Raw genomic sequence first — 56,746 nt, forward strand, 5'->3', positions numbered from 1 at the left:
GCACCGACGTGCCGGGCACCGGCAGGCCGACCGTGCCGACCTTCTCCTGGCCGCGGAACGTGACGCACGCCGCGGCCGACGTCTCGGTCAGGCCGTAGCCCTCGTAGACCGGGATGCCGCAGCCGCGGAAGAAGTGCGACAGCCGGTCACCCAGCGGCGCGCCACCGGAGACCGCCGCGACCGCGCGACCGCCCAGAGCGGCCCGCAGCTTCGCGAACACCAGCTTGTCGAACACCGCGTGCCGGAGCCGGAGCACCAGGCCGGGCCCGCCGTTGTCCAGCGCGGCGGAGTACTCCACGGCGGTCGCCTCGGCCGCGTCGAAGATCTTGCCCTTGCCGCCGGCGTGCGCCTTCTGCTTGGCGCCGTTGTAGACCTTCTCGAACACGCGCGGCACCGCGACGACGAACGTCGGCCGGAACTGGCCCAGGTCCGCGACGAGGTTCTTCACGTCGGCGGTGTGGCCCAGCGTCGCGCGTGAGTACACGCACGCGAGCGCCAGAGCGCGCGCCAGGATGTGCGCGAGCGGCAGGAACTCCAGCAGCGAGTTGCCCGCCGTGAGGATCTCCGGGAACCGCGTCAGCGCCGACCGCACCTCGGACAGCAGGTTGCGGTGGGTGAGCGTGCAGCCCTTGGGACGGCCCGTGGTGCCCGACGTGTAGACCAGCGTCGCCGTCTCGTCCGCCTTCACCTGCCCGCGCCGCTCGTGCACCTGGTCGTCGGTGATCTCGGCGCCCAGCGCGGTCAGCTCGTCGACCGCGGCGGCCGAGCCCTCGATCTGCCACACGTGGCGCAGCTCGGGCAGCGTGCCGACGACGTCGTCGACCGACCCGCGGTGCGCGGACGTCTCGACGAAGACCGCCTTCGCGCCGGAGTCGGACAGGATCCACTCGATCTGGTCCGCCGACGACGTCTCGTAGATCGGCACGGTGATGGCACCGGCCGCCCAGATGGCGAAGTCGAGCAGCTGCCACTCGTAGCGGGTCTTGGAGACCAGGCCGATGCGGTCGCCGTGCTCGATACCCGCGGCGATCATGCCCTTGGCGACGGCCATGACCTGCGCGGCGAAGTCACGCGCCGTGATGTCGACCCAGGTGCCGTCGACCTGCCTGCGAAAGCTGACGGCGTTGCCGAAGCGCTCCGCGTTGGCCCACACCATGTCGGTGAGGTTCTCCTCCGGAGCCACTGCGGCCGTGGCGGGGACGCTGAACTCGCGCACGTCAACCTCCGTACGGTGATTTGTTACTGGTGGGGAAACTTAGCGTGTGATTCCGGTGATACAAAGGTTGGGACGCCCTTCCGTTACCTTTTGACCTCATGGCCAGTGTGGACGTCGTCGACGAGACTTTCCTGGCGGTGCCACCCAGCGTGGTCGCCGCCGCCTTCGCCGCGCCATCGTCATGGCGCTCGTTCTGGCCGGATCTCGAGCTCGCCGTCTACGCCGACCGAGGCGAAGAGGGACTGCGCTGGACGGTCGGCGGCGCGCTCGTCGGCACGATGGAGGTCTGGCTCGAGCCGATGCTCGACGGAACCCTGGTGCACTACTTCCTCCGCGCTGATCCGCCCGCCGGTGCGTTCACCCCTCGCACCGCGCTTCGTGAGGTGCAACGCCGCCAGCTCGCCGCGAAGTCCGTTGCTCTGGGCCTGAAGCTGACTCTGGAGGACGGTCGTCCCGCTGGCTGCCCGCCGCACGGGTGATCTTGCTTGACGCGCGTCTCAGAAACCACCCCGCTCCCGGTGAACTAGGTTGGAAAGCGTGCGGGTTCACGTGGTTTCGGATGTGCACGGCAACGCGGACGCGCTCGCGCGTGCCGGTGACGGGGCGGACGCGCTCGTCGTGCTCGGCGATCTCATCGACTTCGTCGACTACTACGACCATTCCAAGGGGATCCTCGGGCGCGTTTTCGGGCCCGAGAAGGTGGGGATCTTCGCCGAGTTGAGACGCGGCACCAGGCGCGCGGACACGGCGGGCTACATCCGGTCCCTCTGGGACGGTCTCGCGGACGCCCGTTCCGTCGTGGAAGAGGCGGTGCTGGAGCAGTACCACGCGCTGTTCGCCGCGATGTCCGCGCCGACGTACGCGACACCGGGCAATGTGGACAGTCCGCACCTGTGGCCGCAGTTCGCCCGCGACGGTGTGCACGTCCTCGACGGCGAGGCGGCGGAGATCGGCGGGCTCAAGTTCGGGTTCGCGGGCGGTGGGCTGTTGCTGCCCGGACACATGCGCAACCCCAGCGCGCCGTGGTTCCCGTACCTCCGAACGGAGGAGGAAATGACGTCCGCGCTCGATCGGATGGGCCCGGTCGACGTCCTGTGCACGCACATCCCGCCGACTGTTCCGGAGCTGACCTACGACGTCGTCGCGCGCCGTCCCGAATGGGGATCGCGGCCCGCGCTGGAGAAGATCGTGCGCGAACGTCCGCGCTGGTCGGTGTTCGGGCACGTGCACCAGCCGTTGGCCAGACGAGTGCGCATCGGCTACACCGAGTGCATCAACGTCGGGCACTTCCAGCGCAGCGGCAAGCCTCACGTCCTCAACTGGTAAAGACGCGAGTAACCTCCTCACTCATGGCCGACGAGTCCACGCAGTCCATCGTCATCGACGCTCCGCCTGAGAAGATCATGGCGATCATCGCGGACTTCCCGTCGTACCCGGACTGGGCGAACGGGATGAAAGAGGTCGAGGTCCTCGACACCGCTTCCGACGGTCGTGCCCAGCAGGTGCGCTTCGCGATCGACCAGGGTCCCGTGAAGGACGAGTACACCCTGAAGTACGACTGGGCCCCCGACGGCCTGTCGGTGAAGTGGGAGCTCGTCAAGGGCACCATGCAGAAGGCGCAGCAGGGCAGCTACGTCCTCGAGCCGTCCGGCACCGGGACCAAGGTCACCTACACGCTGTCGGTGCAGCTGGTGATCCCGATGATCGGGCTGTTCCGCCGCAAGGCCGAGAAGCTGATCCTCGACACCGCGCTCAAGGAACTCAAGAAGCGCGCGGAGAAGGCGGCTTGAGCCGGGTCCTGCTCTTCACCGGCAAGGGCGGGGTCGGCAAGACGACGCTGGCCGCCGCGACGGCGGCCTCCCTCGCGGCACACGGCCGCAAGGCGCTCGTGGTGTCGACCGATCCCGCGCACTCGCTGGGCGACGCGCTCGACGTCCGTCTGGGCGCCGCACCGTCCGAAGTGGACACAGCGGACGGGCTTTTCGCGTGCCAGATCGACCCGCGCGGCCTCGTCGACGAGGCTTGGGGTGAGCTGCGCGGGCACCTTCGAACCGTCTTGGCGGGAGCCGGTGTCGACGAGCTCGACGCCGAGGAGCTGACGGTGCTGCCCGGTGTCGAGGAGCTCCTCGCGCTGGCGGAGGTGCGGCGGCTGGCGTCCAGCGGGCCGTGGGAGGTCGTGGTCGTCGACTGCGGGCCCACTGCGGAGACGTTGCGGCTGCTGTCGTTGCCCGAGGCGTTCGCGGGCTACCTGGAACGGCTTTTCCCCACTCACCGGCGGGTGGTGCGCGGGCTGCTGGCGGGCGTCGCGGGCACCGGGACCGTCGAGAAGTGGGATGCGACGGCGGACGCGTTGAGCCGGCTCGCTGAACGGCTGGACTCGTTGCGGACAATGCTCTCGGATCCTTCCTCGTGCTCGGTCCGGCTGGTGCTGACGCCGGAACGGGTCGTCGCCGCTGAGACTCGGCGCACGCTCACCGCGTTGGCGCTGCAGGGAATCCGGGTCGACAGCGTGATCGCGAACCGGCTGGTGCCCTCGCCGGGTGCCGCGCGGGGTGCCGCGGCTTCCTGGCTGCGCACGCGCCGGCACGAGCAGGACGCGGTGCTGGCCGAGCTGACCGGTATCGGCGAGATCCGCACGGTCGACCACCGCGCGTCGGAACCCGTTGGCGTGCCGGCGTTGCTCGAAGTGGCCTCGCAGCTCTACGGCTCCGAGGACCCGTTGCCGGGTGCCGCCTTGTCGCAGTCGATGCTGGAGGTGTCGGGCAGCGGACGTGGTCTCGACGCCCGATACTCGCTGCGGATCGCGTTGCCGCTCACTGACGACACGGAACTGGACCTCGCGCGCGTGGGCGACGACCTCGCGTTGACCATCGACGGCAGGCGTCGGCTCGTGGCGCTGCCCTCGTTGCTGAAGCGCTGCATCGTGACCGGTGCGGAGATGGACTCGGGTGGCGTCACGGTGGGGTTCCGCCCGGACCCGTCGTTGTGGCGCTGATCAGGAGCTTTCATGACTCAGGACAACACAGGAAAGCTCGCTGAGGAGCTTCGTCTGCTCATCGACGCCGCCGCTGAGCGCATGCAGCCGTGGCTGCAGCGTGTGGCGGAGGCGGGCGATGGCGCGCACACGCCCGAGACGTGCGGCTGGTGCCCTCTGTGCAACGGCGTGGCGCTGCTGCGTGGCGACCGTTCCGAGCTGGCCGCGAAGGCCGCTGAGCACGCCGCGGGCCTGGTAGCGGTGTTGCGCGCGGCCCTGCGCGAGCCTGGGGCCCCACCGCCACCGCCGGAGCCTTCTGGCGGCGCGGAGGAGCCGTCCGGTCAGCGGGTGCAGCACATCAAGGTCGTCAGGAAGACCGACTGATGCTGACCGTCGGAGTGGACATCGGTGGCACCAGCGTGCGAGCGGGCGTCGTGGACGCCCGCGGCTCCGTCCTGGACACCTCACGCGCCCCCACCCCGGCCGGCGAACGCGCTCTCGAAGACGCGATCGTCGCCGCCGTGGAGGAGGTAGCGGACCGGCACGCGGTGAACGCCGTCGGTCTGGCCGTCGCGGGCTTCATCGCCTCCGACCGCCGCACGGTGCGTTTCGCCCCCCACCTGGCGTGGCGGCAGGCCGACGTCGCCGACCGCATGAGCGACCGCCTTGGCATGCCCGTAGTCCTCGAGCACGACGCGAACGCCGCCGCCCTGGCCGAACACCGCTTCGGCGCGGCCCGTGGCGCCAAGACCGCCGTGCTGGTGGCCATCGGCACGGGCATCGGCGCCGCGCTTCTGCTGAACGGCGAGGTCTTCCGCGGCGCCTACGGCGTGGCTCCCGAACTGGGCCACCTGCGCGTCGTCCCCGACGGCCGCCCGTGCCCGTGCGGCAAGAACGGCTGCTGGGAGCGCTACTGCAGCGGCACGGCCCTTTCCGCGACCGCGGTCGAGCTGCTGGCCAAGCACCCAGGCGTCTCCACCGTCCTGGCCCGCGAGGCGGCAGGCGACTCCCGCGCGGTGACAGGCCGCCGAGTCGCCGGCGCGGCCCGTGACGGCGACCCCCTGGCCAAGCGCGCGATGGCCGACCTGGCCCGCTGGCTCGGCGAGGGCCTGGCACTCGTGGCCGACGTCTACGACCCCGAGGTGATCGTCATCGGGGGAGGCGTCTCGGAGTCGGCGCCGATGTTCATGGACGACGCCCGCGAGCGCTACGCCTCCGTGGTGACCGGTGCGGGCCACCGCCCGCTGGCCCGGATCCGCACCGCGCAGCTGGGCGACGACGCCGGCATCGTGGGCGCCGCGACCCTGGCCCGCGAGATGGCCGCGTCCATGACCCGGAACAACGCCCGCCGCTCCTGACCCGATATATCGCCTTCCCGCACCGATATATCAGTTCCCTCGACGCTTCTGACCTGCACCTTAGCAATGAGTCTTTGGACTTCGTCCGCAAACGTCTCGTTGCAATGGCCGGTCGGAAGGGCGCCGGGCTGGTCGTCCGCGGGCCATGCGCGCAGGAGCTGGGCGAGCTGCTTTCGGGCGAAGTCGATGAAGAGAACAGCGTCCACCAGCTCGCAGCGGGCGGCTCCGATGGTCTGGCGGCTGGCCTGCCCTTGATCGGCACAGTCGGCACCCACCCTCGGGAAGTGAGTGTCGTTGTCGTCGCCGACGTCCTGCGCTTCGAGACAGACCCGTTGTCGCGTCGACTCGGCCAGCACGGTCAGCTGCCCGCCTTGGCAATCAGTCTTTTGCGGACGAAGTCCAAAGAGTCATTGCAAGGGTGCAGGTCGGGGCGACTGGTATATCGGTTTGAGGAGTGTCGCGGCGGGCATCTCGGGGTCTGTTCGCCCGCCGCGAACACCAGCTCGAACGCCCGGCCAGTGGGCCGGGCCGGGGGATCAGCGGCCGAGCAGGCGCAGGATGCGCGGGCGGCGCTTGGCGCGCTCCGCGTCCTTCTTGCTCAGGGTCGCCAGGGCGCGGGCCATCATCAGGTGCTGCATCTGGTCCATGCCCGACACGGTAAGCATGACCGAATCGTTATCTGAAGGTTTGAGTGGCCGTTATCACGCCGTTACCGAGTGGGGCGTGACTGTCACACCTGGGCGCCGTCGTCCCATCCCGAGTCGGGCGGAGGGGTGTTGCGCATGCGCAGGATCAGCCAGCCGACGCCCGCGCAGAGTGCCACGAGGGAGAGCGGGGTGCCGATGCGCGACTGCAGACCGAAGAGGCCGGGCGCGACCAGCAGGACGATGCCCAGCACGAACAGGCCGAGCGCCGCGATCGTGGACGCGCGCAGGACCGGAAAGGGCGGGGGCTCGGGCGGGACGTAGTGGTCCTCGTCGTCGCGGTCTCGCCGTTCGGGCTCTTCCACGGGGTCGGAGGGGGTGTCGTCGGCCGCGTCGTCGCGTGCTTCGAGGTCGCTCACGGGGCTCGCCTCGTCGAGGTCGAGCCAGTCCTTGCCGACCCCGTCCCGCTCGAGACCCGCGACGATCTCGGCAAAGAGCTCGTCGACGTTCTCGGGGCCGTCGGTCGAGTCGCGCCGGGCGTTCATCCAGAGCCTCTCCGTGTGCCGCAACCCTCTTGACCCCTCATCGTTGCACGGGCGGGATGTGTTGCGGGTTACGGCAGTCGGCTCAGCACCAGCCGTGACGCACTACTTTGGGACTCGTTGTGTGAGGTGCGGTCGGCTCCGTAGGCTGGTTGCCGGGATCAAGGTTCGCGGTGTCTGAGGAGGCGCTTCCCACGGTGCTGTACTGGTTGATGAAGCACGTCCTCCTGGGACCCATTCTCCGGCTGTTCTTCCAGCCGAAGATCATCGAGGGCGCCGAGAACATCCCGAAGGAGGGCGGCGCGATCCTGGCGAGCAACCACCTCGCCGTCTCCGACTCCTTCTTCCTGCCGCTGATGTTGTCGCGGCGCGTGACCTTCCCCGCCAAGATCGAGTACTTCACCGGCACGGGGCTCAAGGGCAAGCTGCAGAAGTGGTTCTTCTCCGGCGTCGGCCAGGTGCCGATCGACCGGTCCAGCGCCTCGGCCGCCCAGGGCGCGCTCGACACGGGCGTGCGGATCGTGCGCGAGGGCAAGCTGCTCGGCATCTACCCCGAGGGCACCCGCTCGCCCGACGCGCGCCTGTACAAGGGCAAGGTCGGTGTCGCGTGGATCGCGCTGGAGTCCGGTGCGCCGGTGATCCCGGTGGCGATGTTCGGAACGGACAAGGCCAACCCCATCGGCTCGAAGATGTGGAAGCCGTACCCGATCCGCATCAAGATCGGCAAGCCGCTCGACTTCTCCCGCTACGAAGGGCTGTCGGGCGACAGGTTCGTGCTGCGGTCCATCACCGACGAGATCATGTACGCGTTGATGGAGCTCTCCGGTCAGGAGTACGTCGACGTCTACGCGGCGAAGGCGAAGGAACAGGCCACCGACGTCCCGGAGCAGGGCAAGCCCTCGGACCGGGTGCCCGAGAAGAAGGCGAGCTGACCGCACCCCTAGGGTGTCGCGGTGCGGTTCTTCTACGACTGTGAGTTCATCGAGGACGGGGTGACGATCGACCTCGTGTCGATCGGTGTGGTTGACGAGGAAGGCCGCGAGTTCTACGCCGTGTCCACCGAGTTCGACCCCGAGCGGGCTGGGCCTTGGGTGCGGCAGAACGTCCTCAACCAGCTGCCGTCGCCCGCCGACAAGGCGTGGCGCAGCCGCGATCGGATCCGCGAGGACCTGCTCGACTTCCTCGGCGCCCGCAACGCTGCCCGTGACGAGGTGGAGCTGTGGGCGTGGTTCGCCGCCTACGACCACGTCGCGCTGGCGCAGCTGTGGGGTGCGATGCCGGCGTTGCCGCGCTCCCTGCCGCGGTTCACCCGTGACCTGCGGCAGCGCTGGGACGACGTCGGCAGGCCCAAGCTCCCGGCCCCGCCCGCCGACGCGCACGACGCCCTCGCCGACGCGCGCCACAACCTCGCGCGGTGGAAGGTGATCGAGGAACACCGGCGGAAAATCGGTTTTCCCGTCCGGTAAGTGAGACCCGCGTTGCTGCACCGATACAGCTCGTGAAAGTCTGAGTGACACAGAACACGAGAGATTGGGAAGCAGATGCGCATCGGTGTGCTCACTGGCGGTGGTGACTGCCCCGGTCTGAACGCCGTGATCCGGGCCGTGGTCCGCAAGGGCATCAAGGCACACGGCTGGGAGATCGTCGGGTTCCGCAACGGGTGGCAGGGTCCGATCGAGAACCTGACCAAGGAGATCGGCCTCGCGGACGTCGAGGAGATCCTCACCCGCGGTGGCACCATCCTGGGCTCGTCGCGCACGAACCCGTACAAGGTCGAGGGCGGTGTCGACCGCATCCGGGAGACCATCGCGGCCAACAACATCGACGCCATCGTCGCGATCGGCGGCGAGGACACCCTCGGTGTCGCCAAGCGCCTCACCGATGACGGCATCGGCGTCGTCGGTGTGCCGAAGACGATCGACAACGACCTGGGCGCGACCGACTACACGTTCGGCTTCGACACGGCCGTGCACATCGCGACCGAGGCGATCGACCGTCTCCGCACCACGGCCGAGTCGCACCACCGTGCGCTCGTCGTCGAGGTCATGGGCCGCCACGCGGGCTGGATCGCGCTGCACTCCGGTCTCGCCGGTGGCGCGAACGTCATCCTCGTGCCCGAGCGCCCGTTCAGCGTGGACAAGGTCGTCGGCTACGTCGAGCGCCGCTTCGAGCGCGAGTTCGCTCCGATCATCGTCGTCGCCGAGGGCGCGATTCCCGAGGGTGGCGCCGAGGTGCTGCACTCCGGTGAGCGCGACGCCTTCGGCCACGTCCGTCTCGGTGGCGTCGGCCAGTGGCTCGCGGAGGAGATCGCGGACCGCACCGGCAAGGAGTCCCGCGCGGCCGTGCTCGGCCACATCCAGCGCGGCGGCACGCCGACCGCGTACGACCGCGTCCTCGCGACCCGCTTCGGCCTGCACGCCGTCGACGCCGTCGCGGCCGGCGACTTCGGCACCATGGTCGCGTTGCGTGGTACCGACATCGTGCGCGTGAAGCTGTCCGAGGCGACGGCCGAGCTCAAGACCGTGCCGACCGAGCGCTACGAAGAGGCCGAGGTCTTCTTCGGCGCCTGATCTTTGGGCCTGATCCTCGGGCCTGATATATCGGATAGTGGATCTCGCGGAATGCCGGGTGTCGACGTGCTGTCGACACCCGGCATTCGGCTTGTATACAGGCAGACGAGCCTCGGCGGCGCGGAGTCCTACAGGCGCGCGATATATCAGTTATGCAAAAGACGTTTGCGGACGTCCGCAAACGTCTTTTGCATAAGGGTGCGTTGGTGCAGGTCAGAAGGCTTTGACGTCGAGGTAGGCGGCGAAGGTGCCGAGCCAGTGGTCGGCCATGTAGCCGTGGCCGCCGAAGACGTAGGTCCACCCGGCCTCGCGGTGCGCGGCGGAAGCCGTCCGGGCCAGATCGGCGTACCGGTGGCCTGCCGGGAGCGAGTCGGCGATGGCCTCCCAGTTCCAGGCGCGCGACAACGCGAGCCCTGCCAGGTGTGAGCCGTAGGGGTCGCTGGGATCGTCGACCGGGAAGGGCTCGCGCAGCACGCGCCACCGTTCCGAACCGAGCTCCGGCAGGTACGCGTCGAACCACGCCCCGAACTCCGGCGTGTCCAGGGCGCGGCGCATCAGGTCGGCCGTCGTCAGCGCGGGGGAGAGGAAATCGGCGGCGTCCGGCTCGAACCCTCCGTAGGCGACCTCGTCCCGGTGCCATCGCAGAGCCGCGTCGATGCACGCCGAGGCCAGCTCGAAGTCCCCGGTCACCTGAGCGGCGTCGAACACCAGCCCGGTCGCGAACGCGGTGTTGCCGTGGGTGCCCGTGCGCATCGGGAGCCGCGCCGCCGAGATCCACTCGAGCCAGCGGTCGCGCAGCACGTCCGCGATCGGCGCCACCGACCACGGCAGGCCGGACGTCCGCAGCTCCGCGTCGAGCAGCAGCAGCCACGCCCACCCGTACGGCCGCTCCCAGTGACGGCCGGAAGGCGAGGCGAAGAACGCGGCCTCGACGGCGCAGTTCTCGTGCGTGATCAGCTTGTCGAGAGCGTCACGGGCCAGGCCGGCTCCCGGCAGCGAGGGACGCAGGCGCAGCAGCCGCACGGCGAGCCACGTCTGGTGCACGCACGAGTGCCAGTCGAACGACCCGGCGAACACGGGGTGCAGCACCCGTTGCGGTATCAGCCGGTCGTCGCCGTCGATGACGTGCGTCCAATGCACCGGGTGATCGCGCTGGATGTTGTCGATCGCGATGGCCAGCAGCCGGGTCGCGGTGCCGTCATCCAATCGGGTGGCGTCCATGGCCCACATCATGCAGTGCGTCGTCTCAATAGGGCAGAGGCCGATAGTTGACAAGTAACAGACTCCATCCCCAGATGCGCCATCGGATGAAGCCCTGGCCAACACCGCTAGAACCGCTGACAGGCCCGGCCCGGTCTCTCAGTGTGGGACAACTAGGATGAGCAGCGTGAACTGGACCGTGGACGTGCCCATCGACACGCTTCCCGAGCTTCCGCCGCTGCCTCCCGAGATGCGCAAGCGCCTGGACGACGCCCTGTCGCGCCCGGCCGCCCAGCAGCCCGAATGGCCCGACGCCGAACAGGTGCGTCGCGTGCGGACCGTGCTCGAGAGCGTGCCGCCGATCACCGTGCCCGCCGAGATCGACCGGCTGCACACGCAACTGGCGCAGGTCGCGAACGGTGAGGCGTTTCTCCTGCAGGGCGGTGACTGCGCGGAGACGTTCGCGGACAACACCGAACCGCACATCCGCGCGAACATCCGGACCCTGCTGCAGATGGCCGTGGTGCTGACCTACGGCGCGAGCCTGCCGGTGGTGAAGGTCGGCCGCATCGCCGGCCAGTACGCCAAGCCGCGTTCGTCGGGCATCGACGCGCTGGGGCTGCCGTCCTACCGCGGCGACATCATCAACTCCCTGGTCGCGACTCCCGAGGCCCGCGTGGCGGACCCCGGCCGCATGATCCGCGCCTACGCCAACGCCGGCGCGGCGATGAACCTGCTGCGGGCGCTGACGGGCGCGGGTCTGGCCGACCTGCACCGCGTGCACGACTGGAACCGCGACTTCGTGCGCACCTCGCCCGCGGGCGAGCGTTACGAGGCGCTGGCCGGCGAGATCGACCGCGGCCTGAAGTTCATGTCGGCGTGTGGCGTGAACGACCAGTCGTTGCACGGCACGGAGATCTTCGCCTCGCACGAGGCGCTGCTGCTGGACTACGAGCGTGCGCTGCTGCGCCTCGACACGACGCGCGACGAGCCCCGGCTGTACGACCTGTCGTCGCACTTCGTGTGGATCGGTGAGCGCACGCGTCAGCTCGACGGCGCGCACATCGCGTTCGCCGAGATGCTGGCGAACCCGATCGGCCTCAAGATCGGTCCGACGACGACGCCGGAGATGGCGGTCGAGTACGTGGAGCGGCTGGACCCGCGCAACGAGCCGGGCCGCCTGACGCTCATCTCGCGCATGGGCAACCAGAAGGTGCGCGACGTGCTGCCGGCGATCATCGAGAAGGTCGAGGCCAGCGGCCACAAGGTCATCTGGCAGTGCGACCCGATGCACGGCAACACCCACGAGTCGAGCACCGGCTACAAGACCCGGCACTTCGACCGGATCGTCGACGAGGTCCAGGGCTTCTTCGAGGTGCACCGCCGCCTGGGCACGCACCCCGGCGGCATCCACATCGAGCTCACGGGTGAGGACGTCACCGAGTGCCTCGGTGGCGCGCAGGAGATCTCCGACGACGACCTCGCCGGCCGCTACGAGACGGCGTGCGACCCGCGCTTGAACACGCAGCAGTCGCTCGAGCTCGCCTTCCTCGTCGCCGAGATGCTGCGCTCGTAGTTTCCTGAAGACGAGCTGAAGAACGAAGGGCCCCGCGTCGAGAACGCGGGGCCCTTCGCTTTGCTCCTGTCAGAGGCCGAAGATGGTGATCTCCGTACCGCGCTTGGCCTTGCTGCCCGGCTGCGGGTTCTGGTTCACGACGGTCGCGTTGTTGCTCCGGTTGAACTCGACCTTCACCTTGAAGCCGCGCTCCTCGAGCTCCTTCTTCGCATCCCGGACCTTCTGCCGGGTCACGTCCGGAACCTCAACCTCCGAGTTGTCCTGGAAGAACACGGTGACGCGCTTGTTCGCCGTCGGGTCCAGCACCGTGCCCGCGGGCGGGTCCGTGCGCACCACGCGCGCTTCGTCGCCGGTGGCGGCGTCCTGACCGGTTGCCTCGACCGGTTCCAGACCGGCGCGCTGCAGCTCGGCGAACGCCTCGTCCTTCGTCTTGCCCTGCACGTTCGGGACCGGCCTGCGCGGCGCGGGACCCTTGCTCAGCACCAGGGTCACCGGGCTGTTGATGTTCAGCGCCGTGCCGGGACGGGGGTCCAGCGCCACGACCTTGCCGATCGGCACGGTGTCGTGGAACGCGTCCTTCGTGGCGTCCTTGACCGCCTTCAGGCCCGCGGTCTCGATCTCCTTGGTCGCGGCCTCGACGTCGACACCGACGTTGACGAACGGCACCACGGGCTTGCCGCGCGACACGACGATCTTCACGGTCTGGTTCTTGCGCAGCTCCGTGCCCGAACCGGGGTCGGTGCTGATGACCTGGCCGTTCGGCACGTCGTCCGACGGCACCTTGTCGACCAGCCCCGTGAGCTCCGCGGCCTTCATCAGCTGCGACGCGTTCGACTCGGACTGCCCGACCACCGCGGGAACGGCCGTCCAGCGGCCAGCGCCGAGGTACCAGGAGAACAGGCCGATGATCAACGCCAGCACGGCGACGACGGAGCCCCAGATGATGAAGAGCTTCTTGCGGCGCTTGCGTTCCGCCTCGACCGGGTCGACCTTCGGCTTCTTCGCACGGGCCTGGGGAGGCCGGCGGCGTGGCTGCTCTGGCCGGGGCATCGCGCGCGTGCCGGCCATGCCGGGAGGCGGCGTGGGAGGGCCGGTGTTGATGGTCGTCATGGCGGCCTGCACCGGCTGCACCGGCCGGGTGGCCTCGGCGATCGACGGGGGAGTGGCGCCGACGGCGACCGGAACCGGGCGCATGACCATCGTCTTGTCGTTCTCGGGCGCGGAACCGGGAACGGGCACAGGCTGCGGGGTCAGGCCCATCTCCGACCCGACGCGCTCCAGTTCGGAGAGGAAGGCGTCCGCGTTGATCGGACGCAGCGACGGGTCACGCCGCGTCGCCTTGCGCACCAGCGTGTCGAGGGCCAGCGGGATCTCGGGGATCGATGGGACGTCCGAGGTCACGTGCTGGTAGGCGACCGAGATGGGCGTCTCGCCGCGGTACGGCGCCTGGCCCGCCAGCATCTCGTAGAGCACGATTCCGGCCGAGTAGACGTCACTGCGCGCGTCCGCGGCGCCCGTCTCCACCTGTTCAGGTGAGAGATAGGCCACAGTTCCGAGGATCTCGCTGTCGCTCGTGACGCCGTTCACGCCGATCGCGCGGGCCAGCCCGAAGTCCGCCACCTTGACCTGGCCACCCGGTCCGATCAGCACGTTCTCCGGCTTCACGTCGCGGTGCACCAGTCCGGCGCGGTGTGCGGCGCCCAACGCGGACAGCACGGGGCCCAGGACGCTCAACGCCACCGCGGGAGGGAGCTTGCCGCGCTGATTGAGCAGGTCACGGAGGTTTCCGCCGTCGATCAGCTCCATCACCAGGTACACCTGGTCACCGTCGACACCCTGGTCGTGCACGGACACCACGGCCGGGTGATGCAACTGAGCGGCCGCGCGTGCCTCTCGCTCGAAGCGCGCGACGAAAGCAGGGTCCGCCGTCAGGTGCGGATCCATCACTTTGACCGCGACATCGCGGTCCAGGCGGGTGTCGCGACCTCGATAGACGGTGGACATGCCACCGCGTGCGAGCACGGAGTCCACCCGGTACCGCTGCTCGAGCAGTCCACCCATCACGTTCGAAACCGACCTCTCCACAGTGCGAGATGGTAAAGCTCAGGATGACCCGGTTGGCGGAAGGGCGTTCACAGTTCGGTTATGGCATCGTGACCCCCGTGAGTGCGATACCTGCCGCTGCGGATGTACTGGCTGCCGACCTGGAGGTTCTTCCTCTCCCCGAGGTGGCCGACCGAATGGGGCTTCCGGTCACCCGGATCCACCAACTGCTGCGCGACGGGCAACTGCTCGCCGTGCGGCGGGACGGCGTTCTCGTCGTTCCCGAAGCGTTTCTCGCCGTCGGAACGGTGGTGAAGGGTCTGCCCGGCACCATCACGGTGCTGCGCGACCAGAACTTCTCCACGGACGAGATTCTGCGCTGGCTCTTCACGGAGGACGAAAGCCTCCCTGGCACTCCGATCGAAGCATTGCGCGGAGACCGTGGGCGTGAGGTAAAGCGACGCGCGCAAGCCATGGGCTTCTAGTTCACCCGATGCAGCGGTTCCGGGCGTCTCCGCAGGCGAGAGGCGTCCGGAACCCCTGAACTGGTGCACATGATCGTCAAGACTCTCCTCGCCGGGTTCACGGCCGCCGGACTGCTGTTGTCCCCGGTCGCCGCCACGGCAGCTCCTGCTGTGCACGCCAAGCCCACCACGCTCGAACTGGACGCGGGTGGCGCGCAGGTCAAGGTCAAGAAGGGCAACCAGCTCCAGATCAAGGGCAAGCTCGGCGCCCAGGGCGGCGAGCGTCAGCTGACGCTGGGCCTCGACGTGTTCGCGCAGGTCAGGGTCGGCGCTTCGGTGTGGAGCAACATCTACACCAAGAACTGCCAGCCGAACGCGACGTTCAACGCCAAGCTGACCATCGACGCGTCCGCCGATCTGCGCCTCTACTTCCCCGGCACCAGCGCTTACGCCTCCGCGACGTCCAACATCGTCGGAGTTGTGATCATCTAACGCCGGGTTCATCTGACCATCGCGCGTGCGAGCAGTGCCCGGCCCGCGCCGGGCACTGCCACCGCGAGACGACGCGTGTTCGGCACGGCGACCCGCTTCCAGAGCACCTCGCAGGTCACCAGTTCCAAGATGTCGCGATACAACGTGTACGCGGTCCGCATACAAGGCCGCGACGACGGCGACAGCATCGCGATACCCGGCGCGGCCGACTGATATATCGCATACGAGTAGGCGACGAGGTCGTCGAGCGCCCGTTGCACCCGAACGTTTGCGCGACGATGACGACGACACCATTGCAAAAGGTCGCGGTCGACGCCGTGCGCGCCGAGGACGTCCTGAGGCAGGTACACGCGGCCGCGGTCGAGGTCCTCGCCGACGTCGCGCAGGAAGTTCGTCAGCTGGAACGCCACCCCGAGCCGTGCCGCGTACGGTGCGGCGTCCGCGCGGGGGACGACGGTGCCGAGCACCGGCAGCATCTGCAGCCCGATGACCTCCGCCGAGCCGTGCATGTACACGCCGAGCGCGTCGAGGTCGGCGTACTCGGTGACGGTGAGGTCCATCCGCATCGACGCGAGGAAGTCCGTGAAGAGCGACCTGTCGATGTCGTAGCGGCGCATCGTGTCCGCGAGCGCCACCAGGACCGGGTTCGACGGTTCCCCGCTTGTGATGTCACTGTCCAGGAGGCGCTCAAGCCGGTCGAGCTCGCCTTCCCGGTCGTCGACTCCGGCCGCGTCGACGATCTCGTCGGCCCACCGCGCGAACGCGTACAGCGCGTGCACCGCCGGCCGCTGCTCGGGCCGCAGCAGCGTCGTGGCCAGGAAGAACGTCTTGCCGTAGCGAGCGTTGATCCGGCGACACGCGGCATACGCGGACGCCATATCCAATGTATTGGTGCTCATTCGTAGCGCGTGGACAGGCCGAACGGGTCCGGCTTCACCAGCGACCGCGCCGCGAGCCCGGACACCACCAGCGCGAAGAACAGGTAACCCCACGAGTACAGCGCGGTGTCGCCGTTCGGGAACGTCACCAGCAGGAGGAACACCGACGCGAGCGACACCGTCACCAACGCGCCCGTGCTCCACGCGAACCCGGCGGCGAGCGCCAGCGGCCAGCTGAAGTACCACGGCAGCGTCGCGGGGGAGAGCAGCGCGACGGCCAGCATCGTCAGCATGCCGCGCCTGATGCTGTCGCGGACGTCGCCGTCGCGCGCCGCCCACCACTGGGTGTATGCGATCCAGATCAGCACGATCGAGCCGAGCGCACGCGCGACGCCGATGAAGATGCCGCCGTCGACGTAGACGAACCAGTTCACGACCATGCGCACGAAGTCGCCGACCGCGCTCGGGATCGACAGCCAGTTGATGATCATCGACGAGCTGCGCAGCGCGGGGATCCAGCCGAGGCTCACCCCGGCGATCAGCGTGCAGACGACGAACGTCGCGAGAAACGCCGCCAGGCCGGGCACCAGCGCCTTGCGGAACTGGGCGCGCTTGTCGCCGTCGAGGCGGGCGGCCCAGATCCAGACGAGGAACGGCACGATCACGATCGCCGTCGCCTTCACCGAGAACGCGAGAGCGAGCAGCACGAAGCCGAGCACGTGACGGCGGTCGAGCACCAGCAGCACGCCCGCGGCCATCAGCCCGATCATCAGCAGGTCGTTGTGCGCGCCACCGACCAGGTGGATCAGCAGCAACGGGTTCGCCGCCACCAGCCACAGCGCGATCGCCGACTTGCCGCCCAGGTGACGACTCAGGCCCGGCAACGCCCAGCACAGCAGCACGAGGCCGCCGGCGAGCGAGAAGCGCATGGCGACGACGCCGAGGATCACGCTGGCGTCGGTGATCCACACGATCGCCTTGGCGACGAGGATGAACAGCGGCCCGTACGGCGCCGGTGTGTGCTGCCACACCCAGCTGACGTTCTCGCTGAGCGTGCTCTGCAGCACGGCGGGCCCGACCACGTACGGGTCGTAGCCGCTCAGCGCGAGCTGGCCCTGCGCCAGGTAGCTGTAGATGTCCTTGCTGAACAGCGGCGGCGCGAACAGCAGCGGCAACGTCCAGACCGTCACCGCGACCAGCACCGCGAAGTCGCCGATCTCACCCCACCGCACGAGCCGGCCGAGCCGGATCCACGCCCAGATGACGAGGCCGAGGCCCAGGTACAGCACCATGCTCGCGAGGTCGCGGCCGTGGCCGTAGCGCAGCCAGCTCAGCCCGACCTGGGCGAGCAGGGGGTCGCGCTCGAGGATCGCGCCCGCCCCCATGCCGCCGAGACCGATCAGAGCCACGCCCAGCAGGCCGAGCATGGTCGTGCGGATGGGGATGGCGTACGTGTTCGCGCGCACGACTGGTGAGGGCTCCAGCGGAGACACCTCGGAGCTCGTGCGGGGGAGGGACGGAGTTGCTGCCATCGCGCGAACATCGTTGCACAACGCGCGGAAGCGTCAGCAAGCAACAGCCCAGACTGGTCACGAGGAGTTAATCAAGTCACCGCGCGCGTGACGTCGTGATCGACTTCAGAAGGTCCGTTTCGTGGAGCTGATCGCGAGGTCGGCGAGCTTGGTCGCGGCGGGCTCGGCCACCGGAGCCGCGTCGAGGGCGGCCAGCGCGCTTTTCGTCAGCTCCTCGATGCGCTCCTCGACGGCGTCGACGGCGCCGACCTTCACGAGCGCGCGCCGGACCTCTTCGACGGTGTCGAGGTCGAGGTCGGGCTTGCCCAGAGCGATATCCAATATATCGGCGCCGAACTGCATGCCCAGCGCCACGAGCAGCGTGCGCTTGCCCTCGGCGAGGTCGTCGCCGGCGGGTTTGCCGGTCACCTCCGGGTCGCCGAACACGCCGAGCAGGTCGTCGCGCAGCTGGAACGCGACGCCGATGTCGGCACCGAACGCCCGCAGCCCGTCGATCAGCTCCGGCGAGCCGCCCGCCATCGCCGCGCCCATGTGCAACGGCCGTTCGACGGTGTACGCGGCGGTCTTGAGCCGGTCGATCCGCAGCGCCGCGTCCGGGGACGAGTCACCCCGCGCCTGCGTCAGCACGTCGAGGTACTGGCCCGCGAGCATCTCCGTGCGCATGTCCCGCCACGGCTCGCTCATCCGGCGCAGCACCTCGGACGGCAGCCCGGCGGCGAAGAGCATGTCGTCCGCCCACGCCAGCGCGATGTCGCCGATCAGGACCGCCGCCGACATGCCGAACCGCTCCGACGACCCGAGCCAGGCCTGCTCGCGGTGGCGCGCGCCGAACGCGATGTGCACGGTCGGCTTGCCCCGGCGCACCGAGGAGGCGTCCATCAGGTCGTCGTGGATCAGCGCGCACGCCTGGATTAGCTCCAGCGAGCTGACCGCCGTGAGCACCTCGTCGGCGAGCTCGCCGTCCGGGTCACCACCCGCCGCGCGCCACCCCCACCACGCGTACGTCGGACGGATGCGCTTGCCGCCGCCCAGCACGAAATCCGAGAGCGCGTCCACCGCGCTCGCGAAGCTCGGGTCCATCGCCTCTCCGGACGCGCGCCGGGAGGCCAGGTACGTGGTCAACGCTTCTTCGACGTGCGTGGGCAGTGCGACGTCGATGGGGTGGTGGGACACACGTCCATGGTCCGCTGTGTCCGGGACCACCCGCATGCCGGGGCCTGAGTTCAACCTCGGCGGAGCCCGCGTACCACATCGTGAGCTGAAGTCTCACCTAGCGGAAATACCACTACTGTTGTGGGCATGACGTCGGTGGTGGAGCGGCTGCAGGGGCAGTCGCCGAAGTTCTCGGTCGAGTTCCTCCCACCGCGGGACGCCGAGGACGAGAAGATCCTCTGGAAGGCCGTCCGCGAACTGGAGGGCCTCGACCCGGCGTTCGTGTCGATCACCTACGGCGCCGGCGGGTCGCGACGGGACCGCACGATCCGCGCCACCGGCCGCATCGCGCAGGAGACGACGCTGCTGCCGGTCGCGCACCTGACCGCCGTCGACCACTCGGTGGCCGAGCTGCGCAACGTGATCGGCTGGTACGCGGCGATCGGCGTGCGCAACATCCTGGCGTTGCGCGGCGACCCTCCCAACGACCCGATGGGCGACTGGGTAGCGCATCCCGAGGGCCTGAACTACGCCGACGAGCTCGTGTCGCTCGTCCGCGAGCTCGGTGACTTCTGCGTCGGCGTGGCGGCGTTCCCGTACGGGCACCCACGTTCGGGCGACCTCGACACCGACCTGAAGTTCCTGCTGCGCAAGCTCAACGCCGGTGCGGACTACGCGGTGGCGCAGCTGTTCCACGAGCCCGAGCCGTTCCTGCGGATGCGCGACAGGGTGGCGGCCGCGGGCTGCTCGGCGGCGATCCTGCCCGGGATCATGCCGATGCTGTCGGCGCGAGGCCTGTCCAAGATCGTGGAGCTGTCGGGCGCGGACCTGCCGGTGGAGATCTCGCGCAGGCTCGAGCCCTACGCCGACGACGCCGCGGGATTCCGCGCCACGGGCATCGACATCGCGACCGAGATGTGCCAGCGGCTGCTCGACGAGGGCGTTCCCGCGCTGCACTTCTACACGATGAACCGGGCGAAGGCGACGCGGGAAGTGCTGGGGCGCTTGGGTTTGGTGACTCGCGCCTAGACCGTCACGTTGCGCTTGTGCGCGATGAGAGCGAGCACGACGACGATCAGCGCGGCACCACCGGTGAGCCCGGCGACGAGCAACGCCCACCCGAGGAACGAGTCGGACTCCTCGCCCGCGTACTGCACGGTGGCCTGGAGCATCGACGCCTGACCGGGTTTCGGAGACCACGCGATCGTGTTGTTCTCCTCCTCGCGGCCGTTGGTGTTCACGATCTTGCCGGGGAAGCTGACCTTGAACTGGATGTCCGCGCGTTCCACGGGGACCTGGGTGAGGTCGACCGAGCCCGAGAGCGTGACAAGATCACCCGACCGGCGGAAGTTCATGCTGTAGCGGCTGTTCGACGAGCTGGTCGACATGGAGAGCGTGCGCATCTCGTCGAACGACAGCCCGTTGAAGAACAGCTGCGTGCCCGCGTACGACTCCACCCGGTACGGCTTGGTGGTGACGCGGCTCGCGAGCTCCGGCGGCACCTTCAGCTGGGGGCCGGGATCGTTGTCCTGCGTGGGCGGCGTGGCCGCGACGATCTCCCCCGAGATGCGGTCGTCGTCCGAGACGGCCATGGCCGCGTACACGCGAACGCAACCGCTCAACGAGAACAGGGTGAGCAGCAGGAAAACCGGCACCAGAAGTGCCCGGGGTCGACGCACGGCGGACATCCTGCCAGTCCCCTCCAAACGACGCAGGCCCTCCTTTGGTCGTGAGCTTGACTAACTACCTTTTGGTGTCGAGAACCGCGAGGTAGCGTCTCGCGCCATGGCATCCGTCCACGACATCAGCAACAAGTACGTCAGCGACTACGCGGCGCTCGATCCCATCACCGCCACTCACCTGGGCTTCGCCGGATCCGAAGACCAGCTGACGGACTTCTCGCCGGAAGGGATCGCGGCACGCGACGACCTCGCCGTCCGCGCTCTCGCCGACATCGCGGCCCAGGAGCCCTCGGATGCCGCGGAAGACGCGGCGCGCGCCGTCTTCCTGGAGCGGGTGGGCCTGGAGCACGAGCTTTACGAGGCCGGTGAGGCCGAGTCGTCGTTGAACGTGATCGCGAGCCCGATCCAGTCGGTGCGCGACATCTTCGACCAGATGCCGACCGACACGCCGGACGACTGGGCCACGATCGGGCGTCGTCTTTCCGCCGTGCCCGCCGCTCTCGGGGGGCTCCGCGCTTCTCTCTCGCACGCCGCTTCCCGTGGTCACGTTTCCGCGCTGCGCCAGGTGACCAGGGTCGCCGAGCAGTGCGACGTCTGGGCCTCGACGTTCTTCACCTCTTTTGTCGCGTCGTCCGGTGCCGAGGGCGCGCTGCGTTCGTCGTTGGACGCCGGTGCCGCCGCCGCTTCCTCCGCCTATGGCGAGTTCGCCTCGTTCCTGCGCACGTCGCTGGCTCCCCAGGCGCCCACGAAGGACGCCGTCGGTGAGGAGCGGTACCGCCGCGGTTCGCGCTACTTCACCGGGTCGCGGCTCGACCTGGCCGAGGCCTACGCGTGGGGCTGGGAGGAGTTCCTCGGCATCGAGGCCGAGATGAAGAAGGTCGCCTCCCGCCTCAAGCCGGGCGCGTCCCTCGCCGAGACCGCCGCCTACCTCGACGAGCACCCGCGCTACCAGGTGCACGGCCAGGACGGCTTGCAGGCGTGGATGCAGGAACTGTCCGACAAGGCTCTGCTCGACCTGCGCGACGTGCACTTCGACCTGCCGGACGCGCTGATGAACCTCGAGTGCAAGATCGCGCCGCCCGGCGGTGGTGTCGGCGCCTACTACACGCCGCCGACCGCCGACTTCTCCCGCCCCGGCCGCATGTGGTGGTCGATCGCCGAGGGCAAGACGGTGTTCCCGACGTGGCGCGAGACGTCGACCGTCTACCACGAGGGCGTGCCGGGCCATCACCTCCAGTGCGCGACGGCGGTATATCAGTCGCAGACGCTCAACGACTTCCAGCGCCTGATGTGCTGGGTCTCGGGCCACGGCGAGGGCTGGGCTTTGTATGCAGAACGCCTCATGCGCGAACTCGGCTACCTCGACGACGACGGCGACCTGCTCGGCATGCTCGACGCGCACCTGTTCCGCGCGGCCCGCGTGATCATCGACATCGGCATGCACCTGGAGCTCGAGATCCCGGCCGGCACCGGCTTCCACCCCGGCGAGCGCTGGACACCCGAACTCGGTCTCGAGTTCATGCTGACCCGGACGCTGCAAGAGCCCGCGGCCGCCCGCGACGAGCTCGACCGCTACCTCGGCTGGCCGGGCCAGGCCCCCGCCTACAAACTCGGCGAACGCCTCTGGCTCGCCGCCCGCGACGACGCGCGTGCCCGCAAGGGCGCCGACTTCGACCTCAAGCGCTTCCACAAGGAGGCCCTCGAGATGGGCTCGATGGGCCTCGACACCTTGCGTGAACGGTTGGCCGCTCTCTGATCCTGCTCTGGCGCAACCCCCTCTGACCTGCGCAAATCCACCCTTATGCAAAAAACGTTTGCGGACGTCCGCAAACGTTTTTTGCACAACTGATATATGGGATATTGGATGTCGGGCCGCGAGCAGGGCGAAGGAGCCGGCGCGCGGGGGTCACCCGGCGGCGGTTGCGGCTGTGTTCGGAGGCCGGTCGACCGGCATCAGTTCGGGTCGGCCCACCGCACGCGGACGCGGTTCGTGATCGGCTCGGGGTCGTCGGTCCGCACGTACTCCAGCCACGGTCCGGGCTCCGGCCGCACCGACGCCCACCCGTCTCCGCTGCGCACCACCGGATGCCCGGTCGCCTGAGCCGATGCCAGCGGATCCGGCGAGTCGACGACGACGGCCGCGATCACCCCGGTGTACTCGGGCCGCGGCTCCAGGACGCAGAACTCGTTGCCCTGCGGATCGCGCAGCACCACCCACGGCACGTCACGCTGCCCGATGTCGGCGTGCTCGGCGCCGAGTTTCAGGGCCCGCGCCACGATGTCCGCCTGGTGCTCGGGAGACGACGAGGCCAGGTCGAGGTGCACCCGGTTCTTCTCGATCTTCGGGGCGTCGCTCCACACGAACGTCAGCTCGATCTCGTCACCGGCGAACTCGGACCAGAACGCGGCCAGAGCGGGGGGATCGGCTGCGTCGAACGTGATTTCCACTCGTGCGAGGGTACTGTCTCGCGGGTGGCGAAGCTGGTGCTCGGACCGCTCCTCCGGCATGTGAACGAGACGTCCGCGACCGTGTGGGTCGAGACGGACGCGTCCTGCGACGTCACGATCGCCGGGCACACCGCCAGGACGTTCCAGGCAGGCGGCCAGCACTTCGCCCTTGTCCGACTGGAGAACCTGGGGCCGCGCACCGAGTACGACGTCAAGCTGAACCGGGAAACGGTCTGGCCGGAACCTGACAGCAGGTTCCCGAAGCCGGTCATCCGCACGGGCGAGGTCACCAGGATCGCCTTCGGGTCGTGCCGCGCCGCACCGAGCCAGCCGGTCGGTCCCGACGCCCTCGACGCCTTCGCGCAACGGCTCATGACCACCCCGGAACAGGAGTGGCCGCAGGCGCTGATCCTGTTGGGAGACCAGGTCTACGCCGACGAACCCACCGAGGCGACCAAGCAGTGGCTGCGAGAACACCGCCACGGCACGGAGGAACCCGACGGCGAGGTCGTGCACTTCCGCGAGTACGCCCACCTCTACCACGAGACCTGGGGCGACCCGGAGATCCGCTGGCTGCTGTCGGTGGTGCCGTCCTCGATGATCTTCGACGACCACGACGTGCGCGACGACTGGAACACGTCCGCGGTGTGGCGCAAGGAAATGGCTGGCAAGCCCTGGTGGCGCGACAGGATCCGCGGCGCACTCTCCTCGTACTGGGTGTACCAGCACCTCGGCAACCTCGGCCCGGACGAGCTCGCCAGGGATCCCTTGTACGCCAAGGTGAGAGCCCAGGGCACGGACGTGCTGCCGTTGCTGGAGGAGTTCGCGGAACAGGCGGACAAGGAGTCGAACGGCCGCAAGTCCACGTGGTGGAGCTTCCGCCGCGACTTCGGTCGCACCAGGCTGCTGATGGTCGACACGCGCTGCGGCCGCATCCTCGAGGACCACAAGCGGCAGATGGTCAGCGATGAAGAGTTCGAGTGGCTCGAACGCAACACCGGGCACGACAACGACTACGACCACCTGCTCATCGGCTCGTCGCTGCCGTGGCTGATGCCGCACGCGCTCAGCCACTTCCAGTCCCTCAACGAGATCGGCGCGCGCAAGAAGGGCTGGCAGGGCAGGGCCGCGGAGAAGATCCGGCAGGCGGCCGACCTCGAGCACTGGCCGGCGTTCCGCGAGTCGTTCGACCGGCTCACCCGCATGATCGAGAAGGCCGCGAACAACGGCACCGCAACGGTTTCCGTGCTCTCCGGCGACGTCCACCACAGCTACGTCGCCGAAGCCGACTTCCCCGTGCCCACCAAGGCCATGGTCACGCAGCTCGTGTGCTCGCCGGTGCACAACGAGCCGCCGGACGTGTTCCTGCCGATCTTCCGGTTGTCGTGGTCCCGCGCCGCCGCGAAGGTGTTCCGCGGGCTCGCGACCCTCGCGGGCGTGCCGAAGGACCTGGTGCGCTGGCGCAAGACGAGCGGCCCGCACTTCGGGAACTCCGTGGCACTGCTGGAGCTCGACGGCCGCTGCGCCCGTTACCGCCTGCTGGCCGCAACGGGCGCGGAGACCGCGAACGTGCTACTTGGTCGCGAGCCGCAGTAGCGCCCACAGCTGCGCGATCGCGTCGTGGTCGCCGATCACCTCGACCATGCGGTCCGGCAGCCGTCCCCACAGCCAGCGGTACATCGTCATCGGGCTCGCCGACACCTGCGCGTCGGCGACGTGCGCGTCCTCCGGGGCGATCACGCGCCACGCCGACGCGCCGTGCGGGCCACAGCGCGTGAGCCACACGTCGTCCTCGACCTGGATGGCGACCAGCCCGTCGCGCGACCCCCGCACCCCGAGCACGTCCAGCTTGTGCCCCAGCCACAACGTGAGCACCTCGTCGACGCCGTCGGTCGCGACCTCGTCGGAGACCGGGCCCACCTCCATGCCCGCGGCGCCCTGGATGTCCATGCGGTGCAACGTTGTCTCGTGCGCGAGCCGCCGCCGCCAGAACCCGTAGTTCTGCTGCACCGGCCACCACGTCGCGCACGGCTCGTCCTCCTCGTGCGCCTCCAGTTCCGCCAGCACGGCCGCCGCGCCCGACCGCATGAACTCCAGCGGGTCCTCGCCCTCCTCCGGGAACTCCCGCCACTCTCCGGCTTCAGGCTCGCGGCCGAGCCTGATCCACTCCAGCGCGGTCCGGTAACCGCTGCCGACGTGCCGGACGGTCTCCCCGAGATTGAGCCCAGGACACGCGGGCACGCCCTTGTGCGGTGGCTGGCCGATCGCGGACATGGCGAGCAGTTCGGCCTCGCGCCGCAGCACTTCCAGAGCGTTCACCGCCGCGCCTCGTTCACCACGCGGCCGACGAGAGTCACGAACTGACCGGTCTGGCGCACCAGGTCGTCGGCGGTGCGCGCGTTGACGTTGCGGGTGATGCCCGCGAGCACGGCGGCCCGCGTCGACGACCACGAAGCGAAGAACGTGGCCCACTCACTCATTTCCGGAGCGAACGCGGCGAGCAGCACCCACGCGCTGGTCGGCCGCGAACGCCCGCGGTGGGGTCGTCCGCGTAACGCGAGCACCGCGGCGGCGGCACGCAACGCGGCGAGATAGGCGGTGGCGAACCGCTCCGAAGGCTCCGGCGTGCGTTCGGACTCGGCGAGCGAGTCGCGAGCCTGCCGCAGCAACGCGAGCGCGGACGCGGGTGGCAACGGGATGGGGAAGGCTGCCGGATTCGAAATCTCAGCTGTCATCTCGGCCTCCTCGTGGCGTCGGTGAACGACGTCACCGCCGAGGGGAAGCCGGCGGCTCTCGGAGGTGGGGTGCTTCCCCCACCCCACCTCCGAGGCATGGTGCGACTCGAACACATGTTCGAGTCCCGCCCAGCGTAGCTCCCGGCCGATGGATTCCTCAACCCGGCCCACCACGTAGGGGCCAGTCGTGGTCTGATGGTGATGTGAGTGCGCTCGAACACCCCGGAATCCGCAAGGTCGCGGAAGCCCTGCCAGCCGCCACCGCTGAACGCATCGTCGTGCTGCCGGACGCCGTGCGGACAGCGGCAGCCGCGGCGGCCGCGGTGGGCGTGCAGGTCGGCGCGATCGCGAACAGCCTGCTGTTCGCCGTGGTGCGCGACGGCGTGGCGTCTCCGCTGCTGGTGCTGACGTCGGGCGCGCACCGTGCGGACACGTCGATGATCGCCGAACTGGTGGGTGCGGACGCGGTCAAGCGCGCCGACCCGGAGTTCGTGCGTGAGCACACGGGTCAGGTGATCGGCGGTGTCTCGCCGGTCGGGCATCCCGGGCCGATCGAGACCGTGGTGGACAGAGCCCTGTCCGGCTACGAGGAGATCTGGGCGGCCGCGGGCCATCCGCACGCCGTGTACCCCACGACCTTCAAGGATCTGGTGGCGCTGACGGGTGGACGTGTGGCGGTGGTGTCGGTATGACGGCTTCGCCGCGCCTGGAGCGCATCGTCGAGATGTCCGCCTCCGAGCTGAACGTCCGTCTCGGCGAAGCGCTCTCGCTGTACGTGACCGCGATGAACTACCCGCCCGGCACCGTCGAGCAGCGTGCCCCGATGTGGCTCGCGCACATGATGCGCGAGGACTGGCGCTGCGTCGTCGCGCTGGGGGAGCGCGACGAGCTCGTCGGCATCGGCTACGGCTATCGCGGCGCCGCCGGGCAGTGGTGGCACGAACAGGTGCGGCGCGGGCTCATGGCCGTCACGTCGCCCGCCGTCGTCGACGACTGGCTCACCGACTACTTCGAGCTGACCGAACTCCACGTGCTGCCCCGCGCGCAGGGCCGCGGGCTCGGCGAGGACCTGTTGCGCCGCCTCATGGAGGGCGTCGGCCCGTCTCGTGTGCTGCTGTCCACGCCCGAAGGGCCGAGCAAGGCGTGGAAGCTCTACCGCCGCGTCGGCTTCGTGGACGTGCTGCGGCACTACCAGTTCACCGGCGACCCGCGTCCGTTCGCGGTGCTCGGCCGCGAGCTTCCTCTCGCCTGACCACCCCGAGATCGCGACCCCGAGCTGCTCGCAGCTCGGGGTTTTTGCTGTTCAGGGCCCGATGGTTGCGATCACCACGACCCGCCCCTACGCTCACTGATATGCAATATATTGGATATGGGTCGCTGAAGGAGCGAGCGGCCGCCGAGATCAGGTCGGCGATCGTGCGCGGTGACCTGGAACCGGGCACGGCCATCAAGGACGTCGAACTGGCCGAGAAGCTCGGTCTCTCCCGCACGCCGGTGCGCGAGGCGCTCGCCACGCTGACAGACGAGGGCCTCGTCGAGACCAAGGCGCACGCGTACACCCGCGTCACCGCGCTGGAAGCGGAGCCGGTGCTCGACGCTCTCGTCGTCGTGCAGTCGATGCACTCCCTCGCCATGGGCCTGGTCGTCCGGCGGAAGTCGCTGACGCCCGACGACATCGCCGCGATGCGCGCCGCCAACAAGGCCTTCAAGAAGGCGCTCGACGCCAACGACGTCGTCGCCGCGCTGGCTGCCGACGACGAGTTCCACGCCGTGGCCGTCCGCTGCTGCGACAACTTCGCGATCGCCGCGACCATCGACCGCTACACGCCACTGATCCGGCGGGCCGAGCACAGCCGCTTCTCCTCGCCCGGCGCCCGCCACTCGGTCACCCAGCACCAGCAGATCATCGAGGCCTGCGAGCAGGGTGACTCCGTGCTGGCCGCAAGCCTGGTCGACCAGAACTGGAGCACGTTGCAGGAGGAACTGTGAACAGATTCCCGCTTCTCTTCGGTCCCTCACCGGTCCACCGCCTGGACCGACTGTCCACGCACCTCGGCGGCGCCTCGGTCTGGGCGAAGCGCGAGGACTGCAACTCCGGCCTCGCCTACGGCGGCAACAAGACCCGCAAGCTCGAGTACCTCGTCGCCGACGCGCTGGCCACCGGCTGCGACACGCTCGTGTCGATCGGCGGCATCCAGTCCAACCACACCCGCCAGGTAGCGGCGGCCGCTGCACGCGCGGGCCTGAAAGCCGTTCTGGTGCAGGAAAGCTGGGTCGACTGGGCCGACGTCGGCAGTGACCGGGTGGGCAACATCCTGCTCAGCCGCATGATGGGAGCCGACGTTCGCCTGGTGGACGCCGAGTTCGGCATCGGCGTCAAACCCGCCTGGGAACAGGCGATCGAAGAGGTCCGCGCGTCCGGCGGCAAGCCCTACGCGATCCCGGCCGGCGCCTCCGACCACCCGCTGGGCGGCATGGGCTTCGCGAACTGGGCGGACGAGGTCCGCCAGCAGGAAGACCAGCTCGGCGTCTTCTTCGACACCATCATCGTCTGCTCGGTCACCGGCAGCACCCAGGCGGGCATGGTCGCCGGTTTCGCGGGCGACACCAACCGCCGAGTGCTCGGCATCGACGCCTCGGCCAAGCCCGCGGAGACCCGCGACCAGATCACCCGCATCGCCCACGACACCGCCAAGCTCCGCGAGGTCACGGTGTCCGACGAGGACATCCTCCTCGACGACCGCTTCCACGCCGGCACCTACGGCATCGCCGACGAGTCCACTGTGGACGCCATGCGGCTGGGCGCGAGCCTCGAAGGCATGATCACCGACCCGGTCTACGAGGGGAAGTCGCTGGCGGGCCTCATCCACCTGGTGTCGTCGGGCGAGATCGACCGCGGCTCCACGGTTCTCTACGCGCACCTCGGCGGGCAGCCTGCTCTGAACGCGTACAGCTCGCTCTTCCCGGTCTAGCCCTCGTCCCGCCGAGTGTCACCTGGACGGGTGAATCTCGTCCCGATCGCCCCAGGTCAGCGTCTTACTCAGCGTGCAGGGTGAAAAAGACGTCCTGATTCGTCGGTTCGTCCCCCCGCATATATGCGGAGCGCGGGCGTGCGGACCTGGGAACGTGGTCAAGGAACCTGACGCGTGCGCACCGACAGCGCCGGGCGCGCCGGTCCGTGGAGGAGAGACGAGGAGGCGCTCGGTCAGGCAGGCGCCGGGCACGTCGACCCGTTGGGGGACAGACGAGGAGGTGCTCGGTCAGGCTCGTAGTCGCAGGCCTTTCGGTGTGGCGCGGAAACCCGCTTCCTGCAGCACTGTCGCGAGGTGCGAGGTCAGGGCGACCTCGCCGTCGGCCCGCTGGACGGCCAGCTGGCCTAGCCAGCCGTCGCGGACCGCCCGGCTCAGCGCGTTCGCCGCGATGCGCAACGTCGGCTCGTCGTCGGTGAACGACAGCAGGGACTTGCCGCCCCGCTCGACGTACAGCGCCGGGCTGCCGTCGACCAGCACCGCTAGCGCGCCGGCCTTGCGTGCCGGGCGATGTTTGCCTTCTCCCAAGGGATCCGGCCACGCCAGCGCGGCACCGTACGGCTGGGCCGGGTCGGCCGCGGCGAGCACCACCGCGGCTTGGTCGGCCGGCGCAGGCTGGCCGGGAGGACGGGACAACGCCCGCAGCCGGTCCACCGCGCCCCGCGCCGCGAACTGGGCGGCACCCAGACCCTCGACGACGTAGCCGCGGATGACCTGACCGGATTCCTCCATCGCGCGCAACACCTTGTAGACACCGCTGAACCCACCGGTGACGCGTTCGGTGTCGAGGGCACCGCGGGTCAGCACGCCGTGGCGTTCCAGGAAAGCCTCGGCTCGGGCGTGCGCCCGGCGGGTCGGGTCCTCCGCCGGGGTCACCGCCAGTGACCACCGGCCCGCCGCGGTCGGCGGACCCGTGCGCGACGGCATGTCCGGACGAGCGGCGCGCAGCCGGGCATAGCGGCCGCGTGGAGCAGTGCGGCGAGGCTTGTGGGCCGCGCCGCCGCCAGATACCAAGGCGCGCAACGGGGACAGGGTGTCGTTGGTGATCAAGCCCGCCCACACCAGGTCCCACAGCGTGCCGACGACCTCGGCGTCCGTGCACGCCGTGGACAGTGAGACCCGGTCGACCACCTGCCGGAAGAACAACGCACCACCGGACAGGGCCTCCAGGACCGCCGTGTGCAGCTGCGACTCCGGGATCGACTCCGGCACCAGGTCGGGCAGCAGCAGGTCCGCCACATCCGTTGGCGCCAGGGCGATCCAGCCGTCGCCACCGGCCAGGGAACCGCAGCCCGTCCACGTCACCTCGCCGGACGCGGTCAGCTCGTCCAGCAGCGCCGGGTAGTAGCCCGGCAGCCGCGAGGGGAGCAGCAGTGACTCGAAAGCGCTCGCCGGAAGTGGTGCTCCGGCAAGCTGTTCCACGACCGAGAACACGTCGTCGACCGTCGGTGCCGAGCGCAGACGACGGCCCAGACCGTGCCACGACGGCAGGAACCGGCCCAGCGCCGCGGGTTCGACCGGCTCCACCTCGGACCGCAGGCGAGCCAGCGAGGCACGGCGCAGGCGACGGAGCACGTCCGCGTCGCAGTACTCGGTGTGGGTGCCGCCGGGCCGCAGTTCGCCGCGCACCAGCCTGCCCGTGGCGGCCATTCGTTCCAGGACACCGGTCACCACGGCCACGCCCAGGCCGAAGCGAGCCGCCGGTTCCGCGGCGGCGAACGGGCCGTGTGTGCGGGCGTACCGGCTCAGCAGTTCGCCCAGCGGGTCCGCCACCGGTTCGGTGAACGCCTCCGGGACGCCGACGGGGAGCGCGACACCGAGCGCGTCGCGGACCTTGCCCGCGTCCTCGATCGAGATCGACCGTTCCTCACCGGCGATCCTGACGCGGAGCACCCGGCGTTCGGCGACCAGTTCGTCCAGCCACTCGCGGGGCACACCGCGTTCGAGCGCCTCCGCGTCGGAGAGATCTCCCAGGAACCGCAACAGGTCCGCGGTGTCCTCGGCGTGGCGGGGCCGGCGGTCCTCGGTGAGGCGCTGCAGGCTGCGCTCGACCTCGGCCACGACCTCCGGGTCCAGCAACTCCCGGATCGCCTCGGAGCCGAGCAGCTCCGCGAGCAGCGTCGAGTCCAGCGACAGGGCCGCCGCGCGGCGTTCCGCCAGAGGAGCGTCCATCTCGTAGAGGAACATGCCCACGTACCCGAAGAGCAGGCTGCGCGCGAACGGCGACGGCGACGGTGTCTCCACCTCGACCACGCGCACCCGGCGCGCGCGGACGTCCGACATCAGCTCCTTCAGGCCCGGCACGTCGTACACGTCCTGCAGGCACTCGCGCATCGCCTCCAGGACCACCGGGAACCGCTCGTACTTCGCCGCCACCGACAGCAGCTGGGCCGAGCGCTGACGCTGCTGCCACAACGGGGTGCGGCGTTTCGGATCACGGCGGGGGAGCAGCAGCGAGCGTGCGGCGCACTCGCGGAACCGGGCCGCGAACAACGCCGAGCCGCCCACCTCCGCGACCACGATCTGCTCGACCTCGTCCGGATCGAGCAGCACGTCCTCCGCGCCCGCGGTGACCTCCATGCCCTCGTAGTCGAGAGCGTCCGGCAACCGCAGCACGATGCCGTCGTCGGAATGCGCGGCCTGCACCTCGACGCCACGGCGCTCGCGCAGCCGCGCCGCGATCGCCAAGGCCCACGGCGCGTTGACCTGGGCACCGAACGGGGAGTGCACGACGAGCCGCCAGTCGCCCAGCTCGTCGCGGAACCGTTCCACCAGAACGGTTCTGTCGTTCGGGACGTGCCGCGTCGCCTCCCGCTGCTCGCCCAGGTACGCCAGCAGGTTGTCCGTCGCCCACGCGTCCAGACCGGCGGCGGTGGCCCGTTCGCGAGCGGCCGAATCCTCCATTGTGGACACTTCGCGGAGGAACTTGCCCATCGCCCGGCCGAGCTCCAGCGGACGGCCCGGTGCGTCGCCCTTCCAGAACGGCATCCGCGCGGGCTGCCCCGGCGCGGGCACCACGATCACTCGATCGTGTGTGATGTCCTCGACCCGCCACGACGACGTGCCCAGCAGGAACGTGTCGCCGACGCGGGACTCGTAGACCATCTCCTCGTCGAGCTCGCCGACGCGGGAACCAGGACCGTTCTCCGACGGCGGCGTCATCACCGCGAACAGCCCGCGGTCGGGGATCGTGCCGCCGGAGGTGACCGCGAGCCGTTGCGACCCGGGACGTCCGCGCAGCTCGGAGTTCACCCGGTCCCACGTGATCCGCGGCCGCAGCTCACCGAACTCCTCGGACGGGTACCGGCCCGACAGCATGTCCAGCACGGCGTGCAGCGCCGAGTCCGGCAGCCCCGCGAACGGCGCCGCCCGCCGCACCAGGGCCGTGAGCTCCTCGACCGTCCACGTCTCCATCGCCACCATCGCGACGATGTGCTGAGCCAGGACGTCCAGCGGGTTGCGCGGGAACTTCACGGCCTCGATCGAGCCGTTCTGCATCCGTTCCGCCACCACCGCGCACGACACCAGGTCGCCGCGGAACTTCGGGAACATCACGCCCCGGGACACCGCGCCGACCTGGTGGCCGGCACGGCCGACGCGTTGCAGACCCGAGGCGACCGACGGCGGCGCCTCGACCTGCACGACCAGGTCGACCGAGCCCATGTCGATGCCGAGCTCCAACGACGACGTCGCCACCACGCACGGCAGGCGTCCGGACTTCAGGTCTTCTTCCACGGCCGTGCGTTGCTCACGCGACATCGACCCGTGGTGCGCACGGGCCACGGAAGCGGTCTTCTGCACGGTCATGCCCGACTGGCCGATCGCCTCGGCCGGGAAGGACTCGAGCTCCGCGGCCTCTTCCGCCAGCTCGTTCAGGCGCGCGGTCAGCCGTTCCGCGAGCCGCCGTGAGTTCGCGAAGACGATCGTCGACCGGTGTGCGCGCACCAGTTCGAGCACCCGCGCCTCGACCGACGGCCAGATGGATGTGCGTTGCTCTGCTCCCGCCGCCGAACCCGACACCTCACCCGTCGGCTGGCCGAGCTGCGACATGTCCTCGACCGGCACCTCGACCTCGACCTGGATGGTCTTGGGGGTCTTCGGCTGCACCACCGACACCGGGCGGCCGCCGGACAGGAACGTGCTGATCTCCTCGACCGGCCGCACCGTCGCCGACAGACCGATCCGCTGAGCAGGCTTTTCGAGCAGCGCGTCCAGCCGTTCCAGCGACAACGCCAGGTGCGCGCCGCGTTTGGTGCCCGCCACCGCGTGCACCTCGTCGACGATCACCGTCTCCACGCCGCGCAACGACTCGCGTGCCGATGACGTGAGCAGCAGGAACAACGACTCCGGCGTCGTCACCAGCACGTCCGGGGGTGTGCGCCCGAACGCCCGCCGTTCCTCGGGAGAGGTGTCGCCGGTCCTCATGCCCACGGTGATCGACGGTTCGGTGAGGTTCAGCCGGTGCGCGGCCTGCCGGATACCGGCCAAAGGCGCGCGCAGATTTCGTTCGACGTCCACCGCCAGCGCTTTCAACGGCGAGACGTAAAGCACCCGGCACCGCCTTTTCGGCTCTGACGGCACCGTCGAAGAAGCCAGCCTGTCCAGTGCCCACAGGAACGCGGCCAGCGTCTTGCCCGAGCCCGTCGGGGCGATGACCAGCGCGTGCTCGCCCGCCGCCGCGGCCGCCCACGCACCCGTCTGGGCAGGGGTGGGCGCGGCGAAAGCCCCGGCGAACCACTGCCTGGTCGCCGGTGAGAAAGCTTTCATCACGTCCATGGCGACCATCATGACAACCGGGTCTGACAATTTCTGATTGTGCAGGTCCGAGCACCTGCCGAAGGGCGCTGTGGCACGATCACCCGGTACGTCCTGCGAGGGGAGCACGGTGCGCGTCCTGTCCGTCGACCTGGGCACCGCCAACACGGTTGCGGTGCTGTCCGACCACGGTGTGGTGGATCTGGACGGAGGGCCCGCCATGCCCTCGTCCGTCTACCTCGACGAGGACGGCACCCTGCTCGTCGGCAAGGAAGCGGAGCGGCGTTCGCGCCAGGACCCGTCGCGCTACGAGCCGAACCCCAAGCGCCACATCGACCAGGCGACGATCAAGCTCGGCGAGACGAACCTGCCGGTCAACGACGCTCTCGCGGCAATCTACGCGCGCGTGATGGAAACCGTCACGCCGTTGCTCGGTGGCGCCCCGCTTGACGAGATCCGCCTGACGCACCCCGCCGAATGGGGCCCGACCAGGCGCAACAAGCTGCTGTCCTCGGCCAGGCTCGCGGGCATGACCGGCGAGATCGTGCCCGTTCCCGAGGCCATCGCGGTGGCGTCGCTCGGCGGTGGCCGTCCGCTCGCCGTCTACGACTTCGGCGCCGACACGTTCGACGTCTCCGTGCTCGACTCCGAGCACCGCATCCTGGCCGACGGCAGCCTCAGCGACGTCGGTGGTCTCGACGTCGACCAGGCCTTGCTGGAGCACATCGGCCGCTCGGTCTCCCACAAGGACCCGGCGGGCTGGCAGCGGCTGCTGCGCCCGGTCACCGTGGACGACCACCGCGCCCGCCTCGGCCTGCGCGAGGAGCTGCGCCTCGCCAAGGAGGACCTTTCCGAGCTGCCTCAGGTCGAGGTGCTGATGCCGGAGCCGTTCGAGAAGGTCGTCGTCACGCGCGGCGAGCTGGAGGCGCTGATCCGGCCGAGCCTGATCCGCAGCGCCGAGCTCCTCATCACCACCGTGCACAAGGCGGGGGTCACGCCGGAGCACGTCTACCTCGTCGGCGGCTCCTGCCGGATGCCGCTGGTCGCCCAGGTCATCGCGGAGAAGGTCGGCATCGTCCCGACCAACCCCGACCACCCGGAGACGATCGTCGCGTCCGGCGCGCAGGTCGTGGACCGGGCGATGATCACGCTGAAGCCCGAGGACGACAAGCCCCGCTACGTCGAGCCGCCCACGGTCGTGACGGCGCCGGTCAGCCCCGCCCTCACCGGTCCGCATCCGGTCAACCCGAACGTCAGTGGCTCGAACCCGGTGATCAGCGGCCCGTACCCGAACCCGAACGTGAGCGGGCCGTACTCGGCGAGCGGCACCTACCAGCTGACCTCGCAGTACCCGATGAACCCGAACATCAGCGGCAACTACCCGATGAACTTCCCGCAGCAGCAGATGCCTCCGAAGAAGGACAACAAGAAGGTCCTCCTCGGCATCGGCGGCGCGGTGGTGGCGCTGGCCGTGGTGATCGGCGCGGTGTTCGCGTTCTCCGGCCCGAACCTGCCCAGCGCGGACGAGTGCAAGGACGACACCTCGCAGGACGGGCAGGGCTTCACCAAGTGCCTGCGCCAGCTCGCGGGCAAGGTGCCCGACGGTGGCGGCTGCGAGAAGGCCGACTCCGCGCAGATCACCGGCATGGAGGAGATCAAGGGCACGGTCGTGAGCTGCACGATCCGCGACGGTTACGCGGTCCAGTACATCCTCACCGACAGCGTCACCGGCGCCGAGAACAACGCCGAGGCGATCGTGAAGTCGTTCCAGACCGACCGCGTCGAGGCCGACTGGACCGGCAACGGGCTGGAGGGCAACTACCGCGCGGCCACGTCGAGCGGTACCGGCGTGCTGGTGTTCACGGCCAAGGGACGGCCCATGTTCGGCATCCTCACCAAGAACGCCGAGGAGAACGCGGACGAGCTCAAGCCGGACGAAATCGCCGATTTCTTCGAGCAGACCGTTCAACCGGGTGAGTAAGCGCCCCTGATGGCCCTGTCGGCGCGCCGCCCGAGCGTGCCACCATCGCGATCATGGTGACCGTCGCGCCGCAGGTCGAACGCGTGCAGCGCAAGGTCGTCCGCGTGCTGACCGGCACCCAGATCCTGGGGTCGGCGGCCGTGACGATCGGCCTCGCGATCAGCACGTTGATCGCCGCGTCGCTGTCCGGGTCCGACGCCGTGGGCGGGCTCGCGCAGACCGCGGCCGTCGCCGGTGCGGCGTTGCTCGCCCTACCCGGTGCTCGTCTGGCCCAACGGCGTGGGCGCCGGCCGGCGTTGATCCTCGGCTACGGCATGGGCGCGCTCGGTGCGGTGATCGCCGCTGTCGCCGTGGGTGCCGGGTTGTGGCCGGTGTTGTTGGTAGGGCTGCTTCTGTTCGGAGGGGCGTCCAGCGCGAACTATGCGGCTCGTTATGCCGCAACGGATCTGGCGGATCCGCAACGTCGTGCGCGTGAGCTCTCCCGTGTGGTGTGGGCGGCGATGATCGGCGCGATCATCGGCCCGAACCTCGCTGATCCCGCCGGACGACTCGCGGCTTCTCTCGGCCTTCCGGTGGGTGTGGGGCCGTTCCTGCTCGCCGCCCTGGTCCTGTGCGCGGCCGTGCTGGTGATCCAGTTCGGGTTGCGGCCGGACCCGCTGGTCGTCGTGAAGAGCACTCGGCCGGTCGAGTCTCCGCACTGCTCCGGCGGTGGCACGCCCGGTGGACTGAAGATCTGGGGATCGCTCGGGCCGATGGCGCGGCTTGCACTCGTTGGAGTGATGTTGTGCCACACCGCGATGGTCGGGCTGATGTCGATGACGCCGGTGCACATGAACCACGCCGGGTCGTCGTTGCGCGTGGTCGGTGTGGTGATCAGCCTGCACGTGGCCGCTATGTACGCCGCGAGCCCGCTGTTCGGGTGGATGGCGGACCGGCTGGGACGCGTGCCGGTGCTCGCGATCGGCGCGTCGCTGGTGGTGGCGGCGTCCGGGGTCGCGGGGATGGCGCCGTCGCACGACGCTCCGCAGCTCGCCGCGGGACTGGTGCTGCTCGGGTTCGGCTGGTCGGCGGGGCTGGTGTCGGGGTCGGCGTTGCTGACCGAGTCCGTGCGAGTTGAAGATCGGCCGGCCGCGCAGGGGCTGTCCGATCTGGTGATGAACGTCGGCGGGGCCGTTGGTGGCGCTGTGTCCGGGATCGTCGTGACGGCGTGGTCCTACGCGGCGCTCGGGCTGATCGTCGGGTTCACCGCGCTGCCGTTGCTCGTCGTGTGCCTCTACGCGTCGCTGCGAAAGCCCGTTCGTTAGGGTCTTCCGGTGCGCATCACGATGTTCCGCAAGCTCATGGCAGGGGAGTTCGGCCAGGTCAGGGCCGAGATGATCGCCCGCGACCACGTGCTGTCGTCACTGGGAGGACGCACCGCCGACGAGGCGCTGGAGGCGGGGATCGGCGCCAAAGAGGTCTGGATCGCGGTCTGCGACGGGTTCGAAATTCCCGAAAATCGTCGCTGAGCTGCGGTTCGGAGTGTCGCGTGTGCTCGAACACGTGTTCGGCTACAGTGGCTCCGACCCCCGGCTTCGCAGAATTGTCAGACCCCGCCAGTAGCGTCAGGTCCAACATGACGAAGCAACGGCAGACGACAAAAGGTGGACCCAAGATGGCACCCGCAGCACCCGACCGGGACAAGGCGCTCGAGCTGGCCCTGGCGCAGATCGACAAGCAGTTCGGCAAGGGCTCTGTGATGCGCCTCGGCGAAGAGGGCCGTGCCCCGATCGCCGTGATCCCGACCGGCGCGATCGCACTGGACGTGGCGCTCGGCATCGGTGGCCTGCCGCGTGGCCGGGTCGTCGAGATCTACGGTCCGGAGTCCTCCGGTAAGACGACCGTGGCACTGCACGCCGTGGCGAACGCGCAGAAGGCGGGCGGCATCGCGGCGTTCATCGACGCGGAGCACGCGCTCGACCCGGAGTACGCGAAGAAGCTGGGCGTCGACACGGACGCGCTGCTGGTGTCCCAGCCCGACACCGGTGAGCAGGCGCTCGAGATCGCGGACATGCTGGTCCGCTCCGGCGCGCTCGACATCCTGGTCATCGACTCGGTCGCCGCCCTCGTGCCGCGCGCCGAGATCGAGGGCGAGATGGGCGACAACCACGTCGGTCTGCAGGCCCGCCTGATGAGCCAGGCGCTGCGCAAGATCACGGGTGCGCTGAGCGCGTCCAACACCACCGCGATCTTCATCAACCAGCTGCGCGAGAAGATCGGCGTGATGTTCGGCTCTCCGGAGACCACGACCGGTGGTAAGGCGCTGAAGTTCTACGCCTCCGTGCGCCTGGACGTCCGCCGCATCGAGACCCTGAAGGACGGCGGCGAGCCCGTCGGCAACCGCACCAGGGTCAAGGTCGTGAAGAACAAGGTCGCGCCGCCGTTCAAGCAGGCCGAGTTCGACATCCTCTACGGCAAGGGCATCAGCCGCGAGGGCTCGCTCATCGACATGGGCGTCGACCAGGGCATCCTGCGCAAGTCCGGCGCCTGGTACACCTACGAGGGCGACCAGCTGGGCCAGGGCAAGGAGAACGCCCGCAAGTTCCTGCTGGACAACCCGGACATCGCCAACGAGGTCGAGAAGCGCATCAAGGACAAGCTCGGCATCGGCGCCACCCTCGACGCCGACGAGACGGTTCCCGCCGCGCCGGTCGAGTTCTAAGAGGTAGCGGAGGGTGGACGAGGCTGAGGAGCAGCGCAAGGCACGCGACATCTGCTACACGCTGCTCACCGCTCGCGCCCGATCCCGGCAAGAGCTTCACGACGCGTTGCTGCGCAAGGGGATCAGTCCCGCCGCGGCCGAGACCGTCCTCGGCAAGTTCGACCGCGCGGGCCTGATCGACGACGCCCAGTTCGCCGAGATGTGGGTCCGTTCCCGCCACACCTACAACGGCCTGGGCCGCCGAGCCATCGCCATGGAGCTCCGCCGCAAGGGCGTGGCCGACGAGGTGGTGGCCGAAGCGGTGGCCGCGGTGGACGGTGAGGCGGAGGAGGATCGGGCTCGCGAACTGGTCCGCAAACGCCTCCGCACCCTGTCCGGCGTGGACGAGACGACCAAGATCCGCCGGCTCGTGGGTGCGCTGGCGCGCAAGGGTTACGCGGAGGGCCTCGCGTACCGGGTGGTGCGTGACGAGCTGCGTGCCGTCGGGGACGAGGCTTCGGCGTTGGACGAGCCCTGGTCGTGAAGCCGGTGCCGGGCGCACTGATCGGCCGGCTTCCGGTGGACGACCAGCTCGACGCACTGCGAGCGGCCCTTGCTCGCAACGAGCTGCTCATGGAGGTCCTGGCCCGGGCCGCGAAGCTCGACCTCCCCGGCTGGTACCTGACTGCCGGACGCGTGTTTCCAGACGGTGTGGAACGCGGTCACCGGCAGGCCGGGCGTCCATCGACTCGTTCGCGGCCATGACCTGCTGCCTCGGCGTGCGTCTTGACTCCGTGCCCGCCCCGCGCACCGTGTACGAGACGAAAACCCGGCGATGACGCTGGCAGTGGCCGGAACTCACCGAGCTTCCCTTGGCCCCGCGCCGTCTGTTGACGCCCAATAACATGCCGTGCGATTACATCGTGCACGAGTAGTCTGGGTGGTGTGAGTACCACTCCCGACGTGCCGTCCGCCGTCACTCCCACCGTCTCCGACCTGCTCTGTTTCGACCTGTACACCACGTCGCGAGCGGTCACGGGCTTCTACCGCCCGATCTTGGACAAGGCCGGTATCACCTACCCGCAGTTCCTGGTGATGCTCCTGCTGTGGGAGCGCGACTCGCGGCCGATCCGGGAGCTCGTCCACGAGCTCGATCTTGAGTACAGCACCCTCTCGCCGTTGATCAAGCGGCTGGAGAAGAGCGGGCTGCTGGTGCGCGTCACGCACCCCGACGACGAGCGCTCGGTGCTCGTCCAGCTCACCGACAAGGGCCGTGACCTGCAGTGGATCGGCGGCGAGATGACCTCCAGGCTCGGTGAGGCGCTCGGTATGACCGACGCCGAGATCACCGTTCTGAGGAAGGCGTTGCACCGGGTCAAGAACGGCGCCGAACGCTAGCCGCCATCTGGGTGACCTGAAACACATCGCGCACGAGGTAACTCATCGGGTAACTTACATCGTGCACGACCTAATCGAGCACGATGCACCACCGCCAAGGTGCCTGACGAGAGAGTGAGAGACCAATGCGAGTTCGTAAGGTGATCGCCGTTCTGGGGACCATGCTGGCGCTGGCTGCCGTTGTTCCGTCGGGTGCGGGTGCCGCGGACGAGACCGAGAAGTCCGGCGCCAAGAAGCCGACCATCGTGCTGGTGCACGGCGCGTTCGCGGACGCGTCCAGCTGGAACGGTGTCGTGGAACGCCTACAGCGCAAGGGATTCCCGGTCGTCGCGGTGGCGAACCCGCTGCGGTCGCTCACCGGTGACGCGGCCTACCTGCGCAAGGTGCTCGCCTCGATCGACGGGCCGATCGTCCTCGCCGGGCACTCCTACGGCGGCATGGTCCAGTCCGAGGCGGCGCTCGGGAACCCGAACGTGAAGTCGCTCGTCTACGTCGCGGCGTTCGCGCCGGAGAAGGGCGAGAGTGCGCTCGAGCTGTCGAACAAGTTCCCCGGCAGCTCGCTCGGCGACACGCTGCAGACCATCGACCTCGGTGACGGCACCAAGGACCTGGTGATCCAGCAGGACAAGTACTGGCAGCAGTTCGCGGCCGACGTCTCGCGCAAGGACGCGACGCTGGCGGCGGCGACGCAGCGGCCGGTCAACGACACCGCGCTGACCGAGAAGGCCGGCGAGCCCGCGTGGCACCAGATCCCGTCGTACTTCGTGGTGGCGGGCAAGGACAAGAACATCCCGGTCGCGGCCCAGAAGTGGATGGCCGAGCGCGCTCACGCCCGCGCTGTCGTCGAGGTGCGCGACGCCTCGCACTCGGTCGCCGTGTCTCAGCCGGAAACCGTCGCCGACCTGATTGTCCGCGCGGCGCGTTAGTAGAAGCAGAAAGCCGGGGCGCAGCAGGGGCGCCCCGGCTTTCGCCATGGTCGGCGTTCTAGGGCTTCGCGACCTTGCATCCCGGCAGCGACAGGTTCAGCGTCGTGCCGGGACCGAAGCAGGAGACGAAGTCGAACGTCTGCTGGCCGTAGTTGATGCCCTTGCGGACGACGACCTTGCCGGCGGAGTCGACCTCGCACGGGTTGTTCATCGTGCAGCGGCCGCCGCTCTCGTTGCCGGTGTTGTTGATACCGACGACCTTGCCGCTCGCGTTGTCGATGATCGGCGAACCCGAGGTGCCGCCGATGGTGTTGCAGGAAGACGTGTAGCGCAGCGAGTCGCGCCAGATCCAGTCGGCTTCCTTGAGCTGGTACACGAAACCGTCGACCTGACAGGAGTAGATCTTCTTCCAGTAGCCGGAGACGACGCGGATGTCAGTCTTGGCGACGGGATGCGACGCCGACAGCTCCAGCGCGCGAATGCCGTACTGCTGCTGGATCTGCTGGTAGGTCGTGTTGAGCTGGTAGAACGAGACGTCGGTGCCGGTCATCGTCGCGTAGAGGAGCTTGGCCGTGCGGAGCTTGGCGATTTCGGTGCTGGCGCCGTTGAGCAGCTTCACCTCGCGGTTGGCCGCCACGTTGGTGACCACCTGGCCCGCCTTCATGAGCTGGTAGCAGTGCCCGTTCGTGAGCATGAGCGCCTTGTCCGCGGGAGCCGAGCTCGGCAGGCGGACCAGTGAGCCGGAGCAGTTGCTGAGTCCCACGGTTCCGGAGAAGTCGACGGCGGCCTGGGCGGGTGCCGTCATCACACCGAGTGCGGCGATCGCCGCGAGCAGGGTTACGACGAATCGTCGTGCCATGTGCAGGGTTCCTTTCAGGGATGGCATCCAGCGCCAAGCCTGTACGGATCGTATCCACCTCGCTACCGACGGAAGTCGGCTGACGAGCCGCCAGTAACTCGATCGAGTGACGGTGGAGTGCGGCGCTAACAGGTAAAGCGGACCAATCGACGTGGTGATCACACATCGCAAACGCCAGGAGCCGTGATGACCTATCCGACCCAGCCCGCCTACGCCCCGCCGCCGGTCGCACCGCAGAAACCCACACGGTTCGGTGCGCTCGCTTGGGCCGCGTTGATCCTCGGGATCGTCGGTGTCGTCAGCTCGTGGGTCATCTTCTTCAACAACCTCACCGCCATCGGCGCGTTCATCGGGATCGTGCTCGGCGTCATCGCGTTGTTCGGCACGCGCAAGGTCCTCGCGGCGATCGGTGTCGTCCTTTGTGTCGCCGCGATCGTCTTCACGGTGCTGGCGCAGCAGGCCGCGGTCAAAGAGCTCGACAAGATCTTCGACGGCACCACCAACCAGGGACAGGTCGGCGTCGCGGGCGAGACCCCGCACCAGGAAGCGCTCGCGCAATCGCCGACCTGGGGCAAGCGCTACACGTGGGCGAACGGCCTCTCGGTCGACATCGAGGCGCCCGTCGCGTGCACACCCGGCGAGTACGCGTCACCGCAGAACATCGCACGCGCGGTGAAGTTCAAGATCACCGTCACCAACGGCACGAGCGCCGCCTTCGAGACCGCGCTGATGTCCATGGGCGACGACGCGCAGTTCAACGGACAGAAGGCCGACCGGGTGTTCGACAGCGGCGGCGGCTGCGGCGGCGGGTTCGAGTCGGTGACCGTGCTGCCCGGCAAGACCTACACGTACGAGGCGGCGTACTCCGTCGGCGCGCAGCCCGGTGAGATGCAGCTCGTGTTCGAGCCGAGCTTCAACTCCGACAAGGCCGCGTTCGTCGGCAAGGCGTAAACCGTTCGCGAGCGGGCGCCCGGACGGGTTACAAATCGGGGCATGTTGCGCAAGTACCCGCGAACGCCCCACCTCGAGGGCTCGCGCCTGCAACCGGGCGACGAGGATCTCGACCAGGTGCCGTTCCGCGCGATCGCGGGACGGCACCTGGTCGTCGAGGAGAAGCTCGACGGCGCCAACGCGGGCATCAGCTTCGACTCCGCCGGTGTGCTGAAGCTGCAGTCACGCGGCCATTTCCTGGCCGGCGGACCCCGTGAACGCCAGTTCGCGCCGTTGAAGGCCTGGGCAGCGACGCATCAGGGCGTGCTGTGGGAGCGGCTCGGCACGCGCTTCGTTCTCTACGGGGAATGGCTGTATGCCAAGCACACCGTGTTCTACGACGCGCTGCCGCACCACTTCTGCGAGTTCGACCTGCTCGACCGCGAGACCGGCGACTTCCTGTCCACGCCGGAACGCCGCCGCTTGCTGGAGGGCACGCCGGTGGTCTCCGTGCCCGTGCTGCACGAGGGCCCGCTGCGCACCGTGAAGGACCTGACCGCGCTGATCGGCCCGTCCACCTGCCGCACGCCGGCGTGGCGTGACGTTCTGGTCGAGGCAGCGCTGGCGGCAGGTCAGGACGCGGAAGCCGTTGTCGCGGAAACAGATTCCGACGATCACATGGAAGGCCTCTACATCAAGGTGGAGGAGAACGGCCGCACGGTCGAGCGCTACAAGTGGGTGCGCCCGACGTTCCTCACGGCCGTGCTGGACTCGGGCGGTCACTGGCAGGACCGCCCGATCCTGCCGAATCGGGTGGTGTCCCGTGTTTGAGCAACTCTGCCCGGCCGGTCCACAGTGGACTCTCGACTGGGACGCCGTCCGCTCGGCGTTCCCCTGGGTGCGCGCCCTGGAAGGCGTGCCGCAGGACCCGATCCACCACGCGGAAGGCGACGTCGCCACGCACACCCGGATGGCGTGCGAGGCTCTCGTCTCGCTGCCGGAGTGGCGCGCGCGTCCCGAGCCCGACCGCGTGCGCTTGTTCGCGACGGTGCTGCTCCACGACGTGGCGAAGCCGTTCCGCACGCAGGTCGACGGCGGCCGGATCACCGCCCACGGCCACTCCCGCGCCGGAGATCTCCTGGCGCGCAAGCTGTTGTGGGAGATGGGCCGCCCGATCGCGTGGCGCGAGCACGTCGCCGCGCTGGTGCGTCACCACCAGGTGCCGTTCTGGGCGCTGGAACGTCCCGACCTCGACCAGATCGCGTTCCGGGTGAGCCTCGTCGCCCGCAACGACGACCTGGCCACGCTCGCCCGTGCCGACATCCTCGGCCGGATCTGCGGCGACGTCGACTCGGTGCTGGACAACATCGCCCTGTTCGAGGAGTACTGCCGCGAACGCGACTGCCTCGACCGCCCGCGTCTCTTCCCGTCCGACCACGCTCGGTTCCAGTACTTCCGCACACCCGGCCGCGACCCGAACTACGCCGCCTACGACGACACGCGCGTCGAGGTGACCGTGCTGTCCGGGTTGCCGGGCGTCGGCAAGGACCACTGGATCGCCACTCATCGGCCAGGCTGGCCGGTCGTCAGTCTCGACTCCGTGCGCGCACGCCTCGGTATCGCTCCCGACGGCGACCAACGCGCGGTGGCGGCCGCGGCGTTCGAAGAAGCGCGCGTGCTGCTGAGGGCGGGGGAGCGGTTCGTGTGGAACGCGACCAACATCTCGCGTCAACTGCGTGACCGCTGCATCGGCCTCGCCGCGGACTACCACGCCCGGATCACGCTGATCGGCCTGGAAGCTCCTCCGGCCGTGATCCGCTCTCGCAACCGTGCCCGCCCGGAACCGGTGCCGGTCGCCGTGATCGACCGGCTGGCCGACAAGTGGGAAGCGGTCGACCTCACCGAAGCGCATGCCGTCGAACGGGTGGACACAGCACAAACCTCGACACGTACTTAGCCCCGCCGCCGATGCCTCATACAAGGGACCCCTGTCACCTGCTGGAGGCGCTCGCCATGACCGACGTTCCGTTGACCAGATCCGTCCGCCTGATCTTCGAGTTCGCCGCGGACGGCGTCCAGCTGTTGGAGCAACATCCGGTCAACGTCACTGTCGGCGTCTTCCGCGACAGCGACGCCGGCGACTACGTCGAGGTCCGCGACCGCGACGGCCGCACCGTCAGCCGCGTCCCGGTGTGGACAGGCCTCGGCAGCAACGTCGAAACGTTCCCCCAAGATCCATATATCAGCTCGGACGCCCCGCGCGTCCTCACCGTCGTCGTGCCCGTCACGCCCGACGCAGACCACGTCGCCGTCGTCCGCGACAGCCGCGCCAGAGGGCTCGGCAGCGGGCCCGCCAGCGGAAGCGCCCCCGGAGCCTCGAACGTCGAGGTCCTCGGCACGTTCCGCCTTCAACGCTGATTATGTCAACCCAGCACCCCGCCGACCTGCGCCTTAGCAATGACTCTTTGGACTTCGTCGTCAAAAGAGTCATTGCAAGGGCTGGGGGAACGTGGCGGGAGGCTGGTGCCCGGCGGGCTGGGGGACAGCCCGCCGGGCGGTGATATATCGGTTGGCGAGGGCGCGCAGCCGATATATGAGGGGGCGGCTAGCGGCGGTGTTCGCCGTGGTGGCCGATGGCTCGGACGAGCCAGAGGGTGCCCGCGCCGGCCACGACGAGGACGATGATGCCGGTGATGAAGCCGATGCTCGTGGGCGAGTCGTCGGGCTGGGGAGGCGGGCTGCTGTTGGGCTTGGGCTGCATGATGGCCGGGGCGTCGGTCATCTGAAGAGAGTTCGCCTTCACCAGGCCCGTGCCCTCCAGCAGGAGCATGTGCTTGAGCAGGAGCGTCAGACCGGTTTGTGCGGCGACGCGCACGGGGACGCTCTTGGTCGTCGCGCGTGCTCGGGCGACCTGGGTGATCAAGGAGCCGTCGGCGGCGCGGGACAGGTTGGCGTACATGCGGTCGAGCTCGTCGCCGGAGCTGGACGAGATCGCGTTCGCCCACGACTTCTGCTCGGTCGTCGGTTCGGCCGGGAGATCCGCTCCGATCTGACCGGCCGCCTCGGTGACCGCCGAGATGAGCTGGGTGTGCTCGGAGGCGAGCTGGCCGGCCACCTTGCGGACCTTCGCGTCCCGGGCCCGGTCGGAGCTCTCGCGGCTCGCCGGTTTCTGCCAAAGCGAATGCTGGGTGAGCAGGACGAGTAATTCCCGGTCCGACGGTTCGATGTTCTGGCCGATGACGCGCACCGCGTTCACCTGTGCCTTGGCCGTCACCAATTCGAAGGCGGACTGATCGACCAGCCCGGTGTTCTCGAGGACCGTCATCGTGCGGATGAGCATTTGAACGGTCTGGTGGGCAAGCGTGCGAATTGTGGTGTTCGGCGTTGTCGCGCGCGTTTGCACCGCCATTACGAGAAGGCCGCCCTGCGCCTGGCGCACGATCGTCGCGTAGGCGCGGTCGTGGTTGTCGCCTGTGCGTTCCGCCATCTCGTCGATGAGTGACTGGTGTTCACTGCTCACGTCGTTCGGCAGTACCACGCCGAGTTCGGTGGCTGCTTTGAGCAGATCGACGTCGAGTCGAGAATGCGCGTCGAAGATGTCCCTTCCGGCGTTGCTGATCCCTGCATTCGTGGTGCGTGCCGGAGCCTCTTTGCTGATTGGTACGAGCCAAGAGTTCGCTTGCCGCAGAGATACCATGAAAGAGCGTTCCGAGGGTTGCACGTCGGTCGACTGCGCATTCGCCGGAACCGCTCCGATGAGGGCTCCGATAAATACGGCAGACGAGACGGCAAACAGCGCTGCGTGCTGCCCCAGCGTGCCCAACCGGTGACGCATAGTGCCCGTTCCTCCCCACGATCGAGCTGCCTTCGAAGGTGATACGTGCTGGTGGGGCCGCAGTTCACCCCACATGCGAAGATGCTGATGTGACGTGGATCACAGTAGAACTTGCGAACCATTCGGACTTGATTTACGTACCCGAGAAGATTTCGTGTTCACGATGTAGGATGCGAAGGATTCCACTCGGCCACCGAGTCGCTAGGCCTGCCGCCCGAAGCGAAGCCGTCGCCGATATCTGGGGAGGTCGCAAGCTTCATGGTTGATCAGGGCAGGGTTGCTCAAGCCCATCAGGACGAGGAATTGCTCACGCTCCTCTACGGGCAGTTCCAGCGGATGTTGTTCTCGCAGGTCCTGTGTCTGACCAACTACGACCGTCAATGGACAGAAGATGTCGTCCAGGAGACGTTGATCAGGGCTTGGCAGAACTCCGCGCACCTTGTTCGTGAACCGGGGATGTTGCGCGGCTGGCTTTGTACCGTGGCTCGTCGCATTGTGATCGACGGATGGCGCAGTCGTCAGGCGCGCCCGCAAGAAGTGGAATTGCTTCGCCCGGACATCGCCGAATCTCCGGACGACACAGAACAGACACTTTCGGTAATGGTCATCACCGACGTAGTACGCCAATTGAGTGATGAGCACCGTTCGGCTATCTACGAAACGTATGTCATGGGACGAACTGTGAAGGAAGCCGCGATCGTTCTCGGAGTCCCGGAAGGAACCGTCAAGTCCCGGTTGTACAAGGCGATGCACACGATCCGCCGGGCACTGCAGGACAGGAGCTAGCGTGATGGTGACTCGTCAACCACATGCCGACGACGTGGACGGGGTAGAAGACGACGAAAACCGCACGAGCCCAGACGGGCCGTGCGGTGATGTTGCGGCGTATGTGCTCGGGGTCCTCGACCCCGCCCAGCACGTGATCTTCTCCCGGCACCTAGCCGGGTGCGAGGCCTGCCAGCGCGACGCGGCCGACTTCGGCATGTTCGCGCCGGTGCTGCGTCAGGTCGTCCATCCGCAGACTGCCGGTCCACCGTGCCGCATCGCTCGCGGCATCCTGGTGGTGGCGGCGGGCGTCGTGGTGGCCATCGCCGCGGTTCTCTCGGTGGTGGAGTCGTTGTCCTCGCAGACCGCCGACCCGGCCGAGGTCCGCACCCTGACGCGCGCGGAGTCTGCTCATGACGGGCCGTTTCCGCTGTTCCGCCATGTGTAAGCCCATGAGCAGGCAGGCGAGGCGGAGCCATCCGCGCATCAGCCTGGCCCAGATCATCGCTCTCTCCCGCACAGCTCACAGTTCCGTTAACCGTTACCTGTGGGTAAGTTTGCCCGACGACGAAGCGCAGGTCTTTACGGTCCTCACCGAAGGAACACCGAAACCTTCGACCTGCGGTCCTCTCGGTACCGAAGGCAGGGGTAGGCAGAGGTGACATCTCCACTACTCGGCCGGGACGCGGAACTCGCAGCTCTCGGACGTTTGCTGGACGACGCGTTGCAAGGAACGGCCTCGTGCGTGGTCGTCACCGGAGGCTTCGGCATCGGCAAGTCCGCGCTGCTCGACGCCTTCACGGCCGAGGCGCGGAGCCGCGGGTTCACCGTCCGCCTGGCCAAGAGCGCGCGGCTGGAGAGCCACCTCCCAGGTGCCGTAGTGCGGCAGCTCGCACCGTGCCTCGCGAACGAACACGACCTGGAGGAGCTGTACGCGCGCGCTGCGAACTCCGCGCGCAAGGCACCGCTCGTCATGGTCGTCGACGACGTCCACGTCGCCGACACCTTCTCCAAGCGCGCGCTCGCCTACTTGCGGCCGCGCATGCAGGGCATGCCGGTCGTCATAGCTCTCGGTGCCTCGCAGGGCTACCTGTCCACGGACGAGGTGACGCTGCCCGAGATCGCCGGCGCCCACCCGCACCGCATCGACCTCGACGGCCTCGACGTCACCGCCATCGCGCAGCTGACCGATCGGGATCCACAACGCTGCCACGAGCTCACCGGCGGCAACCCGTACCTGCTACAAGCCTTGCTACGTGAGGAAGGCGAAGGTTCGGCCGCGGTCGGCGAGATGATCGGCATGCGCCTGCGCGAGTACACCGGTGCCGCCGAAGTCGCCCGCTCCGCCGCGGTGCTCGACGGTGACGCGAACCTGGATCTGCTGTCCGCGCTGACCGGGTTCGACGCGCTGCCCGCCGTCGACACGCTCGTCCGCCTCGGCGTGCTCGCCGACACCGACCCGCTGACGTTCCGGTATCCGTTCGTGCGCAACAGCATCCTCGCCGACATGCCGATCGCCGTCCGGTCCGCCGCCCACGCCCGTGCCGCCTGGCTGCTGTTCGAGTCCGACGCGCCCGACGAACGCGTCGCCGAGCACGTGCTGAAGGCGAGATCGGTCCGCTTGCCGTGGTCGGTCGACCTGCTACGCGAGGTCGGTGGCGTCGAGCACCTGGAACGGGCGCTCGAGGAACATCTGTCCGACGAGGACCGCCTGTCGATCGAGGTCGAGCTCGGTCACGCCGAACACCTCGGGGACAACAGGGAAGGCCGCGACCGGGTCCGCGACGCGCTGACCGCCTGCGAGGACCCGCATCTCGCCGCGACCGTCGCGCTGTCGCTGATCCAGAACATGTGCACGGGCTCGGACGCGCACTTCGCCGTCTCGCTCGCGATCATGGTCGTCGCCCGCCTGCTGCCGGAGGACCGCGACACGGTCTGGCACCTCGTCTGCATCACCTACCTCCTCGCCGCCAACCGCGACGCGCGGATGGCGAACTGCGCCGGCAAGTACTTCGAGGACCTCGTCGGCGAGACGCCGCAGGACCCGAACCTGCGGCGCGCGCGGTCGGCGTTGCTCGCGGTCGCGGGCGCCCGCAGCGGTGACTCGTCCGCCGAAGCCGTCGGGCACGCGCTGGAAGCACTCGACGGCGAGTGGGTCGACGTCTTCGGCGAGCCCTACCTGTTCACGTTCCTGGTGCCGGTGCTCGGCGACGATCCCGAGCACACCAACAAGTTCTGGCTCTCGCACAGCACCGCGCCGGTCTCGCACGACCCGCACCTGCGCCGCGGGATGCTCAGCATGATCGCCCGCGCCCACGCCTTCCACAACAGCGGTGACCTGGCGCGCGCGTACACGTTCCTCACGCCGCCGGTCTCGACGGGCAACGTGGAGTGCCCCGCGGTCCTGCTGGCCACGGCGAAGCTCGCCGAGGTGTGCATCGAGATGGGGCAGTTCGACGAGGCCGCGCCGCTCGTCACCGAGGACGGCGACCTGTTGCAGCACATCAACGTCGTCTACACCCGCGGCAGGCTCAAGCTCGCGTCGTGCCACGCGGAGGGGGCGCTGGAGGACCTGCTGGAGGCCGGCCGTCGGCTTGCCGCACGCGAGATGCCCAACCCCGCGCTGATTGCGTGGCGGCATCACGCCGTGCGCGCGTATCTGGCGTTGGGCAACCGCGACGACGCCGCTCGGCTCGCACACGAAGAGCTCGACCTGGCCAAGCGGTGGGGTTCCACGCGCGTCGTCGGGACCGCCATGATGAGCGTGGGCATCAGCACCGATGACGTCGACGTCCTCGCTGAGGCGGAACAGCTTCTCGCCTCGTCACCGCACCGGCTGTTGCACGCCCAGTCGTTGTACTGGCTCGGGCATCACCTGCGCCGCAAGGGCCGCACCGAAGCCGCGGCCCCGCACCTGCGCCGCGCGTTCGAACTGGCCCGCCAGCTCAGCGCGCACCCGCTGGCCAAGCTCGCGGGCGACGAGGTCCGCGACGAGGGCGACCAGGTGCAGGGCCTGACCAAGCAGGAGAACCGGGTCGCGCGGATGGCGGCGCAGGGTCTGACGAACCGGCAGATCGCCGAGACCCTGCACCTGACCCGCCGCACCGTGGAGCTGCACCTGTCGAGCGCCTACCGCAAGCTCGGCATCACCGGACGAGCTGAGCTCGTCGCCGCCTTGTGGTCCTGACGACGATCAGCAGACCGGCCAGCAACGCCATCAGGATCACGCTGACGACGGACGACAGCACGAGGAACTCGTTGAGCTGCCCGCCGGCGAGGTAGGCGCCGAGCGCGACGGCGACGACCGCGCACACGGCACGGTCCATGATGGACTCCATCGACAGAAGCGTTGCGCGGTAACGGGAGTCCGGGATCGCGTCGTTGAGCAGCTTCTTCTGGATGGGGAAGCTCATACCCGCCGTCACGGAGAACAGGCACAGCAACACGATCGTCAGGATCCCGCCGGACGGCACGATGAAGCCGATCGACAACGCCATCACGATCGTCAGCAGGAACACCGACTTCGCGGGCCCGATCTTGCGCGACAACCAGTGCGGACGGGCGGCGGCGATCGCCTCGAAGATCGTCATCGCGGCGAGCACCGAGCCGTACCAGGTGACCGAGACGTGCTTCGACTCGAGCACCGGCTGGAACAGGTTCACCTGCAGAATCCGCACCAGCGTGAACATCGCGATGCCCTGGACCATCAACAGCAGCAGCCAGCGCGACGTCTTCAGCGAGCCGAACGCACCTCCGACGCCCGCGAGCAGCTTCGACGTCTTGCCCTCCGGCCGTTTCCACCCCGGAATCGGCGGGAGCTTGAGCGCCAGGACGACGGCGATCGCCGCGTTGATCGCGGTGAGCCAGTACGGCGACGGCATGTTCCACTGCATCAGCAGACCGATCACCGGCCAGTACACGATCTTGCCGACCAGGCTGTACGACCGTCCGACTCCCTCGACCTTGAGGTAGAGGTGCCCGGCGTTGTGCGCGTTGAGGTACTCGTACAGGTACGCGCTCTGGGCGCCCGAGATCAACGACCTGGCCAGCGCGATCAGCAGGAAGTGGACGAGGAACCCTGTGTAGTCGCCGGCGAACACCGGCACCAGGTTCGCTCCCACCAGCACGCTCGCCCCGAGCCACAACGACGTGCGGTAGTCGAAGCGGTCCGCGACCATGCCGGTCGGGATCTCCATGAGGCAGAACGCGATGTAGTAGATCGACTGGATGCCGAAGATCTCGGCATCGCTCAGCCCGAGCTGCTTCTGGTAGGAGTAGAAGATCGGGATCCACAGCAGCAGCCCGAAGAAGAACTGGAAGCCGTACGTCAGGCGGACGGCACGCGCCACATCCGGAGTCGCCGGTACGCGAAGACCCAGCATCAGATCGAGTACGGCCGCAGCTGCAGGACGTACAGGATCTCGTCGGTGGCGAGCCACTCGATGTCGACCGGCGAGTCGAACGTGTAGTCCGGCGAGAAGTGGGCCTGCAACAGACGGCCCACGACGGCGAGCCGTTGCAGCTGCGCGTGCCCGTTGACGTCCAGGTCCTCGCCGGCGTCCCCGAGGGAGACCGTGCGGCCGCCACCCTCCACAGTGGAGTAGAGGTACTGCATCGGCTGCTTCGAGCCCTCGACGACGTCGGTGACGTTCGGCGAGACGTTGATGTAGACGTTGCGGAAGTCGTTGCGGTTCATGGGGTTCGTGGTGACCATGACGCCGCCGAAGCTCGCGTCGACCTGCTCCTGGATCACGACACCCATGAAGCAGTCGTCGAGCGAGATGCCGGCCTGCTGCCGCAACCGCACGCTGCGGGCGGAGACGAGGGAGGCCCACACCTCCTTGACCGACTCCACGATCTTCTCGGCGCTGGTGACGTGGTTGTACGACTCGTAGATGCCCGCGGCGGAGAACCCGGCCAGGTCCTCGGCGTTCGACGAGCTGCGCACCACGAAGGTCTTGACACCGGCCAGGTTCTCGACGAGCGCGCTGTCCAGTTCGGACAGCAGGTAGTCCGGCACGCGGGTCTTGCGGATCAGCCGCTGCAGCTCGACGCACAACGGCTCGATCTCGCGGGCGTTGAGCTCCAGCGCCATCTTCAGCTTGCCGATGGCCTGCTGGATCTTCGGCGACGACTCCAGGAAGCCCTGGTGCATCGAGAACGGCAGCGCGACGCCGCGCGGCACCCGCACCCGTTCCGCGAGCAGTTGCTGGGCAGCGGCCAGCAGGTCGTCTTCCTCGTTCCGGTTGAGCAGCTTCGCCAGGTACGGCATGAGGTTGTCGCGCGGCGGGCGTGGCACCGAGAAGAAGCCGAGCATCCGGCGCGACTCCTCCGCGAGCACGTGGTGCAGCTCGCCGAGGTTCGCGGCCTTCGTGCCGTAGCGGTGGCTGTCGTTGTAGCGGATCCTGCCGAGGTTGAGGATCGGGTTGTAGGTGTCCTCGGGCTCCTCGAGCGTGATGCGCTGCGCGTACCAGGCGGGGCGCTGGCCGAGGTCTTCCGGCTCGTCGATCAATCGCAGACCGACGGTCGCGCCCTTCGGCGACACCTCGTACTCGACCCACTGGCCGTCCAGGTTCTCCCGGTCGATCAGGTCGAACGCGCCGAGCTGGATGGCGTTCGGGATGGACCAGCCGGTCGCCAGGACGTTCGTGTGCGACAGGGGAGTGGTGTGGCTCGCGTTGATGATGCCGGCAAGACGCGGAATGTCGTCCGGAACGCGGTGCATCACCACGATGTCGAACCACTCCAGCGAGTTCTGCCGGTACTCCTGCTCGGTGCGAAATGCGCGCAACCGGCCCTTCGTGGTGCCCGGATTCAACGCCACGAACTCGGCGGTCGAGAACAATTCGTGCGCCAGGATCCGTGGAAGCCTTTCCACGGGAAGCTCCGCGACCGCCTGTTCCTGGAGGTGGTTGGCGGGCTTGAAGAACAACGGCGTGGCGGCGTCGACGTTCTTGCGCACCTCGGCGTAGAAGAACTCGATCATGCCGGCCGACATGGTGTCGACCTCGACGGTCTCCAGCGAGAACATGCGCCTGTCCTCGCGCTGGTGCAGCGACAGGATGCCGAGGAAGAACCGCCGGTCAGAGGCGTGGTAGAAGCTCTGGTTGAACTCGTCGATCCGTGCGCGCATGTCCGCTTCGGCGATGCCCAGGATCTCCTGGCCGATGTAGATGGCGTGGAACTCGTGGCGCGCGTTGTTCAGGAAGTGGATCGTCCCGTTGTGCCGGTCGACGACCACCTTGACGAAGGAATAACCACCCAGACTGCCGGAAAGCTGGTTGAAAGCCGACATAGTCAGCTGCTCCCCGACCAACCCCGCGACGTCGGCTTCCTGGACAGTCACACCTGCTCCTCTCGTGCGCCATTGCAACGAGCAAGTGTGACACCTGGGAGATAGGCGTTATTCCTGCTGAAATCTCAATTGGCCAGGAGTCGATTCACTTTTCATCAAACTTCCGTTAATACGAGACCGGCGTCACCTCCCGTTGGGTGAACAATCCAACGAGGTGGGACGCCGGTCCTGGTATGCGGGAGAAGATCCCGGATGGTGATCTCGGTTACCCGAGGCGGGTGGCCTCCCGGGCGAGGGTCTCGATGCGGTCCCAGTCGCCCTTCGCGAGCGCGTCCTTCGGGGCCAGCCACGAGCCGCCGACGCAGCCGACGTTCGGCAGCGCGAGGTAGTTCGGCGCGGTCTGCGGGGTGATGCCGCCGGTCGGGCAGAACCGCACGTGCGGGATCGGCCCGCCGATCGACTTGAGGTAGTCGACGCCGCCGGCCGCCTCGGCGGGGAAGAACTTCAGCGCGCTGAGCCCGCGCTCGGCCAGCCGCATCACCTCGGACACGGTCGCCGCGCCCGGCAGGTACGGCAGCCCGGTCGCGTCGGCGGCGTCGAGCACCCGCTCGGTCGTGCCGGGCGTGACGAGGAACGCCGCCCCGGCCTTCGCGGCCTGCTCGGCGTGTTCCGGCGCCGTGACGGTGCCCGCGCCGATCACGATCTCCGGCACCTCGCGCGCGACGTTCTCGATCGCGGCGAGCGCGGCCGGGGTGCGCAGCGTGAGCTCGATGACGCGCACGCCGCCGCGCAGCAGCGCCTGGGCGAGCGGCACCGCGTGGTCGGCGTCGTCGACCACGACGACGGGGATGACGGGCGAGAGCGCGAGCAGGTCGGCTCCGGTGCTCGCCGTGGGGTTGTCGCCGTTGGTCACGGTGTCACTCCTTGATCGAAAACCGATATATCGCATGCTGCCACGCGCGCCTCCACGCTATCTCGCCGCCGCTGCCCACCCGCCGGATGCAAAAAACGTTTGCGGACGTCCGCAAAAGACTCATTGCAATGGCGGTCGGACATGGGCGATGGGTGACGTTGGCGGGATGGGGCGGACGGGATGGGGCGGACGGGATGGGCGGGCAAGGCGGGGCGGGCAAGGCGGGGCGGCGAGGCGGGCGCTGCTGCTGCCCTTTGCAATGAGTCTTTTGACGACGTCGTCCAAAGGCTCATTGCTAAGTGGCAGGTCAGCGGGGTGTCGGGGCCAATATATTGGCTGGGGGGGCCGGTTAGTGGTGGGTGACGGGGGCGAAGTGGTCGGCGGTGATGGGGCCGAACACGGTGGCGCCGCGGTCGGCGGGACCGACGGTGCGACGCAGGGCGGCGAAGAGTTCGCGGCCCGTGCCGACCCACTCGCGGCCGGTCGGCGGGAAGTCGACGAGCGGGCGGGAGGCGAGCTCCTCGGCGGTCACGTGGACCTCCAGCGTCCCCGCGGTGGCGTCCAGCCGCACGACGTCGCCGTCGCGGACTCGGCCGAGCGGGCCGCCGACCGCGGCTTCCGGGGTCAGCTGGATGGCGGCGGGGATCTTGCCCGAGGCGCCTGACATCCGGCCGTCGGTGACGAGGGCGACCTTGTAGCCGCGATCCATCAGGACGCCGAGGGGAGGCGTCAGCTTGTGGAGCTCGGGCATGCCGTTGGCCTGGGGGCCCTGCTGGCGGACGACGACGACCACGTCGCGGTCGAGCTCGCCGGCCTTGAAGGCGTCTTGGAACGCCTCCTGGGTGGTGAACACGCGCGCGGGGGCCTCGACGACGTGATTTTCAACAGCCACCGCGGAGACCTTGATGACCGAGCGGCCGAGGTTGCCCGACAGCATGCGCAGGCCGCCGTCGGAGGCGAACGGGTCGGAGGCGGGGCGCAGGACGTCGAGGTCCAGGGAGCGGCCGGGGCCGTCCACCCACACCAGGGAGCCATCGGGCAGCATCGGTTCCTGGCGGTAGCGGTCGAGGCCGTGGCCGACGACGGTGTTGACGTCGGCGTGCAGCAGACCGGCGTCCAGCAGGGTGCCGACGACGAACTGGACGCCGCCCGCGGCCTGGAAGTGGTTGATGTCGGCGCTGCCGTTCGGGTAGACCCGCGCGATCAGCGGCACCACGGCCGACAGGTCGTTGAGGTCGTCCCAGCTCAGCTCGATGCCCGCGGCGGCGGCGATGGCCACCAGGTGCATCGTGTGGTTGGTGGAGCCGCCGGTGGCCAGAAGAGCCACGACGCCGTTGACGACGGCCTTCTCGTCCACGATGTGCGCGATCGGGGTGTAACCCTCGCCTCGGGCCATCTCGACGGCGCGGCGGCCCGCGTACTCGGTCAGGGCGCGGCGCAGACCGGTGCCCGGCGGGACGAACGAGGCGCCCGGCAGGTGCAGGCCCATGACCTCGACGACCATCTGGTTCGAGTTCGCGGTGCCGTAGAACGTGCAGGTGCCGGGGGAGTGGTACGAGGCGGCCTCGGCCTCCAGCAGGTCCTCGCGCGAGGCCTTGCCCTCCGCGTAGAGCTGCCGGACGCGGGCCTTCTCCTTGTTCGACAGGCCGGACGCCATCGGGCCCGCGGGCACCAGGATCGACGGCAGGTGGCCGAACGACAGCGCGCCGATCAGCAGGCCGGGCACGATCTTGTCGCACACGCCCAGCAGCACGGCGGCGTCGAACATCTCGTGCGACAGCGCGACACCGGTCGACATGGCGATGACGTCGCGGCTGAACAGCGACAGCTCCATGCCGTCGCGGCCCTGGGTGATGCCGTCGCACATCGCGGGCACACCGCCCGCGAACTGGGACACGCCACCCACCGCGCGGACCGAGTCCTTGATCCAGGCCGGGTACTCCTGGAACGGCTGGTGGGCCGACAGCATGTCGTTGTAGGAAGAGACGATCGCGACGTTGGACTTGCGCAGGGCTCGAAGCGCGGCCTTGTCGCCGCCGGTGATCCCCGCGAAGCCGTGCGCCAGGTTGCTGCACGCGAAGCCGGACCGGGACGTGCCGTCCTGCGCGGCTGCGGCCACACGTTCGAGGTACACACGACGGGTGTCCGCGCTGCGGGCGGCAATCCTGCGTGTCACCTCTGTCAGTACGGGATGCAGTTCGCTCATGGTGGGTCTCCGGGTCATCACGGGCCGTGGTGGGGCCCTTTCGAGACGACAACGGTGGCGTCCCACGGACGGGCGTGACGCCACACACAGTAAGTCATGGCTGGTCGCCGACACAAAAACGATTCAGTAACTGGGACGGCACCAGTTTTGAATCTTGGCGTGTGGTCCTTGTCACATGGCTTGAGATTGGGCAGAGTGCGGGGCACGACCTTGGAACGGAGGTGTCCCATGACGTCCACGGAGATTGTCGAACTGCGCCGGGTCATCGGTCAGATGCGGCACTGCGTCAGCTCGCTGCGCGCCAAGTACGGCGACGTGGCAGCTGTGCAACGCCTTGCCAACGACGTAGAACGCATGGACATCGACGCCACCGAACTCGTCGATCTCGGCTCCACACCGAGGCAGCGTGAAGCGCCTCAAGTGGAACGCGAGGTCGTGGTCGTGCCAGACACGCCCTACGACGAGTCGCTCTGGAAGGACGCAGACGACGAAGGACTCGGTGGCTACCGCAACCGATCCTGAGCCGACCTGATCACACGGCCCCCGCCTGACGCGGGGGCCGTTCGGCGTTTCTTCCACAACGACGTGGACCCCCAGAAAGGTGAGTAATGGCGAGGGCAGAGATCGCCGCCAGGACTCTGCGCACGGACCGATGGTGGTTGCCGCCG

The 56,746-nt window shown here is 68.8% G+C and carries 55 protein-coding genes (2 of these 55 cut by a window edge); 36 read left to right on the top strand and 19 right to left on the bottom strand.

The annotated features are described in order from the left end of the window. Window positions 1-1,216, bottom strand: the 5' portion of a protein-coding gene (locus ABZ345_RS13640) for a long-chain fatty acid--CoA ligase (RefSeq protein WP_359846970.1). Its footprint begins 581 nt before the window's first position; 1,216 of the gene's 1,797 nt are visible here — the first part of the coding sequence; the start codon lies at window positions 1,214-1,216; the stop codon falls past the left edge of the window. Window positions 1,217-1,314: 98 nt separating this feature from the next. On the opposite strand from ABZ345_RS13640, the gene ABZ345_RS13645 reads away from it, so the two are divergent. Genes ABZ345_RS13645 through ABZ345_RS13670 form a run of 6 tightly spaced genes read left to right on the top strand, consistent with a single transcriptional unit; the run spans window position 1,315 to window position 5,548 of the window. Beyond that, window positions 1,315-1,695, top strand: a complete 381-nt coding sequence (locus ABZ345_RS13645) for a polyketide cyclase / dehydrase and lipid transport (RefSeq protein WP_359846973.1) — start codon at window positions 1,315-1,317, stop codon at window positions 1,693-1,695. A 58-nt stretch (window positions 1,696-1,753) separates the two neighbouring features. After that, window positions 1,754-2,542, top strand: coding sequence for a metallophosphoesterase (locus ABZ345_RS13650; protein WP_359846976.1), 789 nt, complete (start codon window positions 1,754-1,756; stop codon window positions 2,540-2,542). Between the two features lie 23 nt (window positions 2,543-2,565). Further along, window positions 2,566-3,006 carry an SRPBCC family protein gene (locus ABZ345_RS13655; RefSeq protein ID WP_359846979.1) on the top strand — a complete coding sequence of 147 codons (441 nt, stop codon included), beginning with the start codon at window positions 2,566-2,568 and terminating at the stop codon, window positions 3,004-3,006. Next, entirely contained in the window at window positions 3,003-4,211 is a 1,209-nt protein-coding gene (locus ABZ345_RS13660) for an ArsA family ATPase (RefSeq protein WP_359846982.1), read from the top strand. Before ABZ345_RS13655 ends, ABZ345_RS13660 begins: the two co-directional genes overlap by 4 nt. Window positions 4,212-4,223: 12 nt before the next feature. Beyond that, entirely contained in the window at window positions 4,224-4,574 is a 351-nt protein-coding gene (locus ABZ345_RS13665; protein WP_359846984.1) for a hypothetical protein, read from the top strand. Next, entirely contained in the window at window positions 4,574-5,548 is a 975-nt protein-coding gene (locus tag ABZ345_RS13670; RefSeq protein WP_359846987.1) for an ROK family glucokinase, read from the top strand. Before ABZ345_RS13665 ends, ABZ345_RS13670 begins: the two co-directional genes overlap by 1 nt. Before the next feature lie 536 nt (window positions 5,549-6,084). Here the strand turns inward: ABZ345_RS13670 and ABZ345_RS13675 are convergent. Continuing rightward, on the bottom strand, window positions 6,085-6,213 hold the full coding sequence (locus ABZ345_RS13675; RefSeq protein ID WP_269112237.1) for a hypothetical protein: 129 nt from the start codon (window positions 6,211-6,213) through the stop codon (window positions 6,085-6,087). 65 nt (window positions 6,214-6,278) lie between these two features. Further along, the gene (locus tag ABZ345_RS13680) at window positions 6,279-6,737 is read right to left on the bottom strand and encodes a hypothetical protein (protein WP_359846990.1); all 459 of its coding nucleotides are present in this window, start codon (window positions 6,735-6,737) and stop codon (window positions 6,279-6,281) included. A 194-nt stretch (window positions 6,738-6,931) separates the two neighbouring features. Between ABZ345_RS13680 and ABZ345_RS13685 the strand changes: the two genes are divergently transcribed. The 3 genes from ABZ345_RS13685 (at window position 6,932) to ABZ345_RS13695 (ending at window position 9,304) form a co-directional block, all read left to right on the top strand. Further along, entirely contained in the window at window positions 6,932-7,666 is a 735-nt protein-coding gene (locus ABZ345_RS13685) for a lysophospholipid acyltransferase family protein (RefSeq protein ID WP_359847510.1), read from the top strand. Window positions 7,667-7,687: 21 nt separating this feature from the next. Further along, complete coding sequence (locus ABZ345_RS13690; protein WP_359846993.1) at window positions 7,688-8,200, top strand: polyadenylate-specific 3'-exoribonuclease AS; 513 nt, start codon at window positions 7,688-7,690, stop codon at window positions 8,198-8,200. 75 nt (window positions 8,201-8,275) lie between these two features. Beyond that, entirely contained in the window at window positions 8,276-9,304 is a 1,029-nt protein-coding gene (locus tag ABZ345_RS13695) for a 6-phosphofructokinase (RefSeq protein ID WP_359846996.1), read from the top strand. A gap of 213 nt (window positions 9,305-9,517) precedes the next feature. Here the strand turns inward: ABZ345_RS13695 and ABZ345_RS13700 are convergent, their stop codons facing one another. Then, window positions 9,518-10,525, bottom strand: a complete 1,008-nt coding sequence (locus tag ABZ345_RS13700; protein ID WP_359846999.1) for a DUF2891 domain-containing protein — start codon at window positions 10,523-10,525, stop codon at window positions 9,518-9,520. Window positions 10,526-10,691: 166 nt separating this feature from the next. On the opposite strand from ABZ345_RS13700, the gene ABZ345_RS13705 reads away from it, so the two are divergent. After that, entirely contained in the window at window positions 10,692-12,080 is a 1,389-nt protein-coding gene (locus ABZ345_RS13705) for a class II 3-deoxy-7-phosphoheptulonate synthase (RefSeq protein WP_359847002.1), read from the top strand. Between the two features lie 69 nt (window positions 12,081-12,149). Here the strand turns inward: ABZ345_RS13705 and pknB are convergent, their stop codons facing one another. Continuing rightward, window positions 12,150-14,165 carry a Stk1 family PASTA domain-containing Ser/Thr kinase gene (gene pknB / locus ABZ345_RS13710; protein ID WP_359847004.1) on the bottom strand — a complete coding sequence of 672 codons (2,016 nt, stop codon included), beginning with the start codon at window positions 14,163-14,165 and terminating at the stop codon, window positions 12,150-12,152. Window positions 14,166-14,242: 77 nt separating this feature from the next. Between pknB and ABZ345_RS13715 the strand changes: the two genes are divergently transcribed. Then, the gene (locus ABZ345_RS13715; protein WP_359847513.1) at window positions 14,243-14,608 is read left to right on the top strand and encodes an Rv2175c family DNA-binding protein; all 366 of its coding nucleotides are present in this window, start codon (window positions 14,243-14,245) and stop codon (window positions 14,606-14,608) included. Between the two features lie 69 nt (window positions 14,609-14,677). Beyond that, on the top strand, window positions 14,678-15,079 hold the full coding sequence (locus ABZ345_RS13720; protein ID WP_359847006.1) for a hypothetical protein: 402 nt from the start codon (window positions 14,678-14,680) through the stop codon (window positions 15,077-15,079). An 8-nt stretch (window positions 15,080-15,087) separates the two neighbouring features. Here the strand turns inward: ABZ345_RS13720 and ABZ345_RS13725 are convergent, their stop codons facing one another. The 3 genes from ABZ345_RS13725 to ABZ345_RS13735 form a co-directional block, all read right to left on the bottom strand. Then, window positions 15,088-15,978, bottom strand: coding sequence for a phytoene/squalene synthase family protein (locus ABZ345_RS13725; RefSeq protein ID WP_359847008.1), 891 nt, complete (start codon window positions 15,976-15,978; stop codon window positions 15,088-15,090). Continuing rightward, window positions 15,975-17,489 carry a polyprenol phosphomannose-dependent alpha 1,6 mannosyltransferase MptB gene (mptB, locus tag ABZ345_RS13730; protein ID WP_359847011.1) on the bottom strand — a complete coding sequence of 505 codons (1,515 nt, stop codon included), beginning with the start codon at window positions 17,487-17,489 and terminating at the stop codon, window positions 15,975-15,977. The genes ABZ345_RS13725 and mptB overlap by 4 nt, the downstream gene beginning before the upstream one ends. Window positions 17,490-17,594: 105 nt before the next feature. Further along, the gene (locus tag ABZ345_RS13735) at window positions 17,595-18,611 is read right to left on the bottom strand and encodes a polyprenyl synthetase family protein (RefSeq protein WP_359847516.1); all 1,017 of its coding nucleotides are present in this window, start codon (window positions 18,609-18,611) and stop codon (window positions 17,595-17,597) included. A gap of 177 nt (window positions 18,612-18,788) precedes the next feature. Here ABZ345_RS13735 and metF point away from each other — a divergent pair, with 177 nt between their 5' ends. Further along, window positions 18,789-19,670, top strand: coding sequence for a methylenetetrahydrofolate reductase [NAD(P)H] (gene metF, locus ABZ345_RS13740; RefSeq protein ID WP_359847014.1), 882 nt, complete (start codon window positions 18,789-18,791; stop codon window positions 19,668-19,670). Here the strand turns inward: metF and ABZ345_RS13745 are convergent. Next, complete coding sequence (locus ABZ345_RS13745) at window positions 19,667-20,320, bottom strand: DUF3153 domain-containing protein (protein WP_359847016.1); 654 nt, start codon at window positions 20,318-20,320, stop codon at window positions 19,667-19,669. The two genes, metF and ABZ345_RS13745, sit on opposite strands and share 4 nt — an antisense overlap. Window positions 20,321-20,426: 106 nt before the next feature. On the opposite strand from ABZ345_RS13745, the gene ABZ345_RS13750 reads away from it, so the two are divergent. After that, complete coding sequence (locus tag ABZ345_RS13750) at window positions 20,427-22,079, top strand: DUF885 domain-containing protein (protein ID WP_359847019.1); 1,653 nt, start codon at window positions 20,427-20,429, stop codon at window positions 22,077-22,079. 197 nt (window positions 22,080-22,276) lie between these two features. On the opposite strand, the gene ABZ345_RS13755 is transcribed toward ABZ345_RS13750, so the two are convergent. Further along, window positions 22,277-22,771 (bottom strand): VOC family protein, encoded by a 495-nt coding sequence (locus tag ABZ345_RS13755; protein WP_359847022.1) that lies wholly within the window; start codon window positions 22,769-22,771, stop codon window positions 22,277-22,279. Window positions 22,772-22,795: 24 nt separating this feature from the next. On the opposite strand from ABZ345_RS13755, the gene ABZ345_RS13760 reads away from it, so the two are divergent. Next, the gene (locus ABZ345_RS13760) at window positions 22,796-24,367 is read left to right on the top strand and encodes an alkaline phosphatase D family protein (RefSeq protein ID WP_359847025.1); all 1,572 of its coding nucleotides are present in this window, start codon (window positions 22,796-22,798) and stop codon (window positions 24,365-24,367) included. On the opposite strand, the gene ABZ345_RS13765 is transcribed toward ABZ345_RS13760, so the two are convergent. Both ABZ345_RS13765 and ABZ345_RS13770 read right to left on the bottom strand, forming a co-directional pair. Continuing rightward, window positions 24,344-25,090, bottom strand: a complete 747-nt coding sequence (locus tag ABZ345_RS13765; protein ID WP_359847028.1) for a maleylpyruvate isomerase N-terminal domain-containing protein — start codon at window positions 25,088-25,090, stop codon at window positions 24,344-24,346. The genes ABZ345_RS13760 and ABZ345_RS13765 overlap by 24 nt on opposite strands. Next, a complete protein-coding gene (locus ABZ345_RS13770) occupies window positions 25,087-25,506 on the bottom strand; it encodes an SAV_6107 family HEPN domain-containing protein (RefSeq protein WP_359847031.1) in 420 nt (139 codons plus the stop codon). Before ABZ345_RS13770 ends, ABZ345_RS13765 begins: the two co-directional genes overlap by 4 nt. 203 nt (window positions 25,507-25,709) lie before the next feature. Between ABZ345_RS13770 and ABZ345_RS13775 the strand changes: the two genes are divergently transcribed. From ABZ345_RS13775 to ABZ345_RS13790, 4 genes are all read left to right on the top strand, one after another. Beyond that, on the top strand, window positions 25,710-26,198 hold the full coding sequence (locus ABZ345_RS13775; protein WP_359847034.1) for a YbaK/EbsC family protein: 489 nt from the start codon (window positions 25,710-25,712) through the stop codon (window positions 26,196-26,198). Then, window positions 26,195-26,758 (top strand): GNAT family N-acetyltransferase, encoded by a 564-nt coding sequence (locus ABZ345_RS13780; RefSeq protein WP_359847037.1) that lies wholly within the window; start codon window positions 26,195-26,197, stop codon window positions 26,756-26,758. The genes ABZ345_RS13775 and ABZ345_RS13780 overlap by 4 nt, the downstream gene beginning before the upstream one ends. Window positions 26,759-26,859: 101 nt before the next feature. Then, window positions 26,860-27,495 (top strand): GntR family transcriptional regulator, encoded by a 636-nt coding sequence (locus tag ABZ345_RS13785; protein ID WP_359847040.1) that lies wholly within the window; start codon window positions 26,860-26,862, stop codon window positions 27,493-27,495. After that, complete coding sequence (locus tag ABZ345_RS13790; protein WP_359847043.1) at window positions 27,492-28,478, top strand: 1-aminocyclopropane-1-carboxylate deaminase; 987 nt, start codon at window positions 27,492-27,494, stop codon at window positions 28,476-28,478. The genes ABZ345_RS13785 and ABZ345_RS13790 overlap by 4 nt, the downstream gene beginning before the upstream one ends. 288 nt (window positions 28,479-28,766) lie before the next feature. Here the strand turns inward: ABZ345_RS13790 and ABZ345_RS13795 are convergent, their stop codons facing one another. Continuing rightward, entirely contained in the window at window positions 28,767-33,311 is a 4,545-nt protein-coding gene (locus ABZ345_RS13795; protein ID WP_359847518.1) for an ATP-dependent helicase, read from the bottom strand. 109 nt (window positions 33,312-33,420) lie between these two features. On the opposite strand from ABZ345_RS13795, the gene ABZ345_RS13800 reads away from it, so the two are divergent. The 8 genes from ABZ345_RS13800 (at window position 33,421) to ABZ345_RS13835 (ending at window position 40,275) form a co-directional block, all read left to right on the top strand. Further along, window positions 33,421-35,271: an Hsp70 family protein gene (locus tag ABZ345_RS13800; RefSeq protein WP_359847046.1), complete on the top strand. Its 1,851-nt coding sequence runs from the start codon at window positions 33,421-33,423 to the stop codon at window positions 35,269-35,271. Window positions 35,272-35,324: 53 nt separating this feature from the next. Beyond that, complete coding sequence (locus ABZ345_RS13805) at window positions 35,325-36,575, top strand: MFS transporter (protein ID WP_359847049.1); 1,251 nt, start codon at window positions 35,325-35,327, stop codon at window positions 36,573-36,575. 9 nt (window positions 36,576-36,584) lie between these two features. Further along, window positions 36,585-36,779, top strand: a complete 195-nt coding sequence (locus ABZ345_RS13810; RefSeq protein ID WP_359847052.1) for a DUF3046 domain-containing protein — start codon at window positions 36,585-36,587, stop codon at window positions 36,777-36,779. Between the two features lie 146 nt (window positions 36,780-36,925). Then, the gene (gene recA, locus ABZ345_RS13815) at window positions 36,926-37,972 is read left to right on the top strand and encodes a recombinase RecA (RefSeq protein WP_189159366.1); all 1,047 of its coding nucleotides are present in this window, start codon (window positions 36,926-36,928) and stop codon (window positions 37,970-37,972) included. 13 nt (window positions 37,973-37,985) lie between these two features. Continuing rightward, window positions 37,986-38,495 (top strand): regulatory protein RecX, encoded by a 510-nt coding sequence (locus ABZ345_RS13820; protein WP_359847055.1) that lies wholly within the window; start codon window positions 37,986-37,988, stop codon window positions 38,493-38,495. Further along, on the top strand, window positions 38,492-38,716 hold the full coding sequence (locus tag ABZ345_RS13825) for a hypothetical protein (protein WP_359847058.1): 225 nt from the start codon (window positions 38,492-38,494) through the stop codon (window positions 38,714-38,716). Before ABZ345_RS13820 ends, ABZ345_RS13825 begins: the two co-directional genes overlap by 4 nt. A 180-nt stretch (window positions 38,717-38,896) precedes the next feature. Further along, window positions 38,897-39,349, top strand: coding sequence for a MarR family transcriptional regulator (locus ABZ345_RS13830; protein WP_359847061.1), 453 nt, complete (start codon window positions 38,897-38,899; stop codon window positions 39,347-39,349). A 125-nt stretch (window positions 39,350-39,474) separates the two neighbouring features. Then, window positions 39,475-40,275: an alpha/beta hydrolase gene (locus tag ABZ345_RS13835; protein WP_359847063.1), complete on the top strand. Its 801-nt coding sequence runs from the start codon at window positions 39,475-39,477 to the stop codon at window positions 40,273-40,275. A gap of 58 nt (window positions 40,276-40,333) precedes the next feature. Here the strand turns inward: ABZ345_RS13835 and ABZ345_RS13840 are convergent, their stop codons facing one another. Beyond that, window positions 40,334-41,134: a serine protease gene (locus ABZ345_RS13840; RefSeq protein ID WP_359847066.1), complete on the bottom strand. Its 801-nt coding sequence runs from the start codon at window positions 41,132-41,134 to the stop codon at window positions 40,334-40,336. A gap of 186 nt (window positions 41,135-41,320) precedes the next feature. Here ABZ345_RS13840 and ABZ345_RS13845 point away from each other — a divergent pair, with 186 nt between their 5' ends. Genes ABZ345_RS13845 through ABZ345_RS13860 form a run of 4 tightly spaced genes read left to right on the top strand, consistent with a single transcriptional unit; the run spans window position 41,321 to window position 44,482 of the window. Continuing rightward, window positions 41,321-42,085 (top strand): DUF4190 domain-containing protein, encoded by a 765-nt coding sequence (locus tag ABZ345_RS13845; protein WP_359847069.1) that lies wholly within the window; start codon window positions 41,321-41,323, stop codon window positions 42,083-42,085. Between the two features lie 42 nt (window positions 42,086-42,127). Next, entirely contained in the window at window positions 42,128-42,895 is a 768-nt protein-coding gene (locus tag ABZ345_RS13850; RefSeq protein ID WP_359847072.1) for an RNA ligase family protein, read from the top strand. Then, on the top strand, window positions 42,888-44,021 hold the full coding sequence (locus ABZ345_RS13855) for an AAA family ATPase (protein WP_359847075.1): 1,134 nt from the start codon (window positions 42,888-42,890) through the stop codon (window positions 44,019-44,021). The genes ABZ345_RS13850 and ABZ345_RS13855 overlap by 8 nt, the downstream gene beginning before the upstream one ends. Window positions 44,022-44,077: 56 nt before the next feature. Next, entirely contained in the window at window positions 44,078-44,482 is a 405-nt protein-coding gene (locus ABZ345_RS13860) for a hypothetical protein (RefSeq protein WP_359847078.1), read from the top strand. 187 nt (window positions 44,483-44,669) lie between these two features. Here the strand turns inward: ABZ345_RS13860 and ABZ345_RS13865 are convergent, their stop codons facing one another. After that, entirely contained in the window at window positions 44,670-45,887 is a 1,218-nt protein-coding gene (locus tag ABZ345_RS13865; protein ID WP_359847081.1) for a DUF4142 domain-containing protein, read from the bottom strand. Window positions 45,888-46,157: 270 nt separating this feature from the next. Here ABZ345_RS13865 and ABZ345_RS13870 point away from each other — a divergent pair, with 270 nt between their 5' ends. The 3 genes from ABZ345_RS13870 to ABZ345_RS13880 all read left to right on the top strand — a co-directional run bounded on the left by ABZ345_RS13870 (window position 46,158) and on the right by ABZ345_RS13880 (window position 49,851). Further along, a complete protein-coding gene (locus tag ABZ345_RS13870) occupies window positions 46,158-46,685 on the top strand; it encodes a sigma-70 family RNA polymerase sigma factor (RefSeq protein ID WP_045309470.1) in 528 nt (175 codons plus the stop codon). A 4-nt stretch (window positions 46,686-46,689) separates the two neighbouring features. After that, a complete protein-coding gene (locus ABZ345_RS13875) occupies window positions 46,690-47,112 on the top strand; it encodes a zf-HC2 domain-containing protein (RefSeq protein ID WP_359847521.1) in 423 nt (140 codons plus the stop codon). A gap of 210 nt (window positions 47,113-47,322) precedes the next feature. Next, a complete protein-coding gene (locus ABZ345_RS13880) occupies window positions 47,323-49,851 on the top strand; it encodes a LuxR C-terminal-related transcriptional regulator (protein WP_359847085.1) in 2,529 nt (842 codons plus the stop codon). On the opposite strand, the gene ABZ345_RS13885 is transcribed toward ABZ345_RS13880, so the two are convergent. From ABZ345_RS13885 to edd, 4 genes are all read right to left on the bottom strand, one after another. Next, window positions 49,811-51,046, bottom strand: a complete 1,236-nt coding sequence (locus ABZ345_RS13885; protein WP_359847088.1) for an MFS transporter — start codon at window positions 51,044-51,046, stop codon at window positions 49,811-49,813. The genes ABZ345_RS13880 and ABZ345_RS13885 overlap by 41 nt on opposite strands. After that, on the bottom strand, window positions 51,046-53,010 hold the full coding sequence (locus ABZ345_RS13890; RefSeq protein ID WP_359847090.1) for a PEP/pyruvate-binding domain-containing protein: 1,965 nt from the start codon (window positions 53,008-53,010) through the stop codon (window positions 51,046-51,048). Before ABZ345_RS13890 ends, ABZ345_RS13885 begins: the two co-directional genes overlap by 1 nt. Window positions 53,011-53,224: 214 nt before the next feature. Next, window positions 53,225-53,872 carry a bifunctional 4-hydroxy-2-oxoglutarate aldolase/2-dehydro-3-deoxy-phosphogluconate aldolase gene (gene eda / locus ABZ345_RS13895; RefSeq protein WP_359847093.1) on the bottom strand — a complete coding sequence of 216 codons (648 nt, stop codon included), beginning with the start codon at window positions 53,870-53,872 and terminating at the stop codon, window positions 53,225-53,227. A 349-nt stretch (window positions 53,873-54,221) separates the two neighbouring features. Further along, window positions 54,222-56,096 (bottom strand): phosphogluconate dehydratase, encoded by a 1,875-nt coding sequence (gene edd, locus ABZ345_RS13900; RefSeq protein WP_359847096.1) that lies wholly within the window; start codon window positions 56,094-56,096, stop codon window positions 54,222-54,224. A 210-nt stretch (window positions 56,097-56,306) separates the two neighbouring features. Between edd and ABZ345_RS13905 the strand changes: the two genes are divergently transcribed. Together ABZ345_RS13905 and ABZ345_RS13910 are read left to right on the top strand one after the other, a co-directional pair. Further along, on the top strand, window positions 56,307-56,600 hold the full coding sequence (locus tag ABZ345_RS13905; protein ID WP_045309380.1) for a hypothetical protein: 294 nt from the start codon (window positions 56,307-56,309) through the stop codon (window positions 56,598-56,600). Between the two features lie 86 nt (window positions 56,601-56,686). Beyond that, window positions 56,687-56,746 carry the 5' end (the start) of a hypothetical protein gene (locus ABZ345_RS13910; RefSeq protein WP_359847099.1) on the top strand. 705 nt of this gene lie beyond the right edge of the window, so the window shows 60 of its 765 coding nt (coding positions 1-60); its start codon is at window positions 56,687-56,689; the stop codon falls past the right edge of the window.

It is taken from the genome of Lentzea sp. NPDC005914, assembly GCF_040629405.1.
Classification (GTDB): domain Bacteria; phylum Actinomycetota; class Actinomycetes; order Mycobacteriales; family Pseudonocardiaceae; genus Lentzea.

Excerpts from the sequence above, each read along its gene's own strand:
- ABZ345_RS13645 (WP_359846973.1), top strand. The coding sequence starts at position 1,315 with ATGGCCAGTGTGGACGTCGTCGACGAGACTTTCCTGGCGGTGCCACCC.
- ABZ345_RS13655 (WP_359846979.1), top strand. The coding sequence starts at position 2,566 with ATGGCCGACGAGTCCACGCAGTCCATCGTCATCGACGCTCCGCCTGAG.
- ABZ345_RS13665 (WP_359846984.1), top strand. The coding sequence starts at position 4,224 with ATGACTCAGGACAACACAGGAAAGCTCGCTGAGGAGCTTCGTCTGCTC.
- ABZ345_RS13670 (WP_359846987.1), top strand. The coding sequence starts at position 4,574 with ATGCTGACCGTCGGAGTGGACATCGGTGGCACCAGCGTGCGAGCGGGC.
- ABZ345_RS13675 (WP_269112237.1), bottom strand. The coding sequence starts at position 6,213 with ATGCTTACCGTGTCGGGCATGGACCAGATGCAGCACCTGATGATGGCC.
- ABZ345_RS13680 (WP_359846990.1), bottom strand. The coding sequence starts at position 6,737 with ATGAACGCCCGGCGCGACTCGACCGACGGCCCCGAGAACGTCGACGAG.
- ABZ345_RS13695 (WP_359846996.1), top strand. The coding sequence starts at position 8,276 with ATGCGCATCGGTGTGCTCACTGGCGGTGGTGACTGCCCCGGTCTGAAC.
- ABZ345_RS13700 (WP_359846999.1), bottom strand. The coding sequence starts at position 10,525 with ATGGACGCCACCCGATTGGATGACGGCACCGCGACCCGGCTGCTGGCC.
- ABZ345_RS13720 (WP_359847006.1), top strand. The coding sequence starts at position 14,678 with ATGATCGTCAAGACTCTCCTCGCCGGGTTCACGGCCGCCGGACTGCTG.
- ABZ345_RS13725 (WP_359847008.1), bottom strand. The coding sequence starts at position 15,978 with ATGAGCACCAATACATTGGATATGGCGTCCGCGTATGCCGCGTGTCGC.
- mptB (WP_359847011.1), bottom strand. The coding sequence starts at position 17,489 with ATGGCAGCAACTCCGTCCCTCCCCCGCACGAGCTCCGAGGTGTCTCCG.
- metF (WP_359847014.1), top strand. The coding sequence starts at position 18,789 with ATGACGTCGGTGGTGGAGCGGCTGCAGGGGCAGTCGCCGAAGTTCTCG.
- ABZ345_RS13750 (WP_359847019.1), top strand. The coding sequence starts at position 20,427 with ATGGCATCCGTCCACGACATCAGCAACAAGTACGTCAGCGACTACGCG.
- ABZ345_RS13770 (WP_359847031.1), bottom strand. The coding sequence starts at position 25,506 with ATGACAGCTGAGATTTCGAATCCGGCAGCCTTCCCCATCCCGTTGCCA.
- ABZ345_RS13780 (WP_359847037.1), top strand. The coding sequence starts at position 26,195 with ATGACGGCTTCGCCGCGCCTGGAGCGCATCGTCGAGATGTCCGCCTCC.
- ABZ345_RS13785 (WP_359847040.1), top strand. The coding sequence starts at position 26,860 with ATGCAATATATTGGATATGGGTCGCTGAAGGAGCGAGCGGCCGCCGAG.
- ABZ345_RS13795 (WP_359847518.1), bottom strand. The coding sequence starts at position 33,311 with ATGGACGTGATGAAAGCTTTCTCACCGGCGACCAGGCAGTGGTTCGCC.
- ABZ345_RS13805 (WP_359847049.1), top strand. The coding sequence starts at position 35,325 with ATGGTGACCGTCGCGCCGCAGGTCGAACGCGTGCAGCGCAAGGTCGTC.
- recA (WP_189159366.1), top strand. The coding sequence starts at position 36,926 with ATGGCACCCGCAGCACCCGACCGGGACAAGGCGCTCGAGCTGGCCCTG.
- ABZ345_RS13835 (WP_359847063.1), top strand. The coding sequence starts at position 39,475 with ATGCGAGTTCGTAAGGTGATCGCCGTTCTGGGGACCATGCTGGCGCTG.
- ABZ345_RS13840 (WP_359847066.1), bottom strand. The coding sequence starts at position 41,134 with ATGGCACGACGATTCGTCGTAACCCTGCTCGCGGCGATCGCCGCACTC.
- ABZ345_RS13845 (WP_359847069.1), top strand. The coding sequence starts at position 41,321 with ATGACCTATCCGACCCAGCCCGCCTACGCCCCGCCGCCGGTCGCACCG.
- ABZ345_RS13850 (WP_359847072.1), top strand. The coding sequence starts at position 42,128 with ATGTTGCGCAAGTACCCGCGAACGCCCCACCTCGAGGGCTCGCGCCTG.
- ABZ345_RS13860 (WP_359847078.1), top strand. The coding sequence starts at position 44,078 with ATGACCGACGTTCCGTTGACCAGATCCGTCCGCCTGATCTTCGAGTTC.
- ABZ345_RS13870 (WP_045309470.1), top strand. The coding sequence starts at position 46,158 with ATGGTTGATCAGGGCAGGGTTGCTCAAGCCCATCAGGACGAGGAATTG.
- ABZ345_RS13875 (WP_359847521.1), top strand. The coding sequence starts at position 46,690 with ATGGTGACTCGTCAACCACATGCCGACGACGTGGACGGGGTAGAAGAC.
- ABZ345_RS13885 (WP_359847088.1), bottom strand. The coding sequence starts at position 51,046 with ATGCTGGGTCTTCGCGTACCGGCGACTCCGGATGTGGCGCGTGCCGTC.
- edd (WP_359847096.1), bottom strand. The coding sequence starts at position 56,096 with ATGACCCGGAGACCCACCATGAGCGAACTGCATCCCGTACTGACAGAG.
- ABZ345_RS13905 (WP_045309380.1), top strand. The coding sequence starts at position 56,307 with ATGACGTCCACGGAGATTGTCGAACTGCGCCGGGTCATCGGTCAGATG.